At 69.6% G+C, this 56195-nt stretch carries 54 protein-coding genes (2 of these 54 running past the window's edge); 23 read left to right on the top strand and 31 right to left on the bottom strand.

What is annotated here, in order from left to right:
- On the top strand, positions 1-287 hold the 3' portion of the coding sequence (locus ACFZBP_RS05770) for a TetR family transcriptional regulator (protein WP_391410244.1). It extends 283 nt beyond the left edge of the window; 287 of the gene's 570 nt are visible here — the last part of the coding sequence; its start codon lies beyond the left edge, outside the window; the stop codon is at positions 285-287.
- Positions 288-312: 25 nt separating this feature from the next.
- On the opposite strand, the gene ACFZBP_RS05765 is transcribed toward ACFZBP_RS05770, so the two are convergent.
- A complete protein-coding gene (locus ACFZBP_RS05765) occupies positions 313-837 on the bottom strand; it encodes a TetR family transcriptional regulator (RefSeq protein ID WP_391410242.1) in 525 nt (174 codons plus the stop codon).
- A 93-nt stretch (positions 838-930) separates the two neighbouring features.
- Between ACFZBP_RS05765 and ACFZBP_RS05760 the strand changes: the two genes are divergently transcribed.
- Positions 931-1746 (top strand): oxidoreductase, encoded by an 816-nt coding sequence (locus tag ACFZBP_RS05760; protein ID WP_391410386.1) that lies wholly within the window; start codon positions 931-933, stop codon positions 1744-1746.
- An 83-nt stretch (positions 1747-1829) separates the two neighbouring features.
- Positions 1830-2018, top strand: a complete 189-nt coding sequence (locus ACFZBP_RS05755; protein ID WP_391410240.1) for a hypothetical protein — start codon at positions 1830-1832, stop codon at positions 2016-2018.
- Positions 2019-2073: 55 nt separating this feature from the next.
- Here the strand turns inward: ACFZBP_RS05755 and ACFZBP_RS05750 are convergent, their stop codons facing one another.
- Positions 2074-2907 (bottom strand): PIG-L family deacetylase, encoded by an 834-nt coding sequence (locus tag ACFZBP_RS05750; RefSeq protein WP_383456791.1) that lies wholly within the window; start codon positions 2905-2907, stop codon positions 2074-2076.
- A 529-nt stretch (positions 2908-3436) separates the two neighbouring features.
- Complete coding sequence (locus ACFZBP_RS05745; RefSeq protein ID WP_391410238.1) at positions 3437-4111, bottom strand: TetR family transcriptional regulator C-terminal domain-containing protein; 675 nt, start codon at positions 4109-4111, stop codon at positions 3437-3439.
- Between the two features lie 74 nt (positions 4112-4185).
- Between ACFZBP_RS05745 and ACFZBP_RS05740 the strand changes: the two genes are divergently transcribed.
- The 6 genes from ACFZBP_RS05740 (at position 4186) to ACFZBP_RS05715 (ending at position 11436) form a co-directional block, all read left to right on the top strand.
- On the top strand, positions 4186-4749 hold the full coding sequence (locus ACFZBP_RS05740) for a DM13 domain-containing protein (RefSeq protein WP_391410236.1): 564 nt from the start codon (positions 4186-4188) through the stop codon (positions 4747-4749).
- A gap of 326 nt (positions 4750-5075) precedes the next feature.
- Positions 5076-5315 (top strand): hypothetical protein, encoded by a 240-nt coding sequence (locus tag ACFZBP_RS05735; RefSeq protein ID WP_391410234.1) that lies wholly within the window; start codon positions 5076-5078, stop codon positions 5313-5315.
- Between the two features lie 91 nt (positions 5316-5406).
- Positions 5407-7113 (top strand): stealth conserved region 3 domain-containing protein, encoded by a 1707-nt coding sequence (locus ACFZBP_RS05730; RefSeq protein ID WP_391410232.1) that lies wholly within the window; start codon positions 5407-5409, stop codon positions 7111-7113.
- A gap of 15 nt (positions 7114-7128) precedes the next feature.
- Complete coding sequence (locus ACFZBP_RS05725) at positions 7129-8946, top strand: stealth conserved region 3 domain-containing protein (RefSeq protein ID WP_391410230.1); 1818 nt, start codon at positions 7129-7131, stop codon at positions 8944-8946.
- A gap of 151 nt (positions 8947-9097) precedes the next feature.
- Positions 9098-9892 (top strand): serine/threonine protein kinase, encoded by a 795-nt coding sequence (locus ACFZBP_RS05720; RefSeq protein WP_391410228.1) that lies wholly within the window; start codon positions 9098-9100, stop codon positions 9890-9892.
- Complete coding sequence (locus ACFZBP_RS05715; protein WP_391410226.1) at positions 9889-11436, top strand: protein kinase; 1548 nt, start codon at positions 9889-9891, stop codon at positions 11434-11436. Before ACFZBP_RS05720 ends, ACFZBP_RS05715 begins: the two co-directional genes overlap by 4 nt.
- A gap of 33 nt (positions 11437-11469) precedes the next feature.
- On the opposite strand, the gene ACFZBP_RS05710 is transcribed toward ACFZBP_RS05715, so the two are convergent.
- Genes ACFZBP_RS05710 through ACFZBP_RS05700 form a run of 3 tightly spaced genes read right to left on the bottom strand, consistent with a single transcriptional unit; the run spans position 11470 to position 13554 of the window.
- Complete coding sequence (locus tag ACFZBP_RS05710; RefSeq protein ID WP_391410224.1) at positions 11470-12639, bottom strand: hypothetical protein; 1170 nt, start codon at positions 12637-12639, stop codon at positions 11470-11472.
- Complete coding sequence (locus ACFZBP_RS05705; RefSeq protein ID WP_391410222.1) at positions 12636-13013, bottom strand: hypothetical protein; 378 nt, start codon at positions 13011-13013, stop codon at positions 12636-12638. Before ACFZBP_RS05705 ends, ACFZBP_RS05710 begins: the two co-directional genes overlap by 4 nt.
- Before the next feature lie 55 nt (positions 13014-13068).
- Positions 13069-13554 (bottom strand): hypothetical protein, encoded by a 486-nt coding sequence (locus tag ACFZBP_RS05700; protein WP_383456770.1) that lies wholly within the window; start codon positions 13552-13554, stop codon positions 13069-13071.
- 299 nt (positions 13555-13853) lie between these two features.
- Between ACFZBP_RS05700 and ACFZBP_RS05695 the strand changes: the two genes are divergently transcribed.
- From ACFZBP_RS05695 to ACFZBP_RS05680, 4 genes are all read left to right on the top strand, one after another.
- Entirely contained in the window at positions 13854-14225 is a 372-nt protein-coding gene (locus tag ACFZBP_RS05695) for a DUF4333 domain-containing protein (RefSeq protein ID WP_383456767.1), read from the top strand.
- 18 nt (positions 14226-14243) lie between these two features.
- Positions 14244-14966 (top strand): ATP-binding cassette domain-containing protein, encoded by a 723-nt coding sequence (locus ACFZBP_RS05690; protein ID WP_391410219.1) that lies wholly within the window; start codon positions 14244-14246, stop codon positions 14964-14966.
- Between the two features lie 25 nt (positions 14967-14991).
- Positions 14992-17004: an ABC transporter permease gene (locus tag ACFZBP_RS05685; protein WP_391410217.1), complete on the top strand. Its 2013-nt coding sequence runs from the start codon at positions 14992-14994 to the stop codon at positions 17002-17004.
- Between the two features lie 91 nt (positions 17005-17095).
- On the top strand, positions 17096-18472 hold the full coding sequence (locus tag ACFZBP_RS05680; RefSeq protein ID WP_383456759.1) for a phosphatase PAP2 family protein: 1377 nt from the start codon (positions 17096-17098) through the stop codon (positions 18470-18472).
- Between the two features lie 36 nt (positions 18473-18508).
- Here the strand turns inward: ACFZBP_RS05680 and ACFZBP_RS05675 are convergent, their stop codons facing one another.
- Positions 18509-19003 (bottom strand): DUF6174 domain-containing protein, encoded by a 495-nt coding sequence (locus ACFZBP_RS05675; protein ID WP_383456756.1) that lies wholly within the window; start codon positions 19001-19003, stop codon positions 18509-18511.
- A gap of 203 nt (positions 19004-19206) precedes the next feature.
- Between ACFZBP_RS05675 and ACFZBP_RS05670 the strand changes: the two genes are divergently transcribed.
- Positions 19207-19983, top strand: coding sequence for a carbonic anhydrase (locus ACFZBP_RS05670; RefSeq protein WP_383456753.1), 777 nt, complete (start codon positions 19207-19209; stop codon positions 19981-19983).
- Positions 19984-20084: 101 nt separating this feature from the next.
- Here ACFZBP_RS05670 and ACFZBP_RS05665 read toward each other — a convergent pair whose 3' ends face one another.
- Complete coding sequence (locus tag ACFZBP_RS05665) at positions 20085-20567, bottom strand: MarR family winged helix-turn-helix transcriptional regulator (protein WP_391410213.1); 483 nt, start codon at positions 20565-20567, stop codon at positions 20085-20087.
- A 110-nt stretch (positions 20568-20677) separates the two neighbouring features.
- On the opposite strand from ACFZBP_RS05665, the gene ACFZBP_RS05660 reads away from it, so the two are divergent.
- A complete protein-coding gene (locus ACFZBP_RS05660; protein WP_391410211.1) occupies positions 20678-21196 on the top strand; it encodes a YceI family protein in 519 nt (172 codons plus the stop codon).
- Here the strand turns inward: ACFZBP_RS05660 and ACFZBP_RS05655 are convergent.
- Both ACFZBP_RS05655 and ACFZBP_RS05650 read right to left on the bottom strand, forming a co-directional pair.
- Entirely contained in the window at positions 21174-22871 is a 1698-nt protein-coding gene (locus ACFZBP_RS05655) for a hypothetical protein (protein WP_391410384.1), read from the bottom strand. The genes ACFZBP_RS05660 and ACFZBP_RS05655 overlap by 23 nt on opposite strands.
- A gap of 129 nt (positions 22872-23000) precedes the next feature.
- Positions 23001-26942, bottom strand: a complete 3942-nt coding sequence (locus ACFZBP_RS05650; RefSeq protein WP_391410382.1) for a molybdopterin-dependent oxidoreductase — start codon at positions 26940-26942, stop codon at positions 23001-23003.
- A gap of 337 nt (positions 26943-27279) precedes the next feature.
- Between ACFZBP_RS05650 and ACFZBP_RS05645 the strand changes: the two genes are divergently transcribed.
- From ACFZBP_RS05645 to ACFZBP_RS05630, 4 genes are all read left to right on the top strand, one after another.
- Positions 27280-27699, top strand: coding sequence for a cell division protein SepF (locus ACFZBP_RS05645; RefSeq protein WP_062719538.1), 420 nt, complete (start codon positions 27280-27282; stop codon positions 27697-27699).
- Positions 27700-27781: 82 nt separating this feature from the next.
- Positions 27782-29050: an AAA family ATPase gene (locus tag ACFZBP_RS05640; protein ID WP_391410208.1), complete on the top strand. Its 1269-nt coding sequence runs from the start codon at positions 27782-27784 to the stop codon at positions 29048-29050.
- The gene (locus ACFZBP_RS05635) at positions 29034-29360 is read left to right on the top strand and encodes a nucleotide pyrophosphohydrolase (RefSeq protein WP_383456741.1); all 327 of its coding nucleotides are present in this window, start codon (positions 29034-29036) and stop codon (positions 29358-29360) included. The genes ACFZBP_RS05640 and ACFZBP_RS05635 overlap by 17 nt, the downstream gene beginning before the upstream one ends.
- Positions 29361-29573: 213 nt before the next feature.
- Entirely contained in the window at positions 29574-30038 is a 465-nt protein-coding gene (locus tag ACFZBP_RS05630) for a DUF6099 family protein (protein WP_391410205.1), read from the top strand.
- A 326-nt stretch (positions 30039-30364) separates the two neighbouring features.
- On the opposite strand, the gene ACFZBP_RS05625 is transcribed toward ACFZBP_RS05630, so the two are convergent.
- Together ACFZBP_RS05625 and ACFZBP_RS05620 are read right to left on the bottom strand one after the other, a co-directional pair.
- A complete protein-coding gene (locus tag ACFZBP_RS05625) occupies positions 30365-31600 on the bottom strand; it encodes an alpha/beta fold hydrolase (protein ID WP_391410203.1) in 1236 nt (411 codons plus the stop codon).
- A 372-nt stretch (positions 31601-31972) separates the two neighbouring features.
- The gene (locus tag ACFZBP_RS05620; protein WP_383456730.1) at positions 31973-32137 is read right to left on the bottom strand and encodes a hypothetical protein; all 165 of its coding nucleotides are present in this window, start codon (positions 32135-32137) and stop codon (positions 31973-31975) included.
- Positions 32138-32386: 249 nt separating this feature from the next.
- On the opposite strand from ACFZBP_RS05620, the gene ACFZBP_RS05615 reads away from it, so the two are divergent.
- A complete protein-coding gene (locus ACFZBP_RS05615) occupies positions 32387-33310 on the top strand; it encodes a TIGR03560 family F420-dependent LLM class oxidoreductase (protein ID WP_391410201.1) in 924 nt (307 codons plus the stop codon).
- Positions 33311-33386: 76 nt separating this feature from the next.
- Here the strand turns inward: ACFZBP_RS05615 and ACFZBP_RS05610 are convergent, their stop codons facing one another.
- The 18 genes from ACFZBP_RS05610 to ACFZBP_RS05525 form a co-directional block, all read right to left on the bottom strand.
- Entirely contained in the window at positions 33387-34178 is a 792-nt protein-coding gene (locus ACFZBP_RS05610) for an SAM-dependent methyltransferase (protein ID WP_383456725.1), read from the bottom strand.
- Positions 34179-34330: 152 nt separating this feature from the next.
- The gene (locus ACFZBP_RS05605; RefSeq protein WP_391410199.1) at positions 34331-35509 is read right to left on the bottom strand and encodes a DNA glycosylase AlkZ-like family protein; all 1179 of its coding nucleotides are present in this window, start codon (positions 35507-35509) and stop codon (positions 34331-34333) included.
- Positions 35510-35582: 73 nt separating this feature from the next.
- The gene (locus tag ACFZBP_RS05600; RefSeq protein WP_383456719.1) at positions 35583-36359 is read right to left on the bottom strand and encodes an NAD(P)H-dependent oxidoreductase; all 777 of its coding nucleotides are present in this window, start codon (positions 36357-36359) and stop codon (positions 35583-35585) included.
- Positions 36360-36437: 78 nt separating this feature from the next.
- The gene (locus tag ACFZBP_RS05595; RefSeq protein ID WP_383456716.1) at positions 36438-36833 is read right to left on the bottom strand and encodes an ectoine synthase; all 396 of its coding nucleotides are present in this window, start codon (positions 36831-36833) and stop codon (positions 36438-36440) included.
- A 49-nt stretch (positions 36834-36882) separates the two neighbouring features.
- Positions 36883-38100, bottom strand: a complete 1218-nt coding sequence (locus tag ACFZBP_RS05590; protein WP_391410196.1) for an FAD-dependent oxidoreductase — start codon at positions 38098-38100, stop codon at positions 36883-36885.
- A complete protein-coding gene (locus ACFZBP_RS05585) occupies positions 38097-38294 on the bottom strand; it encodes a ferredoxin (protein ID WP_234764268.1) in 198 nt (65 codons plus the stop codon). Before ACFZBP_RS05585 ends, ACFZBP_RS05590 begins: the two co-directional genes overlap by 4 nt.
- Before the next feature lie 24 nt (positions 38295-38318).
- Positions 38319-39524 carry a cytochrome P450 gene (locus tag ACFZBP_RS05580; RefSeq protein ID WP_391410193.1) on the bottom strand — a complete coding sequence of 402 codons (1206 nt, stop codon included), beginning with the start codon at positions 39522-39524 and terminating at the stop codon, positions 38319-38321.
- A gap of 59 nt (positions 39525-39583) precedes the next feature.
- A complete protein-coding gene (gene ectA, locus ACFZBP_RS05575; RefSeq protein WP_391410192.1) occupies positions 39584-40123 on the bottom strand; it encodes a diaminobutyrate acetyltransferase in 540 nt (179 codons plus the stop codon).
- An 85-nt stretch (positions 40124-40208) separates the two neighbouring features.
- The gene (gene ectB / locus ACFZBP_RS05570) at positions 40209-41471 is read right to left on the bottom strand and encodes a diaminobutyrate--2-oxoglutarate transaminase (protein ID WP_391410190.1); all 1263 of its coding nucleotides are present in this window, start codon (positions 41469-41471) and stop codon (positions 40209-40211) included.
- Positions 41468-41731: an acyl carrier protein gene (locus ACFZBP_RS05565; protein WP_383456703.1), complete on the bottom strand. Its 264-nt coding sequence runs from the start codon at positions 41729-41731 to the stop codon at positions 41468-41470. The genes ectB and ACFZBP_RS05565 overlap by 4 nt, the downstream gene beginning before the upstream one ends.
- Before the next feature lie 53 nt (positions 41732-41784).
- Complete coding sequence (locus ACFZBP_RS05560; protein ID WP_391410187.1) at positions 41785-43335, bottom strand: AMP-binding protein; 1551 nt, start codon at positions 43333-43335, stop codon at positions 41785-41787.
- Positions 43335-44297 carry a 4'-phosphopantetheinyl transferase superfamily protein gene (locus ACFZBP_RS05555; RefSeq protein ID WP_391410185.1) on the bottom strand — a complete coding sequence of 321 codons (963 nt, stop codon included), beginning with the start codon at positions 44295-44297 and terminating at the stop codon, positions 43335-43337. The genes ACFZBP_RS05560 and ACFZBP_RS05555 overlap by 1 nt, the downstream gene beginning before the upstream one ends.
- Positions 44294-45580, bottom strand: a complete 1287-nt coding sequence (locus tag ACFZBP_RS05550) for a diaminopimelate decarboxylase (RefSeq protein WP_383456694.1) — start codon at positions 45578-45580, stop codon at positions 44294-44296. Before ACFZBP_RS05550 ends, ACFZBP_RS05555 begins: the two co-directional genes overlap by 4 nt.
- Before the next feature lie 530 nt (positions 45581-46110).
- On the bottom strand, positions 46111-47094 hold the full coding sequence (locus ACFZBP_RS05545; RefSeq protein ID WP_391410183.1) for a helix-turn-helix transcriptional regulator: 984 nt from the start codon (positions 47092-47094) through the stop codon (positions 46111-46113).
- A gap of 39 nt (positions 47095-47133) precedes the next feature.
- Entirely contained in the window at positions 47134-47304 is a 171-nt protein-coding gene (locus ACFZBP_RS05540; protein ID WP_391410181.1) for a hypothetical protein, read from the bottom strand.
- Positions 47305-47427: 123 nt separating this feature from the next.
- Positions 47428-50451 carry a BTAD domain-containing putative transcriptional regulator gene (locus ACFZBP_RS05535; RefSeq protein ID WP_391410179.1) on the bottom strand — a complete coding sequence of 1008 codons (3024 nt, stop codon included), beginning with the start codon at positions 50449-50451 and terminating at the stop codon, positions 47428-47430.
- Between the two features lie 166 nt (positions 50452-50617).
- Positions 50618-51622 carry a phosphoribosylglycinamide synthetase gene (locus ACFZBP_RS05530; protein ID WP_391410177.1) on the bottom strand — a complete coding sequence of 335 codons (1005 nt, stop codon included), beginning with the start codon at positions 51620-51622 and terminating at the stop codon, positions 50618-50620.
- Positions 51623-51768: 146 nt separating this feature from the next.
- Positions 51769-52344, bottom strand: a complete 576-nt coding sequence (locus ACFZBP_RS05525; RefSeq protein ID WP_391410175.1) for an ABATE domain-containing protein — start codon at positions 52342-52344, stop codon at positions 51769-51771.
- Between the two features lie 197 nt (positions 52345-52541).
- Between ACFZBP_RS05525 and thpD the strand changes: the two genes are divergently transcribed.
- Both thpD and ACFZBP_RS05515 read left to right on the top strand, forming a co-directional pair.
- Positions 52542-53435 carry an ectoine hydroxylase gene (gene thpD / locus ACFZBP_RS05520; protein WP_383456679.1) on the top strand — a complete coding sequence of 298 codons (894 nt, stop codon included), beginning with the start codon at positions 52542-52544 and terminating at the stop codon, positions 53433-53435.
- A gap of 166 nt (positions 53436-53601) precedes the next feature.
- On the top strand, positions 53602-54912 hold the full coding sequence (locus tag ACFZBP_RS05515) for an MFS transporter (RefSeq protein WP_383456676.1): 1311 nt from the start codon (positions 53602-53604) through the stop codon (positions 54910-54912).
- A 581-nt stretch (positions 54913-55493) separates the two neighbouring features.
- Here the strand turns inward: ACFZBP_RS05515 and ACFZBP_RS05510 are convergent.
- On the bottom strand, positions 55494-55634 hold the full coding sequence (locus tag ACFZBP_RS05510) for a hypothetical protein (protein WP_391410171.1): 141 nt from the start codon (positions 55632-55634) through the stop codon (positions 55494-55496).
- A 207-nt stretch (positions 55635-55841) separates the two neighbouring features.
- On the opposite strand from ACFZBP_RS05510, the gene ACFZBP_RS05505 reads away from it, so the two are divergent.
- A protein-coding gene (locus ACFZBP_RS05505) for a 3' terminal RNA ribose 2'-O-methyltransferase Hen1 (RefSeq protein WP_391410169.1) crosses the window boundary here: on the top strand, positions 55842-56195 show its beginning. It continues 1119 nt past the right edge of the window; only the first 354 of its 1473 coding nucleotides appear in the window; the start codon lies at positions 55842-55844; the stop codon falls past the right edge of the window.

Genomic DNA, 56195 nt, shown 5'->3' with positions numbered 1-56195 from the left:
CAGGGGCGCCCGAGTTCCGGGGCTGCCGCTACTTGGCCGTGCAGATCGAACTCAAGGACCAGGGTCACCCCGCGAGCCGAGTCGCCCATCAGATCAAGGCGAACCTGGCCGCCTTCTTCCGCGCCGAGGCAGAGCAGGGCGGGGCGGGTGATCCTGATCTCCTGGCCCGGCAGCTCAGTGTGGTCTTCGACGGCGCCAGTGCCCGCGCGGGAATCGGCGCCGACGGCCTGACCGGGCTCATCGCGCCCACGGTGACCACCCTGCTCGATGCGGCGGGCGTGCGCTGACGCACCGCCCACCCGGAAAGCTCCCTCACTTCCCCGCACTCGCGGGAAGTCCCATGGCCGTACGCGTGTTGCCGAGCATGCCGCACGCGAAGAAGCTCGTGGTCCGGTCGACATCGGCGCCCAGTGACAGGTGGACGGTTTCCCAGATCCTCGTCCAGCCGGCCCGGACGACCTCGCCGATCAGGTCGTCACCCCGTGCCTCGGCGGCCGCCACGGCGGCGTAGCCCTGCATCTGCATCAGCAGCGTTTCGGGGCGCGTCGAGATCAGCTGCGCGTAAGCGGTCGTCATGGCCTGGAAGGCCCGCTCGCCGCCCTCCATCCCGTCCGCGGCCCTCTCGAAAGCCAGGCGGGTTTCTTCCGCGCTCCGCAGCAGTGCGGCGACGAAGATCGTCTTCTTGTCGGGGAAGAGCCGGAAGAGGTACGGCTGTGTGACGCCGACCCGGTCGGCGATCGACGCGGTGGTGGTGCCGTGGTAGCCCGCGCGCGCGAACTCGACGATCGCCGCGCGGATGACGCCGTCGCGCCTCTCCTGCGCACTGAACCTGCCCATGAGGCCGTTCTCCCCGCTTGAACTTGCAGATGGAAACCGATCGGTTTACTATAGCGGAAACCGATCGGTTTCTAGCGAGTTCGGGAGTCCATGATGACGACAGATCGGCCGGTGGCACTCGTGACGGGTGCGTCCTCCGGAATCGGCAGGGAGACCGCGCTCGCGCTGGTCGCGGCTGGATTCAACGTGGTCGGCACAAGCCGTGACACCTCACGCGTCACCCCGCTCGACGGCGTGACGTTCCTCGGCCTCGACGTGGCCGACGACGCCTCGGTCGCCGCGGTGGTCCAGGAGGTGAACGAGCGGTTCGGGCGGATCGACGTCCTGGTCAACAACGCCGGCGTCGGCTCGATGGGTGCGGCGGAGGAGACCTCCGTCGAGCAGGCCCGCTCCGTCTTCGACACCAACGTCTTCGGGGTCATGCGCTTGGTGAACGAGGTCCTGCCGCACATGCGCGCTCAGCGACGCGGGCGCGTCATCAACGTCTCGTCCGTCCTCGGGTTCCTGCCTCAGCCCTACATGGCCGCCTACGCCGCCTCCAAGCACGCGATCGAGGGTTACACCGAATCCCTGGACCACGAGGTCCGGGACCACGGCGTCCGGGCGCTCATCGTCGAACCCGCCTACACCAGGACCGGATTCGAGGCCAACAGCGCGAAGCCCGACACTCCCCTGCACGCGTACGCGAAGCAGCGGCGGACCGTCGACCGCGTCATGGCGGAGGCCGTCAGGAGCGGCGACGCACCCGCCGTCGTCGCCCGGGCGATCGTCACGGCAGCGACCGCGTCGAAGCCGAAGCCGCGCTACACCGCCGGTCCGCTGGCCGGACGCGCACGCGTACTGCGCCGCCTCGCCCCCGCCGGGGTCTTCGACAAGCAGATCCGCAAGATGAACCAGCTGGCCGGCTGACGCACAGGCGCCGCCTGGACTTTCCGAACAGCCGCCCAGCCGCCCAGCCGCCCCGCGAGATCGAAACCTGGAACGAGATTTACGTGGACACCGCCCTGGCCTCGGTCCCGCACACCGCGGAGCACCTGAAGACCCTGACCAGGCTGATGGGCGGGGGCGGTTACCGTGGCACCACCGACCAGCTGGAGACACTCCTCGGCCGGCCGCCGAAGACCGTCCGCTGGGCCCTGGGGAACCACCCGCGCATCCAGAAGCTGGCGAGTGGTTCATGACACTGATCGCCTCCCGGTTGAGCTCGACGAGCGGTGGTCCCCCCGGGCGGGCGGATCAGCGCAGTCCGGCGAAGAGATCGTTCTCGGGTACGGCCGCGCCGGTGGCGTCCTGGACCCGTACGAAGGTCTCCATGCCCATCAACTCGCCGAACCTCTCCTTGCCCATCCTGAGGAAGAAGATGTTCTCGCCCTGACTGGCGTGCGCGACCAGCGCGTCGAACTTCTGGCCGCTGAACGCGGTGGTGTCCACCCACGTGGTGATCTCGTCGTCGGGGAGGCCGATCTCGGCCAGCGCGGCGGCCTCGGCGGGATCCGGCTCCGGCATGTCCTCACCGAACTCGCGCATGACCTCGCCGAACCGCTGCATCATCGAGCGGGGCATCGTCGTCCAGTACACCTTCGGTGTCAGCGTGGTCATCTCCAGCGCCGCCATCGTGATGCGGTGGGCCTGGATGTGGTCGGGGTGGCCGTAGAAGCCGTTCTCGTCGTAGGTGACGACCACATCGGGTCGGTAGTGCCGCATGAGCTCCGCGAGCCGGGCTGCGCCTTCCTGCACGGGGGTCTGCCAGAAGGATCCGGGGGCGTCGTTGCTCGGCCAGCCCATCATCCCGGAGTCGGCGTAATCCAACATCTCCAGATCGCTGACCTTCAGCACGCCACAGCTCGCCTCAAGTTCCTGACGGCGCATCAGGGCGACCGCCGCGGGATCGTGACCGGGATCGCCCGGCTTGACGCCCCCCGGTCCGTCACCGCAACCGCCGTCGGTACACGTCACCAGAACCGTGCGGATGCCTTCCGCCGCGTACCGCGCGAGGACCCCTCCGGTTCCCGTGGCCTCGTCGTCGGGGTGAGCGTGTACTGCCATGAGCGTCAAGGGGCGGTCAGTCATGAAACAGTCCTCCTGCAGAGATACGTCTTGCTCGCTGCAACCGTGCCGACCGGACCCGCTGTTCCCGGCGCGGCCGTTTGGCCTTCCAGGCGCCCGCGTTTCAACTCGAACGACGTACAGGCGCGACGCGCCTGTCGGCGCCACGCCGATCCGGCTTCTCCGGCACCCGTCGTGAGATTCCGGCACGCTTCCTGGACCCTGCACTCTTCTCGGCCTGTTCTCTCGCCCCTGCCGGGACGTCGCGGAAGCGGTCCTCGGTGACGGATGGCCGCGACGACGGCAAACCGCGCGCAGACCTCCCGCGGACACGGCGGACATCTGACCGACCCTCGCTGCGCCCCCTGGTGAGCGCTCTCAGCTTGGGAAGCGCCGGTGCTTGCGGACCGGACAGCTACTGACCTGAGCTTGTGTGCTCCGGTGCGGCGGGCTCGGAGGGCGTGAACGCACCGCTGTTGACCGTGGTCGACAGGCCTTACGGGCACGCTGTGGGCACGCGGAAAGGAGCGCTGACATGCCAGCCCGCCGCTGGCTACGGGGCACTCGGGAGGGAGGACCGCGAATGGGTTCCGCGTCCACCGGCCGCATCGACCGGGCGGAAGACGCGGTCGAGATGGTCGTCCAGCACCGTGGCGGCGGACTCGGGACTGCGCTGACCGACGAGGATGCTGGTGCCGAGCCCCGCGGACATCGCGAGCAGGCCGACCGCCGTCGACTGCGCGTCCACACCCGGCTGCAGCAGATCCGCGACCTGCGCCCGCCGGAGGAGGTCGGTCAGGGCGGCTTCGGCCGCGTCGGGGTCCTTGATGAAGGGCTGGGCCGCGAGCGTCCGGTCGGTCACGGCCAGAACGGCGTACGAGGTGTAGAGGTGGTGGAAGACACGGCTCTCCTCGTCGGTCGGCAGCGCCGTCATCAGCAGCGCCTCGACCATCGCGCGCGGCCCCGGCGCGTCCCCGGCGGCTCGGACGCGGGCGGCGAGCCGCTCCCCGAACTTCCCGGTCAGGTGCTCCAGGCCGAAGAGCAGCAACTTCTCCTTCGAGCCGACGGTGACTCCGGCCAGCCGGGCCGGGCGGCCTGGAGGCCGTCCCGAACCGAACCCGCTCGGGCCGGCGATGGCGCTTGTACGGCCGGATGCGCGCTGGCGAGCATGGGCGCCCTCTGCGTACGGCAACCAGCGCTCGCACGGCGGACGTAAGGGTTTCGTCATCCGTCGGGCGCCCCGGACGCCGGTGTTCGTCCGTTGAATGGGAGTGAGGACGAGCGACTCCCAGGAGGGGCGGTATGGGGCGGGTGCGGAGTGGGTGGGCGAGGCCGTGGGGCGTCGGTGTGCTGGTGGTGGCGGTCGTGGGGGTCGGCTTGGGGCTGTACTGGTTCCAGCCGTGGAAGCTGTGGCAGGACGAGACGGTTCAGGAGGCGTTGCCCGGGACCGTGGCCGCCTCGACGGCACCCGTGGGGCCGCCGTCTTCCGGGGCGCCCTCCGCACCGGCGGGCCCGGTGACGGTGGCGGGCGGCGAGCTGATCAGCCACGAGCACGCGACGTCCGGCATGGTGAAGCTGCTGCGGCTGGCCGACGGATCCCATGTCGTGAGGCTGGCGAACCTCGACACCAGCAACGGCCCTGACCTGCGCGTCTGGCTGACTGACGCGCCCGTGGAGAAGGGCCGGGCCGGCTGGCACGTCTTCGACGACGGCCGATATGTCAGCCTCGGCAAGCTCAAGGGCAACAAAGGCAGCCAGAACTACACTGTGCCCGAAGACATCGACCCGGCCCGATACCGCAGCGTCACCATCTGGTGCGACCGCTTCGACGTCTCCTTCGGCGCCGCCGAACTCACCCGGGCCTAGGTCGTGTCGACGCCACGAGAGAGTTCCTGCTGCCGGGCGGTCCCGGGCGTCGCTGCGCCGTCTCGTCGTCGGCTCAGCCGGTGATCTCGACCTTCCCGTTTGCCGTTGTCGATGCGGGGCGTGGGCCCTTTGATCGCGCGGCTCGCGTGACCTCGCCGAGCGCCGTGCACGGACGGTAGGGCTGGCGCGCACTGTCGGGCCGTGTCTTGACACCGGACTCTGCGGACGGACACCCCGACACGTCCCCTTGCCGCCTTACGCGAGTGCGGGCCGGCGAGGGTGCGGCGTCTTCCTCAGTCGGTCCCCGGGCGCGGGAGGTCGACCACTTGGAGAACAATCCGCGCACCACGTACTCCTATGGGAATCCCCGGCAGGACGCCGTCTTCGTCGACAGCGTCTCCCAGTGGGTCGAGGACCCGGAGACGAAGCGGTACGCCTGGGATCCGTACGTCAAGGGCAGCCAGGTGGGCGGCCTCCCTGACCACCCGGCCGCCGTACTGCTGAGCCTCGCCCCTATACCACGCCCGACTGAAGGAGGTGTGCGGGAACAGGCCACCGTTCGTTAAATCTCGGAGAACTCTTCTACAACCTTCCGTCGCACACGTCTGTCTGGCTATCGCAGAGTTGTGTTGGGGTGCGTGAAGAGGAGCTCAGAACGTGACCGTGCGTTCCTTTGCCCGGCGGATGCGTCCGCGTGTGGAGCAGAAGGCATCCGAGAAGGTGTGGCAGCTGCGTACCCTGCGACGCCGTCGCAGAGCCGCGGGCACCGACCCGGTGCTTCGCCCGGTGGCGGTGCGCGGCCAGCAGCTCTACGGCCGGGTCGTGACCCGGTTCAGCGCCGCCGAGGCGGCCGCCGCCAACCTCGGCCTGGTCGTCGCCGCGCTGGAGGCCGAAGGCATCCCGTACTTCCTGGTGCCGGCCTCACGCACCCGCCACACCGTCGGCGTGAACGCCGTCGACCGGGACCGCCTCCTCACCGCCCTGGAGACGCGGTACGCGGGACAGGCGGTGTTCATCGGCAGACCGCTGCCCGGCGGAAAGCTCAAGCACCCGGCGCTGTTCCTCGACGGCGTCCTGCCCGCCCGGCTGCGTACCGCCCCCGTCCTGCGTGTCGGCGAGAACCACCTCGGCCCCGCGGGCCAGCTGCTCGCCGGCCCGGAACTCGCCTGCGACGTGGAGTTCTGGGAGGACGGGGCGCAGCTCCTCGCGTCCGCGGACGGACCCCGGCGCCTGGCCAGGGTGCAGCCGCAGGCCTCCGAGGACATCTTCGCCGAGTCCCTCGTCGCACCCCGCAACAACGGCGTCACCGATGTCCTGCCGGCGCCCGAGCAGACCCCGGCCACGGTGCGCGTCGGCGAACGCGAACTGCCGACGTTCACCCCGCTCACCCTGCCCACCGTGAACGACGTGACCTTCCCCGTCGACGTCGTCTACACCTGGGTGGACGGCGAGGAGCCGGCGATGCGCGCCAAGCGGGCCCGCTACCAGGACCGCGGTATCGCCGAGATCCTCGACAAGGAGACCAACGCCTCCCGCTACACCAGCCACGACGAGCTGAAGTACTCCCTGCGCTCGCTCGCGATGTACGCCGACTTCGTCCGGCACATCTACATCGTCACCGACGGCCAGAAGCCGCACTGGCTCGACGACCGCGCCGAGGGGATCACCGTCGTCGACCATCGCGACATCTTCCCGCCGGACGTCCTGCCGGTGTTCAACTCCCACGCGATCGAGACCCGGCTGCACCACATCCCGGGCCTTTCCGAGCACTACCTGTACTTCAACGACGACGTGTTCGTCGGCCGCCGCGTCACCGCCGAGCACTTCTTCCACGGCAGCGGCCTGATGAAGATCCCGGTCTCCCCGCTCAAGATAGGCGTCGGCAAACCGCACGCCGAGGAGACCGCCACCAACTCCGCGAGCAAGAACGTCCGCCGACTGCTGCTGGAGAGGTTCGGCCGGATGACCACGAACAACTTCATGCACACCCCGCTGCCCCAGCGCGCCGAGACCCTGCGCGACCTCGAGGAACTCTTCCCCGAGGACATCGCCCGCACCACCGCGTCCCGCTTCCGCTCCCCGCGGGACATCGCCATGACGGCCCCGCTGCTCTACCAGTACGCGCTGATGACCGGCCGCGGAGTGCCCGGCAAGTACAGCTTCCGGTACGTGAACATCAGCCGCCCCGACGCCGAGGCCCGCCTGACCGACCTGCGCCGGACCCGCCGTTTCGACTTCTTCTGCCTCAACGATGTCGATGTGCAGCCCGAGGAACGGGAACGGGTCGGCGTCCGGATGAACGAGTTCCTGGAGGACTACTTCCCCTTCGCGAGCCCCTTCGAGAAGTCCGAGAAGCAGGACTGACGGGGGCCGGGGGGCATGGACATCCGTCACCGCTTCGCGGGGCTCAGGGGCACGAGAGCGGCCCGCGACCTCCTGGTGCGCCTCGGAGCCTGGCTGGCCGCCAGGCTCTGGGCGCTGCGCGCGACCCGGTCCCGGCGACGCCTTCGGGCAGCCGTCCCCGGACTGCGCCGGATCACCTTCGGACCGACCCGGCTGTACGGCCGTACGGTCGCCTGTTACACCGCGGACGACGCCGTGGAGGCCGACCTGGAGCGCATGTGCACCCTGCTGGAGGGGCTCGGCGTGCCGTACTTCCTGGTCCCCGGCGACCACGGCCCCGGCGCGCCGCGGCGCGTCGTCGGCGTCGAGGAGACACACCGCGACACCGTGCTGTCCCGGGCCGGCCGGCGCTTCGCCGGCACCGTCGGGTACGTCGCCGCCGTCGACCGCGACGGAGCCGTGACGAACGCGGTCCTGTGGGCCGACGGGAGACTGCCGCGGGCGCTGAAGCGGGCCGCGGTCCTGCGCACCGGAGTGGTGCGCCTCGGCCCCGCGGGGCAGGTGCTCACCGGCCTCGACACCGGCTGCGACATCGAGTTCTGGCGCTACGGCCGGGACCTGGGCACCGCGCCCGGCGCCGACCCGTCCTGGCTCACCGTGCCCGGCAGCCGACTGCCCGACGTCTTCGCCCAGGCGCTCGTCGCCCCGCGCCGCAACCCCGTCTCCGAGGTGCTCCCGGCCGCGGCCCGGCAGCCGGTCACCGTGGCGGGCCGCCACCGCGGCGTGCCCACCTTCGCCCCGTTCGCCGAGCCGGGCATCGACGACGTCCGCTTCCCCGTCGACGCCGTCTACACCTGGGTCGACGGCGACGACCCGGCGATGGCCGTCAAACGCCGGGCGTACCAGGAGCTCTCCGGCAACGTCATCGCCGCCCGCGAGACCGGTGCCTCCCGCTACACCAGCCACGACGAACTGCGGTACGCGCTGCGCTCGCTGGACATGTACGCCGGTTTCGTCCGGCACGTCTACCTGGTGACCGACTCCCAGCTCCCCGACTGGCTGGACCCCGACGCCGAGGGCCTGACGGTGATCGACCACCGGGACATCCTCCCGGCCGACGCGCTCCCCGTCTTCAACTCGCACGCCATAGAGAGCCGCCTGCACCACATCCCTGGCCTGTCCGAGCACTACCTGTACTTCAACGACGACGTCTTCATCAACCGCCCGGTGCACGCCGAGCACTTCTTCCACGGCAACGGCATAGCCCGCATCCCGCTGTCCCCGCTGAAGCTCGGAGTCGGCGCCCCGCACCCGCTCGAACCGGCCCCGAACTCCGCCGGCAAGAACGCCCGCGAGGTGATCATGCGCTTCCACGGCAGACACGCCACGCACAAGTCCCTGCACACCCCGCACCCCCAACTCCTGTCCGTCATGCGGGAGATGGAGAGCCTCGGCGTGGCGGAGCTGGAGCGGACCGCGTACTCCCGCTTCCGCGCCACCTCCGACGTCGCCCCGACCTCCACGCTCCACCACCACTGGGCCATCGCCACCGGGCGGGCCGTGCCAGCCGACTACCGCTTCCGCTACGTCCAGCTGGGCACCCCGGACATGCGCCGGCGCCTGGCCCGACTCGCGGCCGGCGAGGACGTCGACTTCTTCTGCCTCAACGACGTGGACACCGCCCCCGAGGCCAGAGGGGCCGCCCACGCCGCGATCCGCGCCTTCCTGGACCGCAAGTACCCCTTCCCCAGCCGCTTCGAAGGCACCTCCCGCAGCACCCCGCACCCCGTCGTACCGCTCACGGCGAGGGTTCCCGCACAGCCGACCCGCAAGGAGGCGCAGAGCCTCGACTGACACGGGATCGTGCCAGGCGCAACGGAACGGCCACAGATGGTTGCGGCGACCGCTGTGACCGGTGATGCTCTCGTTGTCGCAGCGGCCGAGGCGGACCGACCATCCGCCCCGCTCGTACAATCCTGGCGATCACATCGGGGGAACAGCCGGCATGGAAACGATCATCGTTCAGCCTCCGGGTCCGTCGGCACCGGCCGCCGACGGACCCGGCAGGCCCGCACTGCTGCACATGGGACCGGGCGACGTGGCCGAGTTCGGGCGCGGGACCCCCGGCGGCCGGGAGGTCGCCATCCTGCTGCCCGACCCCGGGATCTCCCGGCGGGCGGGGCGGCTGGAGGCGGCCGAGGACTACTGGCGGCTGTCCAACTTCAGCCGGGACGCCGCCTACGTCGTCGAGAACCTGGAAGGGGCCGGCGAGTACATCACCGTCGCGCCCCGGCGGCTCGGCGCGCCGGTGCCCTTCGAGTTCTCCCGGGTCGTGCTGCCCGCCCTGAACGGCACCGTCGAGTTCAAGGTGTTCGCCCCGCAGCACGCCTACCTCGACGAACGCTCCGCGCCCGGCGCCGGTGAGCAGACCGTCCACCCCTACGCCCTCGACGTGACCGCCAAGTACTTCCTGGTCCTGGTCGCGTTGTGCGAGCCGCGGCTGCGCGAGCTGTCGGACAGCGCGCTGCCGGGCGCCGGGGACATCGCGGAACGGCTGCGCCCGCTGGACAGCTGCCGCGGGCTGACCCGGTCCGCCGTGAACTACCACATCGACTACCTGGCGTCGGCGAAACTCCGCCTGGACCTCGGCGACGAGCCCGGTGCCGACGGCACCGCCCGCACCGGCGCCAAACGCGCCCGACTGGCCTCCCTCGCCCTGCGCTTCGGCCTGGTCCGGGAGGAACACCTCGCCCTGCTGCCGTCCCGCCGCCGTCCCGCCCCGCAGGAGACCCACGCGTGAACGCCTCCGGCGCCGAGGAGAGCGCCCTCGAAACGCCGCGCCTGCCCGTCGGGTTCCGCATCGACGGCTGGGAAGTGGGCACGGTCATCGGCTCGGGCGGCTGGGGCACCGTCTACGAGGCCCGCGCGGTCGCCGACGGCACGACGGCCGCGGTGAAGGTGCTGCCGACCGGCGCCCTGGGCCCGGGCCAGCGCGCCGCGCTCGGCGAACTCGTCGCCCGGGAGGTGCGGTTCAGCTCCGAGGCCGACCACCCGAACCTCGTCCGGACCCGGGCCGTGTGCACCGTCGACGCACCCGAACTGCCCGCCCTGGACGGCGCGATCGCACTCGTCATGGACCGTGCCGAGGCCAGCCTGCGCCAGCTGCTGGACTCCTCCGGGACCGGTCGGCCCGTCCCGGACGCCGTGCGCGTCCTGCGCGGCGTCGCCACCGGGCTCGCCCACATGCACGACGCCGGCTGGGTGCACGGCGACCTCAAACCCGCCAACGTACTGCTGGGCGCCGCCGGCGAGGTCTGGCTCGCCGACTTCGGCCTCGCCACCGAACTCGACGGCACCCACGCCCACCTGCCGCCGCTCGGCACACTCGACCATCTGCCGCCCGAGTGGTGGTCCCAGCGCACCGGAGCGGACGGAGCCGTGGTACGGCCGACCGCCGACGTCTGGGCCTTCGGCATCCTCGCCCACCAGGTCCTCACCGGCGGCCTCCACCCGTTCCCCGGCGCCACCGCCCGCGCCCGCTCGCTCGCCGCGCAGGCCTACGCCCGCGGCACCGCACCCCTGCGCCTCGACGCCGGACTCGACGACGACTGGCGCCGGCTCGTCGCGGACTGTCTGGCCCCGGACCACGCGTCCCGCCTGCGCCACACCGCAGCCGGGCTCGCCGCCCGGGTCGAGCAACTCGCCGGTCCGTCCCGCCGACGCCGGCTGTGGCCGCTCGCCGCGGTCGCGCTCGCCGGGGTCACGGCCGCCGCCGTCGCCGGTGTCGCGCTGCTCGGCGGCGGTGACGCCGGTGACGGCACGGCGGACGAGGGCCGGGACGCGCCCGCCGTGGTCACCGGCGCCCACAGCCCGGCCGCCTCCGGGGAACTCCCGGAGAACTCCGACGTACCGAAGGCCCTGCGCCCGGTCTTCGTGACCGCCGCCCGCCGCTGCACCGACGCCGAGGTCACGCCCGCCCTGCTCGCCGCCATGATCAAGGCGGAGAGCGGCTTCGACGCGAACGCCTCCCGCCCGGGGGCGGGGGAGTACGGCATCGCCATGTGGACGCCGTCGGTCTTCCGGGCCTGGGCGGTGGACGGCGACGGGGACGGCGACAAGGACCACCTGTCGCCGCCGGACGCGATCCACACGATGAGCCTGTACGTGTGCTGGCTCGACCAGCGTTTCAAGGAGGCCGGGCTGCCCGCCGCGGAGCTTCCCGCGCTGATCGCGGCCGGCTGGCGCACGAGCGACCGCACCGTCATCGAGGAACGCGGCGTCCCCGAACGCGTACGGCCGCACGTCGACGAGGTGCTCCGCAACCTCGCCGCGTACGAGCGGTGAGGCAGCGGTCCCCCGTACCGCTGCCCCACCTGTTCAGCAGTCCTTGACGTCCGGCAGCCGGTTGTCGGGCGAACTGATGTAGATGTTGGAGATCCAGCCGCCGTACTGGGGCAGATAGGCCCACCAGTCGTTGGTGTACGGCGGCACGGAGACCTCCTGCCCCCGCTTCTGGCAGCCCACCAACACCTCGACGCCCGCGGGGAGTCGGGTGATCCGGGAGTTCGAGGTGGACGGGTCCGGGCGGACGTTCACATGCTCGCTCCAGGTGCCGTACCACCACCCGGCCGGCCGTGCCGCCCCCGGCACGTTCAGCGAGCGGGTCAGCCGCCCGATGTCCGTGTACGCCTTTCCGTACGACGTGCCCAGCGGGTGCAGGGTGAACACGGCCACGATGAACCGGTCCCCGGCGCCCACGGTGCCCGTGCTGTGCAGCGCGGGCCGGGTCAGGTCGACGTCAGCGGCGGTCACCGTGGCCTGGGCCGGACCCTGGGCCCCGGACGCCGTACGCGACGAGGTCGTCGTGCTGGCGCCCGTGCCGCAGGTGCCCTCCTCGTACGACCCCGACCAGCCCTGCTTCACCGCCCACGGCTTCTCGAACGCCCCGGCGACACCGAAGTGCTGGTCGAAGTGGTCGGAGGCGCAGCGCGTGGACCGGCGCAGGTTGCCCATCACGAAGTCGCGCACCGGGCCGGGCGCGGAGTCCAGGAGGTAGCGGTAGATCGTCACGGTGTCCCGGGCCGAGAGCGAGGTGTAGCCCCAGTAGCCCTCGTAGCCGGTGGGCGGCGGTGCCGTGTCCTGCAGACCGAGCCGCCCGGCCATGCGGGTGATGATCGCCGCCTGGCCGTTCTCCACCCAGTAGTGGTCGGCCGCGTCGTCGTAGCTGCTGCGCAGCATCGGCTCCAGCAGGGCGCGGTCGGCGGCGGGCACCGTGTAGTCGGGGCCCCGGTTCCACAGGAAGTCCAGCGCCAGCAGCAGTTTGACGACCGAGGCGGACCGGAAGCGGGCGCTCGTGTTGAGCTGCTCGGTGAACGTGCCGGTCTGCCGGTCGAACACGGCGGCCCCGGCGGTGACACCGTTCGGCACCTGAACGGCAGCGGGCGCGGCCTGCGGAGGCCGGGCCGTCGGGGCGTCGGCGGCGGCGGACCCCGCCACGCCGCCGACGAGGAGCAGCGTGGCGGCGGTCGCGAGAAGCCGGCGCCTCACAGGTAGTGCTCCCTGAGGTGGAGCGAGTTGATCGGCGTGAGGTCTACGTACCAGCCCTCCTGCGGCGGGATGGACTCGTGGCAGTCCGTGTTGCTCGACTTGCACAGCTCGACCAGGGCGCCGTCGTACTGGTTGTTGAGGATCCAGTGGTTGCCGTACTGGTTGTAGATGGGGTGGAAGCCGTACGAGTAGAAGATGTGGCTCGGGTACGGGCTGTTGGCGGGGGTCACGTTCTGGGGGTAGATGCAGACGGCGCCGTACGGGCAGCCGTCCCAGGCGCCGCCCTCGGCCTGGGCCTGGGTGGTGCCGGTCAGGACGGCAACGGTGGCCAGGGCGAGCGCGGCCGCGCCGCGGAAGAGTCTGCGCATGGTCATGCCTTTCGCGTGGAGAGCGGTGGGGAGTGCCGGACGTGCGGAAGGGGAGCGGGGCCTACCACCAGTCGGAGCAGCGGATGACGCCGTCCACGGCCCGTGACCCGCAGACCCGGAAGTTGTACTGCGGGTCGGTGCTGGTGCGCCGGAACGGCGTGGTCAGGCTCTGCCCGTTGGACCGGACGGTGAAGGGGCCGCACTGGAGCCAGGGCGACACGGCGTTGTTGTTGTCCCAGCCGTTCGCCCGCCAGTCCATCCAGACGTTGTCACCGGGCCGGGTCTGCCCGCTGATCTTGCCGAAGGCGATCTGCTGGCCCACGTACACGCCCTTCTCGAGCGTGAAGCGGACGTCGCCGAGGTTGAAGCTCCGCGGCTTGTCCGTGTCGCCCTCCGCGTTGTCGGGATGATCACGGAAGCCCCGTGCTCCGCCCTCGCAGTCGGCGGCCGAGGCGACCGCGGGCTGCGCGGGCTGGACGAGTACGACACCGGCGGCGACCGCGCACAGAGCGGCGGCCGTGGCGAGTGTGGAGCGAAGCAGGCGCATGAAGCCGTCTCTTCCTGACTGTGGAGGGCGCCCCGCGGTGCGCGGGGCTGGAAGGCGACTCGAACACTAGGCAGGAGGCGGCGCCTGCGGTCCCTGACGAATGTCAGGGTGCCGGGTCACGGAGTGTGCGCTTTCAACGCCGGGCCGATGAGGCGGGAGTGCCGGATCGGCCGAACGGCCGAGGGGCCGGTCGCCGGCGCCGGCCGACCCCGACCTTATGGCCGAGGCGCGCGCCCGGGCGGACGGGCGAGGGTGGAGCCGCATCCTCACCACGGACATCGGGACATCAGGAGTACGCGATGCAGCGCAGCAAGTTCCTCGTCGGCGTCGTCGGCGGTGCGACCGCCGTGGTCGCGCTGGCCGGACTCGGCACCCATGTCCTCGCCGGCACCGAGTCGACCACTCGCCTCGACGAGGACAGCACCACCTCGGTGGACGGCCACCGGGCGCTCGCGGCGAACATCGTCGCGGGCCGGACCGAGAGCAGGTACCACCCGCTGCCCTGGGTCGGCGACAAGGTCTCCGGCGTGACCTGCCCGACCGGTCTGAAGGCCGTGACCGGCGCGAGCATCACCTGCACCGGCAGGAAGGGCGACGGCGAGACCGTCCGCATCCCCGTCCGGGTGACCAAGGCCGACGCCAGGAGCGTCACCTGGAAGTTCGAGCGCTGAGAAGGGTCACGGCACACCATGAGCACCGTTCTGGCCGGGTACGGCCTCGTCAAGAAGTACGGCTCCACCACCGCCCTGGCCGGCGTCGACGTGGAGGTCCGCGAGCGCGACTCGCTGGCGATCATGGGCCCGTCCGGGTCCGGCAAGTCCACGTTGCTGCACACTCTCGCCGGGATCATCCGGCCCGACGGCGGCCAGGTGCTGCTGCGGGGCGAGCGAGGCGAGATGGGGGTCCCCCCGGCCGAAGGCTGGGGGCGCATCGACAAGCTGGGCGAGAACCGGCTCAGTGCGCTGCGCCGCAAGCGGTTCGGGTTCGTCTTCCAGTTCGGCCAGCTGCTGCCGGAGCTGCCCGCCGAGGAGAACGTCGCACTGCCGCTGATGCTGGAGGGAGTTCTGCGCAAGGCGGCCGTCGAGCGGGCCCGCCGCTGGTTCGCCCCGCTCGGCCTGGACGGGCTGGAGGGCCGTCGCCCCGGGCAGCTCTCCGGAGGTCAGGCCCAGCGCGTCGCCATCGCCCGCGCGTTGGCCGTCGAGCCGGACGTGGTCTTCGCCGACGAGCCCACCGGTGCCCTGGACCAGCGCACCAGCGACGAGGTCGTCCGGCTGCTGACGTCGGTCACCCGCGCCTCCGGCGCCGCCCTGGTGATGGTCACCCACGACGCCGACGTCGCCGCCCACTGCGACCGCGTCCTCCAGGTCAGGGACGGCCGGATCAGCAACTACAGCCAGTCCACCGTGGCCTGAGCCGCCCGACCGCCCCGGAGCCCCCATGCGTTCCCCCGTCCTGCCCCTGACCTGGCATCTCGCCAGGTCCTCCGGCCGCCGTGGCCTGCAGTCCCAGCTGCTCGCGGCCGGGGCCGCCGCCGTCGGCTCGTTCCTGCTGCTGGTGATGGTCGCCGCCGCCCTCGGCGCGGGCACCCGCGCCGACCACACCACCTGGCGCACTCCCGACGCCGTACCGGCGAAGCGGGCGACGGCCGTCCAGGCCACGACCACGACATACGTCCGCGACGAACCCGTCACCGTCGTGAACCTGGCCCAGCTGCCCGGCCGCAAGCAGACCCCGGCCCCGCCCGGCCTGGGCGGCTTCCCGAAGCGCGGCGAGGTGTACGTCTCGCCCGCCCTGGCCGAGCTCCTGCACGACCTGCCCGCCAAGCAACTCGCCGACCGCTTCCCGACGGTGCGGTCCTACGACGCGATCGGCGCCGCCGGCCTCGCCTCGCCCGACGAGCTGGTCGCCGTCGTGGGACGGGCACCCGGCGATCCCGCGGTCTCCGAGGCCGCCGGGGAGCAGAACTACTACGACGACGGGCTGACGGACCGCGCACCGGTCGCCGGGTTCGCCGGCACCGAGGCGAGTCTGTTCACCGGCGCCGACCAGGGGACCGTGCTGCTGGGCGTGGTGCTGCTCGTCATGCCGGTCGTCGTGCTGGCCGCGGCCGCCGGCCGGCTCGGCGCGGCCCGGCGCGAACAGCGGCTCGCCGCCCTGCGGCTGGCCGGCGGGACCCCACGGCAGATCCTCGCCATGACCGCCGTGGAGGCGGCCGGAGTCGGCGCGACCGGTGCGCTGACGGGCGCGCTCGCCTACGTGGCCCTGCTGCCCGCGCTCGCCGCACTCCCGTACGGCGTCGGCGCCTGGTACACCGGACAGCTCTGGGTCGGGCTGCCGTGGCTCGCGGCGGTGGTGCTGGCCGTCACCGCGCTCATCACGGTCAGCGCGGTGACGATGCTGCGCCAGGTCGCCACCTCGCCCCTGGGTGTCGCCCAGCAGGCCGACCCGCGCCGCACCCGCGCCATCCGCCTGGTGCTGTTCGTCGCGGTCCTGGCCTACATCTGGATGAGCACGGACGACGGCGGTCAGCTGAAGGCCCGTCAGCTGCTCGCCCTGCTGGCGCTCTTCTACGGCGCGTTCTGGCTGTTCGGCCCATGGGTCGTGGACCGGCTGGGCCGGATCGTCGGCCGCCGTGCCAAGCGCCCCGCCACGCTGCTGGCCGCGCGCCGGCTCAGCGACGACCCGCGCGGCGCCTGGCGCACCGTCAGCGGCCTGGTGCTCGCCGGATTCGTGGCCGGGTTCTTCTCCGTCACGCTGGGTGCCGACGGCGCGCCCCACCAGGGCCAGGTCGCGGTGATCACCGCGAACGCCGCCGACGCCCGGCACACCGCGGCCAAGGCCCGTACGGCCCTGCACGAGGCGGGCGTCACCGCGACCGTCGCCGTCACGAGCGAGGACGAGTACGACAGCCTGCTGGGCGGGGTCGACGGCGTGACCGCCCGGGTCTTTGGCGGACGGGAGAGCGTCGACGCCGCCGTCACCGCGCTGACGCCGCTCGGGTCGGGCAGGTACCCGGTCACGCAGGAGTACGCGTCCGCGTCGGACGACACGGTCACCTCACGTGTCGCCACCGTCAGCGCCGCCACGCTGGTGCTGAGCTTCCTCGTCGCGGCCGCCTCCGCGGGCCTCACGGCCGCCGCGAACGTCCTCGACCGGCGCCGTGTGTACGGCCTGCTGCGGCTGTCCGGCACCCCGCTCGACGTGCTGGACCGGGCCCGGATCCGCGAGACCGTGATCCCACTGGGCGTCCTCGCCGGCGGCACCACCGCGATGGGTGTCTTCGGCGCCGTCCAGCTCAACAAGGCGGCCGGCACCACCGTCAACACCACCGGCGCCCTGCAGCTGGTGCTCTGCGTCGTCGTCGGCGCGCTGGCCGTGTTCGCCGCCATCGCCGGCAGCAGGCCGCTGCTGCGGAAGGTGACGGCGGGCCCGGTGCAGACGTCGGACTGAGGCCGTCTTGACTGCTCCGATAACATGATCGAACTAATGATCGCCTGGAAAAGTCCGTATTCGGCCCATACTTAGCAAATCGACTAAATAATTGATAACCATAAAAACGCGGCTATTTTCGCGAACAGACAGCAACAGTACGGTCGGAGCCTGGCGCCGGCCGCGGGTCGTCCTCTGGACCGCCGCGGCCGTCGTGGCCCTCGGGTTCCTCGTCGCGCTGGAGATCGCGGCGCGCCACTACGGCCTGCCGGGGCCGGTCACCGCTCAGGCGCGAGAGGTGATATTCCCGCCCAAATCGGGATTCCTGCTGTACGCCAGTATGGCGTTGATGATGGTGGTGCTCACCTGGCGGCAGCGGATGGTCGCGCTGGGCACCGCGATCGGGATCGACCTCGTCATCCTGCTGGCGCGGTGGATTCTCGACATCAAGGTCACCGAGGGCCACCCCTTCGGGAACGGCGCGCTGTTGGTGATGCTCGGCTGTGCGGTCGTCGCCGTCACACGCCGCACCGGCCGCGAACGGACTCTGCTGCTGAAGGGTGTGGGCCTCGGCCTGCTGCTGGTGGCCGGCCGCAAGACGGGCGACACCTGGCTGCTGATCACCTCCAAGACCCGCCCGGCGGTGCTGGACCAGTACCTGGCGGTCGCCGACCACGCGTTGGGCAATCCGTCGTGGCTGGTGGGTCGCATCGTCCGGGCCACCGCACCGGTCGGCCCTCATGTTCTCGACTTCGTCTACGTCCAGCTCGCGGTGGCCGCGGTCGTCATCGCCCTGTACCAGCTGCGGCACGTGGCGGCCGAGCGCCGTTTTCCGGCCCACCACCTGGTGCGCACCTTCCTGGTGATCGGCCTTCTCGGGCCGGCCATCTACATGATCTTCCCGGTGGTCGGACCCGTCTTCGCCTATGGCACCGGCGCATTCGGCACCGGCGGTGAGCACTGGGCGGTGGCCACCCTCTGGCCGGAGACGGCGCCGCCGATCGGCGTCCCGCACCCGATGCCGTTCGACGAGATCACCCCGCGCAACTGCATGCCCAGTCTGCACACGGCCTGGGCCACCACGCTCTTCGTCCACTCCCGCAAGGGCCCCGGACTCCTGCGGTTCGCGGGCACCTTCTGGCTGGTCGCCACCCTCGGCGCGACGCTGGGATTCGGCTACCACTACGGCGTGGACCTCGTGGCCGGCGTGGTGTTCGCGCTCACCATCGAGGCGGCTCTGCGCTCGCAGGCACATGGCTGGGACCGCTCGGGAGTCCGACTGGTGGCCTACGGGGCCACGGTCTTCGTGACACTCCTCGTCGCGTACCGCTACCTGCCGCTGGAGATGGCCGAACGGCCCTGGCTGTTCGGGCCGTTGCTCGTCCTGGCGATGGTCTCGGTGATCCTCGGTTTCGTCCGGACCGTCCGGCTCTGGGAGCCGGAGACCGCCCTCGCACCGCGCCCGGAGCCGCAACCCGAACTCGTGTGACCGGCGTTGCCCGGCGTCCCCTGGAGGCGACGCCGGTCAGCCGCCGGCCGGTTCGTAGGCGCTGATCGCGTAACGGGCCTCGTCGTCGACCGCGTTCTCGTCCCAGTCCAGGGAGATGTCCACGGGGTGCCCGTCGGCCGCGTACCGCGCCTCGGCCGTGTCCGCGTCGTCCCGTCGGGCCTGCTCCAGTTCCGCGAGGAGTTCCCCGAGCGTCGGCACCGCGTCGGGGAGTTCCTCGACGACCCTCCGGCCGCTGTCGTCGAGGCCCACCGCCTCGGCCACGGCGCCGTCGCGGACCGTGATCCGGAAGGCGCCGACGAGGGCTCGCTCGCCTTCGCTCGACCGGAGCGTGTAGGCGTACGAGGCGGGCTCCTGCCAAGTCACCCGCTCCGGCACGCGCTCCGGCGCCTGCTGGGCTGTGGGCGTCTGCGTGCCGCACGCGGTGACCGCGCACAGCGCTCCCCCTATCAGCGCTCCCCTGATCGGCGCGGCGAGGAACCCGGCACGGGTGGGGCGCGGCAAGACGGTCACGGCGGATGTCCCTTCGACGACGGCACAGCTATGACGCCGGCCGGGCGGGGAACGTTCGGCGGCCTGTCAACTCCCGGCGACTCTGCGTGATTTGGACGTGTGTTTCTCATGCGCTGCATCAGCGCTGTACGGCTGCTAACCGCCGTTTCGAAAGAGTGGCACCACCCGCCCCACCAGGGGAAACACCAGAAGGGAAGCGTGCCATGGGCAGTGTCTCGCAACCGCAGCGGAGAGCCGTTCTCACCGGAGGGATACTCGCCACCGCGGCCGTGATCACCGGCTGTTCGTCGAAGTCGGACACCGGCACGGCGGCGGACAAGCAGGCGGCCGTCGGAGCGGCATCGACCCCCTCGCCCTCCGCGAACGCACCGGCCCCGGACTCCCCATGGGCGGCGTTCGCACGGCTCATGGAGGGCAACAAGCGCTGGGTGGACGGAACGCTCCAGCACCCCAACCGTGATCTCGACCGGCGCGCTTTCGTCGCCCCGGAACAGGACCCGTACGGCGTCGTCCTCTCCTGCATCGACTCCCGGGTGCCGCCGGAGCTCCTCTTCGACACCGGGCTCGGCGACCTGTTCGTGATGCGCACCGGCGGGCAGGTCGTGGCTCCGGTGGTCACCGGTTCCGTCGAGTACGGGCCCATGACCTCGGGAACCCCGCTGATCGTCGTCCTCGGGCACCAGCGCTGCGGCGCGGTCAAGGCGTCGTACAAGGCGCTGAAGGACAACAAGCCGCTGCCGGGCACCCTGCAGTCCATCGCCGAAGCCCTCCGCCCGGCGTACGAGGCGGTCGCCCAGCAGAAGCACGCCGACCCGGTGGACGCCATGACGCGCGTCCACGTCAAGCAGACCGCCGCCGATCTGCGCGGCAACGCCGATCTCGCCCCGCTCGTGAAGAAGGGCGACCTGGCCGTCGTCAGCGCCTACTACTCGCTCGACACCGGCCGGGTGGAGGTCCTCACCGGAGCGCCCTCCGCCTGACGCGGGATGACCGGCCGGCAGGGAGCGGCCGGTCATCGCCTCCGCCTTCCCCCGGCCGCCCGAGCCATCCAGGCGTCCGGGCGTCCCCACCGCACCGGCGACTACTCCGGCGTCGCCTCCGCGGCGAAGTCCGGCATCAGCGCGCACATCGCCTCGCGCTGGGCCGGGCCCATGAACCGCGCCAGCGCCGACTTGACCGTCTCGGCGAGGACCCCGGACGCGTCCTCGAGCAGTCCCCGCGCCTTCTCCGTGAGGGCGACCTCGACGCCCCGCTTGTCGCCGCAGACCGACGTCCGGGTGACCAGGCCGGCGTGCTGGAGGCAGGCGATCTGGTACGTGAGCCGGGTCTTGGGGCGGCCGAGGAGCTCCGCGATCCGGGTCATGCGCAGCGCCTCGCCGGGGTCCGCGGCGAGCAGACACAGCACCAGGAACTCGTCGTGCGAGACGTCCAGCCGTTCCTTGACGACCGTACGCAGCTCCTGCTCCACGGCCCCCGTCGCGGCCAGCATCAGCATCCAGGCGTGCAGTTCTGCGGGCAGGAGTCCGCCGCCGGAGGCGGAGGGGCATTCGGGGAGGTCGGCCATGAATTCGAGTGTAGCTGTTGTTCAAATTTGGAGTATCGGCTAGCGTGAGGTCATCCAAATTTGGACTACCAGCGTGGTCCTCCCCGCCCATCGCTCAGGAGTGACAGATCATGACCGTCGCCGTCGAAACCGGAACCTGGCAGCTCGACCCCGCCGCCTCCACCGTCGCCGTCCGGCACAAGACGCTCTGGGGCCTGATGACCATCAAGGGCAGCTTCGCCGCCGTCACCGGCGACGGCGAGGTCCGCCCCGACGGCTCCGCCGTGGGCACCATCACCCTGGACGTCGCCTCCCTGGACACCGGCAACGCCAAGCGCGACGAACACCTGCGCGCCGCCGACTTCTTCGACGCCGCCAACCACCCCGAGATCACCTTCTCGGCCCGCGGCGCCGAGCTGCGCGACGGCGACACCGTGCACGTCGTCGGTCAGCTCACCGTCCGCGGCATCAGCCGCCCCAAGACCTTCACCGCCCGCCTCGTCGGCGCCGACGCCGAGTCCCTCACCCTGGACGCCGAGTTCACCGTGGACCGCGAGCAGTTCGGCATGGGCTGGAACCAGCTCGGCATGATCCGCGGCCTCACCACGGTCGCCGGCACGCTCCGCTTCACCCGGAGCGCCGCAGCCTGACGTCGGCGCTCGACAGCGTCTGCGGTACGGCCGTGAAGGCCCGCAGCCGGATCCGGATGCCCGGCCGGGGCAGGACGAACCGCCCCGAGGGCGGCTGGAGTTCATAGCGGACCGTCGCGTGAGCGGGCACCGCGGCCGGACCCCGTACGACCGTCCAGTACTGGTTCATGCCCTGGCCCGTGGTCAACGTGAAGTGGGGCGCCAGGGCGACCGCGTCCGTGTTGCCGACCTCGACGCCGAGGCGGGACACGGCGGTCGGCGTCGCCCAGCGCACCGACGTCACCCGCAGATCCAGCGGAGGCGTCCCCGTCGCCGCCCACACCGCGCTCGCCGGCGCCGGGGTCACCAGCAGCGCGGCCACCGCCACCCGCGCCGGGCGCCCGGACAGGAACCGCGGACGTGGCTGCCACGCGGTGGCGAACTCCGACGTCGGCGCCGTGACCGCCGCCGCCAGCCAGAGCGGAGTCATCATCAGGTAGTAGCCGTCCTGGGACCGCGTCGCCACAAAGAACGCGCACCACGGCAGCACGGTCGCCGCCGGCCCCAGCCGCCGCACGAACAGCACGAACACCGCGAGCAGCCCAGCCGCCAGCAGCACGCTCGCGTGGGAGTACCAGTCGAGCCGGTCGCTGCCGTCGGTGAAGTACAGCGAGACGCCGACCACGCCCTGCCCGTGGATCACCGCACCCTGCGTCAACGGCAGCGCGATCCCCCGGATCCAGGTAACCGGCTCGCTCACCACGAAGTACGTGTTGAGCAGCAGCCACACCACCCCGGCCGCCCCGACGATCCTCGCCACCACCAGCGCCGCACCCCGCGCACCCAGCTCCCCGCGCCGCACGGCGTAGACCCCGGCCAGCAGGAACGGCGCCACGAACCACGGCAGTTGCTGCGCCGCACAGGCCGCCCCCAGACACGCCGCCCGCGCCAGCCCACCCGCGCCGAGCCGCCCGCCCCGCCCGAGCCGCGGCCACCGCACCACCACCGGCACCAGCAGGGCCAGCGCCACGATCGCCGGATAACCGAGCCGGGCGTACGACGGCAGGAACCCGAAGCCGAGACACGCCGTGGTCGCCGCCGACCGCCACGGCGAGGGCAGCGAGCGCCACAGGGCGACGGTCCCGGCGATCAGCGCCGCCGTGCTCACGACGGTCATCGGCAGCGCCCCGTGCCCCAGCCACAGCAGCGGCGCGGTCAGCAGCGGGGCCAGCGGCGGATAGCCGTACGTGAAGTCGTAGCCGCCCGCGACGGTCGGGGTGAGGGCGACGCCGTGGCCGAAGAGCCAGGGCCACGGCTGCCCGTACACCGGGTGCCCGGCGACCAGTTCACGGGCGGCCTGGGTGGTGAGGGCCGCCTCGTCGCTGCCGCCGTGGTTCATCGCCCACCCACAGAGCGTCAGCGTCACCGCGGTCACCAGCACGCACAGGTCCACGCGGGCCAGCGACCGCGCTCGCCGCACGACCAGGGCGAGCACGCCGCACGCCAGGATCGAGGCGTAGCACACCGAGATCGCGGCGGCCACGACCAGACGGTGACCGGCCGCCTGCGTCCAGATCGCCCGGGTGCCGACGAACAGGCTCACGTCGGAGAGAAGGGTCAGGACGCGATGCCACTGGGCGGGGGACTCCGGAACCGGTGCGGGCACCGACCGGTACGTCCGTCCGCCCGGCGTCACCCACTGCTGTTCTGCTGCCGACTGCACGGCACCGGACGGTAATCAGGCCTGGTGAGCGGGGTGCCGAGGGAGGTGAAGAGTCCGGTGTGAGGCGGGTGAGAAGGTTGCCGGGGGCCGTCCTCCCGGCGGTCAGTACACGTCCCGTACGTACCGTTTCGCCGCCGCCAGCTGCTTCACGTACGCCGCCGCCTCCGCCTCGTCCAGCCCGCCGTGCGTGACCGCGATGTCGCGCAGCGCCCGGTCCACGTCCTTGGCCATGCGCGAGGCGTCGCCGCAGACGTAGAAGTGGGCGCCGTCCTGGAGCCAGCGCCACAGCTCGGGGCCGTGCTCGCGCATCCGGTCCTGGACGTACACCTTGTTGCGCTGGTCCCGGGAGAACGCGGTGTCGAGGCGGGCCAGGGTGCCCTCGTCGAGCAGCGCGGTCAGCTCGTCCTCGTAGTAGAAGTCACTGGCCCGGTGCTGCTCGCCGAAGAACAGCCAGTTGGGCGCCCGGTGCCCGAGCACCCGCCGCTCCTCGAGGAAGCCGACGAAGGGCGCGACCCCCGTACCCGGACCGACCATCACCATCGGCGTCGAGGCGTCCGACGGCGGACGGAAGTGCGGGGAGCGCTGCACGAAGACCGGCACCTCCGTGTCCGGTTCGGAGTCGGCGAGGAAGGGCGAGCAGACCCCGCCGCGCGCCCGGCCGTGCAGGTTCTCGTACCGCACGACGGAGACCGTCAGCGAGACACTGTGCGGGTCGACGAGCGGGCTGGACGATATGGAGTACAGCCGCGGCTGGAGTTTCCTGAGCACCCCGGCCCACTCCTCGGCGCCCGCCCGCACGGAGTGCTCGGCGATGACGTCCACCGCCTGCCGACCCCAACTCCACTGCGCCAGACCGTCCTTGTTGTCCGGCCGCAGCAGCCTGCGCAACTCTCGGTCGTCGCGGACGCGTTCGGCGACGAAGCGCAGCAGATCGGGGGTGATCCGCGTGATGTCGAGGTGCCGGTGCAGAGCCTCGGCGAACGACGTCCCGCCCACGCCGTCCAGCTCCACCGGCGTCGCCCCGTCGACGCCGGTCACCGCCAGCCATTCCGCCACCAGCGAGGGCGAGTTGACCGGCCGCACGCCGAGCGCGTCGCCCGCCTCGTACGTCAGCGAGGTCCCGCTCGTGTCGAACGTGAAGCGCCGCACCTCCTTGCCCGCGCCGGACCGGCTGAGCAGCCGGTTGCCGACGAGCCGGGCGGTGGTGGCGGGGGGCTTGCGGCCGGCCTTCGGCTTCCCGTCCGGCTTCGGGGCAGCGGGTGTCGCTGTGCCGCCCAGTGCCGTCAGCACCTGGTCGAGCCAGAGCCCGGCCGAAGGCTCGAAGTCCGGTTCGCAGTCCGTACGGGGCGCCATGCGCACCGCGCCCAGTTCGCCCAGCCGCGCGTCGAGCCGCCGCCCGTGGCCGCAGAAGTCGTCGTAGGACGAGTCGCCGAAAGCGAGTACGGCGTACCGCACCCCGTCCAGCCGCGGAGCCTCCGCGTCGGACAGCGTGTCCCAGAAGCCCGACCCGTTGTCCGGGGCGTCACCGTCACCGAACGTGCTGGTGATGAAGAGGAGGTCGGCCGTACGGGCGAGCGCGGGGACATCGGCCTCGTCCATGCCGACCAGGGTGGCCCTGTGCCCCGCCGCGTCCAGTCGCTCGGCGGTGGCGGTGGCGAACTCCTCGGCGTTGCCGGTCTGCGAGGCCCACAGCACGACGACCTCACGACCGTCACGCGTGACGGGTTCCGCCGCCGTCCGGGAGTACATCCCGGCGAGCACGCCGTTGACCCACAGCGCGTGCTCGGGGCTGAACGGCGCGTCCGGAGGCAGGACGGGGATGCCGGGTGCGCCGGTCCCGATGCCGGCGAGGAAGCCGGTCAGATAGAGGCGTTCCTGGGCGGTCAGGACGGGGGGCGGGGAGGGTTCCAGACCGAAGGGACCCGCGGAGCCGGGTGTGACGGCCGTCGGCGTCAGCGCCTCCACCGGCCCCTCCTGCACAGGAGCCGCCACCCTGGTCAGGGAGACCGCGCACACCTTGAACTCCGGCTGGAAGGAGATCGGGTCCACCGCGTCGCTGGTCACCGCGTTGACGCTCAGGTACTCCCCGAACAGATCGTTCCAGTGGAACGGCGCGAACGCGTCCCCCGGCCGCACCCGCTCCGTCACCACGGCCGGCAGCACCGCCCGCCCCCGCCGCGAGGCGACCTCCACCCGGTCCCCGTCGGCGATCCCCAGCTCCCGCGCGTCCCTCGGGTGCACCTCCACGAACGGCCCCGGGTTCAGCTTGTTGAGCTTGGCGACCTTCCCGGTCTTGGTCAGCGTGTGCCACTGGTGCTGCACCCGCCCGGTGTTCAGTACGAACGGGTAGTCGTCGTCGGGCAGCTCGGCGGCCGGCATGTGCGGCCGGGCATGGAAGGCGGCACGCCCGGTCGCGGTCGGGAAGCGAAGCCCGCCGTCCGCGTCGACGTACCGGATCGGATTGCGCTGCGGACCGTCCACCTCGGCGGCCGGCCACTGCACGGGCGTCTCCCGCAGCCGCTCGTACGTCACTCCGCGCAGATCCCAGCCGGTCACCGGGTTCCAGGCCCGCCGTATCTCCTCGAAGACGTCCTCGGCGCTGTCGTACGAGAACCCCTTCTCGTACCCCATCGCGCACGCCACGGCCGCGATGATCCGCCAGTCCGCCATCGCCTCCCCGGGCGGGTCGGTCACGGCCCGGGTCAGCGTCAGATTGCGCTCACTGTTGACGAAGACACCCTCGCCCTCCGTCCACATCGCACCCGGCAGCACGACATCGGCGTACGCGTTGGTCTCGGTCTCCCCGAAGACGTCCTGCGTGACGACGAACTCGGCGGCCTCCAGCCCCTCGATGACGGTCCGGCGGTTGGCGACCGAGGCCACGGGGTTGGTGCAGATGATCCAGCAGGCCTTGATCTCGCGATCGGCCATCTTCTGGAACATCTCGACGGTGCCCTTGCCGACGCCGTCCGCGCGCAGCGTGCCCGGCGGCAGCTGCCACAGCTCCTCGACGAAGTCCCGCTCGGCCTCGACGAGCACGGACCGCTGCCCCGGCAGCCCCGGCCCCATGTACCCCATCTCACGCCCGCCCATGGCGTTCGGCTGCCCGGTGAGCGAGAACGGCCCGGAGCCCGGTCGGCAGATGGCACCCGTCGCCAGATGCAGGTTGACCAGGGCGTTCGTGTTCCAGGTGCCGTGCGTGGACTGGTTGAGCCCCATCGTCCAGCAGCTCATCCACTCACCCGCCGCGCCGATCAGCCGGGCCGCCTCCCGCAGGTCGTCCTCGGCGAGTCCGGTGATCTCCGCGACGGCGGCCGGCGCGTAGTCGGCGAGGAAGGCGGGCATCGCCTCCCAGCCCTCGGTGTGCGCGGCGATGAAGTCGGGGTCGGTGTGACCGTTCTCGACGAGCAGGTGCAGCAGACCGTTGAGGAGCGCGAGGTCGGTGCCCGGCTTGATCTGGAGGAAGAGGTCGGCCTTGGCGGCGGTGGCGGTGCGCCGCGGATCGACCACGATGAGCTTGGCGCCCGCCTTGACCCGCTCCATCATCCGCAGGAAGAGGATGGGGTGGCAGTCGGCCATGTTCGAACCGGCGACGAGGAACACATCGGCCTTGTCGAAGTCCTCGTAGGACCCCGGCGGCCCGTCGGCCCCCAGCGACAGCTTGTATCCCGCCCCGGCGCTGGCCATGCACAGCCGCGAGTTCGACTCGATCTGGTTGGTGCGGATGAACCCCTTGGCCAGCTTGTTCGCCAGGTACTGCGCCTCCAGGCTCATCTGCCCGGACACATAGAGGGCGACCGCGTCCGGCCCGTGCTCGTCGATGATCGCGCGGAGCCGGCGGGCGGTCTCGGCGATGGCGTCGGCGGCCGGGGCGGGCACCGGCTCCTCACCCCGGTCGTCCCTGACCAGGGCGGTGGTCAGCCGCCCGGGCGCCGCGAGCATCTCGGCCGTCGTCGCGCCCTTGGTGCACAGCCGTCCCGCGTTCGCCGGGTGCGCCTTGTCCCCGGAGGCCTTCAGGACCGTACGCCGCCCGTCGGGCCCCATCCCGACGTCCAGCAGGACCCCGCAGCCGACCCCGCAGTACGTGCAGACCGTCCGCACCTGAGTCGTGGAGGACGGAGCCGTGGAGGCCGGAGTCGGGGAGGTGGTCGAGATCACGCGCTGCCCTTCTCCGGCGGTCGGGGTGGTACGTGAAGCGTACGAATTGCCCGTTACGTCGATGTCACATCCCTTGATCATGAGGAGTTACGTCGGCCACACAGTCGCCGATGGGGCGATGTGAGGGGGAGTGGAGCCGTACGGGACGGGTTCGGTGCGGTCGCGGACCGTGTCGCTGTTGGGCCGAACGGGTGACTTGGCGTAAGAATTGGCTGGTGCAGGCATGGAAGGCAAATCAACTCGGGGGGAGCCGGTGAACAGCCACGACGTCACCGATGAACAGTGGGAGGGGCTCGCCCAGGTCGTGCCGTTGCGTGGACGTGACGCCTGGCCGTCCGCGGTGGACCACCGAGTGCCTCCCGAGGCGGCGACGGAACCGCGCCGCCGGTTCGTCGTCCTGCGGGTCAACGTGTTCGCCGACGCCCGCGACGTCGCCGAGACGCTCATGGCGGGGATTCCGGTGCTGCTGGATCTGACGGGGGCGGAGACCGAGGTCGCCAAGCGGGTGCTCGACTTCAGCACGGGCGTTGTCTTCGGGCTGGCGAGCGGGATGCACCGGGTGGACCGGAACGTGTTCCTGCTGACGCCGCCCGGGACCGAGGTGAGCGGGCTGATGGAAGGCGCGGGGGTGCCGGGCACCTGAGGGTGCCGGGCGGTCCCCCGATCGTAGGAAGGGTGCCGCGGGGGAACGGTTCGCCTGAGCGGCCGGGGCCTACGGTCCGGACATGGCCGTGCCGTCCTCTGTCTCCCGTGCCCTGTCCGTGCCGCCTCAGGGGTGCCGTGGGGGTGCGGCGCCCGGGCTTCGGCCGCCCTCCGCGGAAAACTCCTTGGGCGAGTCCGCGGGTGACTCCGTGAGCGGCGAGACGTACCCCGACCGGCCCCGTGTCACCGAGTTACGGCTGTCGGCCTTCGCCGGGCTTCGGCGGGCAGCGCTGCCGCTCGGGGCGCTCACGTTCCTCGCCGGGCCGAGCGGGTCCGGCAAGACGACCGCGTTACGGGCGTACGAGGCCCTGGCCCGGCTGGGCGGCGGTGCCGAGGTGGGGGAGGTGTTCCCCGACCCCGTCGCGTACGTTCCGGAAAGGGCCCGGCCCGACGCCCAGCGGCGGCGCGGCTTCCGTATCGGGTGCACGGTGGACGGCCCCGAGGGGCCGGTGCGGCTCGATGTCGCCGTGCAGGCCGAGCCCGAACTGCGGATCGTGGGGGAGCGGCTGAGCGCGGGCGGCGTGGTGCTGCTGGAGACGGCCCTGCGCGATCCGAGCCGGCCCTGTGTGCAGGCCGCCTGGCACACGGCCGGTCAGTCCCCGGTCACGCGGGCGCCCCTGCCGGACGACCGGCTCGCCACGGCCCTGCTACCGCTGCGGGTGGCCGGGAAGACGGACGGGCAGCGGCGGGTGCTCGCGGCGGCCGAGCAGATGGTCGTGGCGCTGCGGTCGGTCTACGCCTGTGATCCCCGGCCGGATCGGATGCGGGCGCCGGTGCCGATCGGGTCGGGGCGGTTGCTCGGGGCCTGCGACAACCTCGCCGAGGTGCTGTGGCGGACGCGCGCCGAGTGCGGGCGGCGGCATGCGCAGTTCGTGGCGGCGGTGCGGGCGGGATGTGCGGGGGCGGTGGCCGACGTGGTCGGTGAGGTGGTGGGGGACGGGACGGTGCGGGGAGTGCTGGACCGGGGGGACGGGGTGCGAACGGAGCTCGGGCGGCTGGGAGACGGGGAGTTGCGGTATCTCGCGCTGGCGTTGGTGCTGCTGACGGGGCCCGGGGTGCTGGAGGTCGATCCGGTGGGCGAGGTGCCTGCGGCCCTGCAGACGTTGGGTGTGCTGGTGGACGGGTTCGACCGGGGGCTGGATCCGGTGCAGCGGCGGGAGTTGACGGGGCTCGCGGCGCGGATGTGCGAGCGGGGGCATATCCGGGTGGTGGGGGCCGTGAGTGATGTGGCGGGGTTGGCGGAGGGGGATTCCGTGACGGTGGTACACCTGGGGCGTGACCGAACCTCTTGATGTGGCCGGGCTTCAGCGCAGGCTGGCCGAGTTCGCTGCCGTGCGGGGCTGGCAGCCGTATCACACGCCGAAGAACCTCGTCGCGGCGCTCAGCGTCGAGGCGTCCGAGCTGGTGGAGATCTTCCAGTGGATGACGCCGGAGGAGTCCTCGCGGGTCATGGACGACGCGGAGAGCGCGGGGCGGGTGACCGACGAGGTCGCGGACGTACTGGCGTATCTGTTGCAGCTGTGCGAGGTGCTCGGGATCGATCCGTTGGCGGCGTTGGACGCGAAGATCGATCGGAACGAGCGGAGGTTTCCGGCGCCGTAGGGGGCTGGTGGAGGTCTGGCGGTACCGGAGGGTGGGGGAGGAGCGCGCTCCGTTTTCACTCTCTGTGGTTGCTGGATGCGTTGTAGCTGAAAAGTTGTCCGCAGATTTCCGTCTTCCTCTGGCTTTTCGTCTCAAGGGCCTTCACTCTGGGTAGTGAACCAGGGAGTTCGGGCGGACGCGTGGGCAGCGCGTCGGGACAGACGGGGACTGCGGATGGACGCGGTGCGGCTGATCGTGACGAGCAGGCGGGCGCTGGCGGGGAGCAAGGGCGTCCCGGAGATGATGACCGAGGTGTGGCAGGCGCAGGCCCTCGCTCAGGCGATCGGCAGCCGGCTCGCGGTCTTCGGCCCACCTGAACTGCGGGGCGAGGCGCTGGGGTTGACGGAGTTGGCGGGGCGGGGGTGCGGTGTCCTGGACACGCCGGATCTGGCGGAGGGGGACTTACGGGCCGCCCAGCTCACGGAGTTGGGGGATGCGCGGCAGGCGCTGATGCATCTGGGGAGCCTGTTGGGTGAGGTGGGGATCGCGCTGGTCGGGATGGCCAGTGGGGCGGACGACGAGACGACGTACTGGCAGTGCGTGGAAGCGATCGACGCGGCGGACGAGTCCCGGGATCGGGTGCTGGAGATGCTGCGGAGACTTGCGGATCGGGATGAGGTGGTGCCGGAGGCGGGGTGACCTCCGGCGGTTGGGGCGGGGTGCCTGCGGCGGCCTGTTGCGGTGGATGGGGGCTGGTCGCGCCCACGCGGCGGAGCCGCATATCGATACGGCCCCGCGCCCCTGGAATGCCTGCGGTGGCCTGTTGCTGTCCGGTGGGGGATGCGTGTAGCGCGGTTCGGTGGGGTGGTGGGTCGGGGCCGTGCCGGAGGGTGTCCGTCCTCGGTCCGGTGCTCGGACTTGCGCGGGAGGTGCCGTGTGTTGACACCGGACTCTGCGGGCGGACACCCCCCGACACGTCCCCTTGCCGCCGCGGGCGACCGCGGCGCCGTGTGGGGAGGGCGTACTCAGGGCCTGCGGGCGTGGAAGGTGCGGCGCAGGTCGCTCACCCAGGCGTCGGGGTTCTCCCAGGGGATGAAGTGGCCGCCGTGGTCGTGGGCGTTGACGTTGACGTGGTTGAACCAGGCGGCCTGGGCGCCGGACTTGAAGACCTGGACGCGCTCGTCGGCGGTGTGGATGCCGGGTGGGTTCTCGTACGTGACGAGGGTGAGGCCGACCGGGGCCTGTACGACGGGGGTGCGGTCGTGGGCGGGGGTCCAGGGGTAGCGGTTGGCGTTGGCGTAGTAACGCATCGACGTGGCGACGGAGTTGTTCGCCCAGTAGATCGTGGCGTGAGTGAGCAGGTCGTCCCTGGTGAAGACGGATTCGACGTCGCCGCCGTTGTCGCTCCAGGCGTTCCAGCGCTCCAGGAGCCAGGCGAGCAGTCCGGCCGGAGAGTCGCTCAGTCCGTGGGCCAGGGTGGCGCCGTCGAGCATGTGGACCGCGAGGTGGGAAGCCCACCGGTGGTCCTGGTCGATGATGCGGGCGCGGACGTCGGCGGGCTGGTCGTCGGTCAGGGGGCGGTTGCGGGCGAAGTCCCAGGCGCGGGGGCCGGTGAAGAAGTCGAGCGGCAGCCCGGAGCCGATGTGGATGCCGTAGAGCTCGTCGGGGTACTTGTGGCCGAGCTGGCTGGAGACGATCCCGCCGATGTCGCAGCCCCCGGCGGCGTACTTCTCGTATCCCAGCGTCTCGGTCATCAGGGTGTGCCAGAGGTCAGAGACCTTCCAGAAGTTGACGTCCGGAAAGCCGGTGAGCGGACCCGGGAAGCCGAAGCCGGGCAGGGACGGCACGATGACGTCGAAGGCGTCGGCGGGATCACCGCCGAACGCCGCCGGGTCGGCGAGCGGGTCGATCACCTTCGACCAGTGCCAGAACGTCCACGGCCAGCCGTGGGTGAGGATCAACGGGATCGGGCGGGGCCCGCGGCCCGGTTTGCGCATGAAGTGCACCGGAACCCCTGCGACGCTCACCTCGTAGTGCTCGTAGGCGTTGATGTCGGCCTCGACCTTGCGCCAGTCGTAGCCGTCCCGCCAGTAGGCGACCAACTCACGCAGATAGCTGTCCGGGACACCGTAGGACCAGTCCTCGTTGCCCTCGTCCAACGGCGGCCGGGTCCGCGCGAGCCGGCCGCGCAGGTCGTCGAGGACCCGGTCGGGCACATGGATCGGGGTGGGCTCCAGGGGAAAGGCATGCGGGGTGGTCATGGCGTGGTTCCAACCCTCCGTCAGCGACTCCGACGACGCGACCATGCCACATGGGGCCACGGTACCGGCCCACTTCCAGCCTGTCCGGCGTCTGGGAACGAGGCCGTCCCAAGCCTTCACCCACCCGCAGGGCGCCACGCCGTCCCAGGCACTTCCAGCCCGTCCGGCGTTCGAGGACGAGGTCCGTCCCGAGCCCCCACCCACCCGCAGGGCGCCACGCCGTCCCAGGCACCTCCAGCCCGTCCGGCGTTTGGGGACGAGGCCGAAGGCCGATGGGGGCCCAGGGGGCGCAGCCCCATGGCGGGGTCGAAGGGGCGGAGCCCCTGGAGATGGGACGGGTAGGGGCGGCGGGGGCGAAAGCCGCCCCGGTGGTCAGCCCGCGTCGCCGTCCGGTCGAGATGCCCCCGTCGACTGAAGGTCCGCGTCCAGGGCAGACAGGTCCGCGTTCAGGGCAGCCATCAGCTCCTCCATCTGCTGCAGCAGCCCCTTGGGCTGACCGGCACCGGCGGTCTGCTGTGGTGCGAGTTCCTCGGACATGACGGCCTCCTCGGGCCTCCGGCCCCCCCCAATGGCAGCGGGCCGACACGGTGACGCCCCGACGGTCGACAAGGACGGTGGCGGGCGCCGGGCGGTCCGGCTCCGTTCGAGCCAACGATCACCGTCGGGGCCGGTCACTGGCCCGGGCAGCGGCCGACACGGGGCGTTGACGGAATTCACCCGACCGGGGACGCGAGGGGCAGGGAGCCTCATGCGGTTGACGGACGCCGCGGCGTGCAGGATGGAGGCATGGATCTTCGCATCTTCACCGAGCCCCAGCAGGGGGCCACCTACGACACCCTTCTCACCGTGGCGAAGGCCACGGAAGATCTCGGGTTCGATGCCTTCTTCCGGTCGGACCACTACTTGAAGATGGGCTCGGGTGACGGGCTTCCCGGCCCCACCGACGCCTGGATCACGCTTGCCGGTCTCGCACGCGAGACCAAGCGGATCCGGCTCGGCACCCTGATGACCGCCGGCACCTTCCGCCTGCCCGGCGTGCTCGCCATCCAGGTCGCCCAGATCGACCAGATGTCCGGCGGCCGCGTCGAACTCGGCCTGGGCGCTGGATGGTTCGAGGAGGAGCACAAGGCGTACGGCATCCCGTTCCCGAAGGAGAAGTTCGGGCGGCTGGAGGAGCAGCTCGCCATCGTCACGGGACTGTGGGCGACACAGGTCGGGCAGACCTTCGACTTCAAGGGCGAGCACTACACGCTCAGCGACTCGCCCGCCCTGCCCAAGCCCGCGCAGAACAAGATCCCCGTGCTCATCGGCGGCCACGGCGCCACCCGCACGCCGCGCCTGGCCGGCCGGTACGCCGACGAGTTCAACATGCCGTTCGCCTCGGTCGAGGACAGCGAGCGGCAGTTCGGCCGGGTCCGTGCCGCGGCGGAGGCGGCCGGGCGCAAGGGCGACGACCTCGTCTACTCAAACGCCCTCGTGGTGTGCGTGGGCAAGGACGAGCAGGAGATCGCCCGGCGCGCCGCCGCCATCGGGCGTGAGGTCGACGAGCTCAGGCTCAACGGGCTGGCCGGTTCCCCGGACGAGGTCGTCGAGAAGATCGGCCGGTACCAGGAGGCCGGGTCGCAGCGGATCTACCTCCAGGTCCTCGACCTCGATGACCTGGACCACCTGGAGCTGATCTCCTCCCAGGTGCAGTCGCAGCTGTCGTAGGGCCGACACGGCGGAGTTCGTGGTGCCGTCCGGCGGATCGGGTCGTTCCCGGTGTGATCCGCCGGACGCGGTCCTGTCATGGCTTGCGGGCGACCCCCACGTACAGCGGTATGTCGTCGGACCCGGCCTGCTCGCCCGGTTCGGGGTGCCAGTTCGCGGCGAGCACCACGCCGGGGGCCAGCAGGTCGAGGCCTGTGAAGAAGGCGGCGAAGGCTTCGTGCGAGCGCACCTGGGCCGGGGTGCCGCCCCTGCGGTAGACCTCGACGACGCGCTCCCAGGTCTCCGGGTCGAAGTCCCCGGTCGCGTGCGACAGCGTCACATGGCTCCCGGGCGCGAGCGGCTCGATCAACTCGCCGACGATCCGCGCCGGTTCGTCCTCGTCCGGCACCAGGTGCAGAAGCGCCACCAGGGACAGCGCGATCGGCCGGCTGAAGTCGAGGGTCTTGCGCGCCTCCGCGAGGATCTTTCCCGGCTCCCGTACGTCGCCGTGGACGTAGGCGGTCCTTCCCTCGCGTGTGCTGTGCAGCAGGGCCTCGGCGTGCCGCAGGACGATCGGGTCGTTGTCGGCGTACACGACGCGGGCGTCCGGGGTGATCCCCTGCACGATCTGGTGGAGGTTGGGCTCGGTCGGGATGCCGGTCCCTATGTCGAGGAACTGCCGTACGCCTCGCTCGGCCAGCAGCCGGGAGGCGCGGTGCATGAAGCGGCGGTTGGTCCGTGCCATGTCCCGTACGTCGGGGAAGAGGGAGACCACCTGCTCGGCCGCCTCCGCGTCGACCGGGTAGTTGTCCTTGCCGCCTAGGAAGTAGTCGTACATACGAGCCGAGTGGGGCTTGCTGGTGTCCAGCCGTAACCCGGTGTCTGTCATGGGAGGCCTCCGCTTCTACGTGGGCGCTCAGGCGTACGTTGTTCGAACGCCTGGACGCTCGGGAGGCTAGCGAAGATTCCCGGGTCGTGGGTCGCCCGCTCAGTACGGTGAGTCGGTCGGCGGGCGACCCGACGCCGGTGCGAATCGGCTGATCAGGACGAGGCGAGCGCGGTGGCAAGCGGTGCGGCGAGCTTTTCGGGCAGCACCCGCTCGGCGCGTACGTGTGTGCAGCCGACCCACTCGGCGGCCTCCCGCAGCGCTTTCGCCGCAGCCGCTACGTGTGTGGCGCCCGCCAGCGAGATCTGACGCGCCACCAGGGTCCGCCCCTCGCGTGCCGGATCCACCCTGCCCACCAGACGCCCTCCCGCGAGCAGCGGCATCGCGAAATAGCCGTGCACCCGCTTCTCCTTGGGGACATACGCTTCGAGGCGGTGGGTGAAGCCGAAGACCCGTTCGGTGCGCGCCCGGTCCCACACCAGTGAGTCGAAGGGCGAGAGCAGCGTGGTGCGGTGGCGGCCGCGCGGCTGTTCGGCCAGGGCGACGGGGTCGGCCCAGGCGGCGGCCGCACTGCCGTCCTTGCCCCAGCCGGCCACCGTCACCTCGACCAGCCCGCTGCCGGGCAGCGCCGAGCGGATCTGTTCCACCGTCAGCCGTTGGTAGTCCGCCAGATCCTTCACCGTCGCCACCCCCAGCGCCGCCCCGGCCCGCGTGGTGAGCTCGCGCAGGCAGGCCGCGTCGTCCAGGTCCTGCGCCAGCAGCTCGGCGGGCACCGCCCGTTCGGCCAGGTCGTACACCCGCTTCCAGCCCCGGCGTTCGGTGCAGACGACCACACCGGTGTCCAGCAGCCACTCGATGGCGATCTTCGACTCCGACCAGTCCCACCAGGGGCCGCCGTTCTTCGCGCCGCCCAGCTCGGTGGCCGTCATCGGGCCCTCGCCGCGCAGCCGGGCCAGCACCTCGGCGCAGGAGCGTTCGCTGTCGGCCATCTTGTGCCAACGGTGGCCCCGTTCGACGAACGCCCGGCGCCGGAAGGCGTACAACGGCCAGGTGTCGATGGGGAGTACACAGGCGGCGTGCGACCAGTACTCGAACGCGCGGGTCTGCTGCCAGTACGCCGCCTCCACCGCGCCGCGGCCCACCGCGCCGAGTCGGGCGTAGGGCACCAGCTCGTGCGAGCGGGCCAGCACGGAGATGGTGTCGAGCTGTACGGCGCCCAGGTGCCGCAGCACGGCCCGGGGATCGGCGCGCCTGCCGTACGGAGATCCGAGCAGGCCCTGCGCGCGCAGGAAGATCCGGCGCGCCTCGTCGGCGGTGAGGGTCAGTTCTGGCATAGCCGCAGCCTAGGAGTCAGCATGACGATCAAGTGAAGGCACCTCGTGGTCTTGGAGCGTTTGCCGGTCGTGCTCAGCTCTCGATGCGGTAGTGGGCGGCCAATCCGGTGATGTGTGGGCTGAGTTCGGGGCGCAGGATCAGGTCTTCGTCGTAGTCGCCGCCGTTCTGGTGGCGGAAGGGCAGCGGTTCGGTGTGCGGGAGGTGCCTCAGACGTGCGCGCAAGGCGTTGGCGTGGAGGGTGTAGGCGGCTACGTCCATGCGGTCGGCCCCGTGCACCAGCAGCGGTGGGAGGACGTCGATGCCCGCGTACCACAGAGTGCCGTGCTGAAGGGGGAAGAGCAGGTCGTCCAGCTCACCGTTGATACCGCGCGGTCCCAGGCTCGCCTCGCGGGCGCCGGAGCTGACGATGACCATAGCCCGCTTGCCGGCGAGCGCGCCTTCGCCGTAGCGCAGCTGGCGTCCCTGGGCGTCGTGGATGCCGAAGGCGAAACCGCCCACGAAGACGCGGTCGAACCAACCTTTGAGAATGGCGGGCATTCCGTACCACCACAGAGGGAACTGCACGATCAGAGTGTCCGCCCAGGACAGCTTCTCGTGCTCGGCGGTGATATCGGGAGCCAGAGCGCCTCGGCGGACGGCTTCCTGTGCCGCCTGACCGACGATCAGCCGATCGCCTTCCGCGTGGGAGAAATCGCTGGCCGTCACGACCGGGTTGAACTTCATCGCGTACAGGTCGCTGGTGCGGACCTCGTGCCCCTGCTCTTCGAGAAACCGGACGCCGTCGCGATGCAGGGAGCCGTTGAGGGAACGGGGTTCGGGATGAGCGGTGAGCCACAGGACTTTCACCATCGGTTCCTTTCTTGCATACGAACACAGAGTCCCCGCCGAGAAACTGACGGGGACTCATGCGATCTGGGCTCGATGCCTCTATGCCTCCGTCAGCAGTGGATAGACCCCGTTCTCGTCATGATCCTCACGTCCGGTGAGCGCCGGCGTGAAGATGCACAGAAAGGTACTGTCCACAATCGGCTTGATCGTGTGGTTGTCGGCATCATCCAGAATGTGCAGGGTGCCGGGTTCGATGATGTGCTCTTCGTTCTCGTCCCGGTCAATCAGAATCATCTTGCCGGAGATGCAGAACACCGCTTCTACGTGGTTCGCATAGCAGATGTCGGTTTCCGTTCCGGCGTAGACCACCGTCTCGGACACGGAGTAGCCGAATCCGTCCGATGCGAGCAGAATACGCTTGCTCCGCCACGCGCCGCTTGCAGCCGTGACATCCCGTTCCGTGCCTTCGATGTCCGAAAGCCTACGAACCTGCATGACAGTCCTCCTGATCATTCTTCATGTACGACATGAACCGAGCCTGTTTCTAGTGCGCTTTCAGTGATTTCAGCAGCTCTATATAGACGCTGTTGAACCGGGCGCCTTTGTCCAGGTAAGCGACTCCGACCATTACCTCCGCTCGCAGGAATTTGACGAGTACGCCGCAGTCCAACTGGTCCAGATCTCCACAGACGAGCTCCATGGAGTCGGATATCTTCGGGTTGCCGGCGATCTGGACGCGCAGTCCGAAGACCTCGGTGGCTATGCTGGGGAAGTATCCGATGCGGGAGGTTTTTGAATCGTGGCCCAGAGACGACGCGACAGACCTACCCGCAAGGTCGCCGGTGTCGATCGCGTTCTTCCAGAATTCCATACGTGTGAGGCTTTCCGTCGTCCACGGGTCGGGGTAACGAGCTATATCCCCGGCCGCGAACACGTCCTCGCACTCCGGCACGCGCATGTATTCATCGACGCGTACCCCGTCAGACAGGTCCAGTCCGTTTCCCTGCAGCCATTCCACGTTGGGAACGCTGCCGATCGCCTCAATGAAGAGGGAACGGTTCGACGAGAATTCCAGGTTCGACGCGTCCGAGCGGCGGCAAAGCAGTTCCTTCGCGGAATCGCCCGTGAGGAACGTGACGCCATTCTGTGTGATCCAACGTCGCAGTGCAATTGCGATGCGCTTACCGAGGATGTTCTCGAACGGCCCGTTTCGCATCGCTTCCAGCATGACGACTTCGCAACCGTACTCCTTGGCCAGTGAGGCCAGCTCGCAAGCGACGAATCCGGCGCCTGCGATCGTGATTTTTTTGCTGGTTTGAAGCTCGTTATGGATGTGCTGCGCATCGTCCAGACTCCGCAGGGTTCTGTGCGTATGGAACGTGCACTCGTTGGTGCCCTCGACCGAGGTGCGCGGGCGCACACCCGCGGCAATGACGAGAGCGTGGTATGCGAAGGATTCGCCTGTGCTCAGACCCAGCACCTTGTTACGCAGGTCCGCACTCTCGACTCTGGTGTCGAGACGCCAGGTCAGAGCCTTGTGTTCGACTCCATTGACCTTCAGGTCCTCGGCGATGGCCATTTCGGGGGTGTCCGACAACGGGTACCGCCTCTTCGTCAGACCCGGCCGGTTGTAGGTACGGTGGACCTCATCTCCGAAGATGACGATCCTGGCGTCGACCTTGCACCTGAGCAGAGCCTTGGCCGCTCGCAGGCCGGCTATGCCGGAGCCGACAATGCCGATGAGCGGCTCTCCACCAGTCATGCGGCATCACGGTTCAAAAGGATTGCCTGCAGCGGGCAGGAGTCGATGGCGTCCTCGATGTCGTCGATGTGCTCTTCATCGAACGACTCGTGATACTGAAGCTCCCCATCGGTGTCGAGCTCGAAGTTGGCCGGAGCCGAAATTGCGCACAGCCCGTGGTTCTGGCACTTGATTCGATCGACGAAGATCTTCACAATTTCCTCCAACGTGAACGTGATTCAGGAACGCGGGGTGAAGGTGATCGGCAGCTTGTTCGCGCCAGTGTTTCCGGAATCAGGCAGCCACTCGGCATCCTCTCCCACCCGCAGATCGGTCATTCGCGTAGCCAACGCCGAGAGAGCCACACCTATGTCTGCTCTGGCGACGAAGTGCCCAAGGCAGTGATGCAGGCCGCCACCGAACGCAAAGTGGGGTGAACGGTCGGCGTCGAGGTCGATGCGGTCCGGGTTGTCGAATTCGGCCGGATCAGTGGCCGATGTCAGGGTGAACAGATGGAGTGTCGTACCCTTCTCGATCGTCCGCTCCTTGTGCTGGAACGTCTCGGCCGCCTCGCGTGAGATCCATCGGCCGATCGGATTTACGCGAAGCGCTTCCTCGACTGCCTTGGCGGAGTAGCGATCAGGATGTGCGGCCAACTTCTCCCACTGGTCCTGTTGCTTCGAAAAAGCTTCAACAGACAGGGCCAGTTGATTTCGGGTCGTGTCTATCCCTGCGAAAATGAGCAGGATGATGAGATTGATCAGTTCCTGATCCGAGAGTTTGCCGGCGTCCTTGTCCCTCGTCTGCACCAGGGTGCTCAGGATGTCGTTCTGAGGCGAGTCCCTCCGACTTTGCACCAGGAACTCGGCGTACTGAGTGAGTTCGCTGATGGCGTCGTCGATCCGTGCGATGTTTTCCTGGATGGTGACACCGAGTCCGAGCCCGATCGTGGACGCGAGCTCATGGATCTTCTTCCAGTCGTGCTCGTCGATACCCAGCAGTATGCACAGAATCCTGGTCGCATACGGTGCCGCGAAGCGACTGGCGAATTCAGTCCGACCGTCATCGATCCATTCGTCTATGAGGCTGTCCGCCAGTGATTCGAACCGCGAATGCAGCGGTTCGATCCGGCGCGGCGAGAACGCCGGATTGACCAGGCGTCGGATCCTGTTGTGCTCGGCGCCCTCCAGCACAAGCAGGGTCTTCTGCCACCAACGGTCGAAGTGCCCGTCGACCACTCCGTGTTGAGCCGGCCACTTGGCGGACCCCTGTGTCAGACGAGGACTCTTCAGGAGGAAGCTGCTGTCCTCGTAGGAGAGGACGGCGATGCCCCAGTCGGTTCGTGCGTACCAATGTGTCGCTCGCGCCTTCCGTACTTCCGCCGAGTCCATGCGAAAGTGTTCGTGGCTGATGTCGAGGTACAGAGTTGTGGGCTGCTGTGCCATGGCAGACGACTCCCAATCGTCGAATTCCGTGCTGATCGAATCGTTCGTCGCTGATCGGATCAATCGGCACTCAAGGGGCCGATACGGTAGAGCACCTCGTCGTGGTGACTGTCGGCGAAGAGGCTGCTGGGGAACAGCACGCGAGTCTCAATGGGCGCCGAGTACTTCTTGGCGAACTGCTTCAGCACCATGATGATCGACTTGTTCTCGGCCGAGACCGTGGCTTCGACGTACCGGACGCCCTTGGCCACCTGCTGGTCGGCCGCGGCCTGGAAGAGCTTCACGCCGAGGAAGGGAATGCCGTGGCGCGAATTGACTGCGGTTTGCCAGACGAAGTACGTGTCGGGCTCGTCAGGGCGGCGATAGCCCGTGAGGAAGCCGACGAGTTCGTCGTTCACGGTCGTAACCAGTGAACCGTCGGCGAAATCCCGGAACCACAGCGTGTAGTAGTAGAGGCTGTTGGAGTCCAGGCCGGGGGTGTTCTCGACCAGCTTCCACACGGCCGGGCCGTCCTCGGGCACCGGTGCCCGGAAGATCGCCTGCTTGTCGGCGACGGTGGCCTGGACCGTGTCGGCCGCGGAGGCAGTGGTGATCGTCATGGTCAGACCGCCTCGGTTTCTGTCGGGAGGGAGTGGACGATCATGGTGGGGTGGGTCCTTTCGCTGTCGGCGGTACCGGGCGCGGTCATGCCGTTTCGAAGACCGCGCGTTGAGTGATGCGCAGTCCTTCGTCGAGGTCGTCGGCGGTGATGGTCAGCGGCGGCAGCAGCTTGACGACCTGGCCATGTACTCCGGAGGTCTCGATGAGGAGTCCGAGTTCGAAGGCCCGGCGTGCGGCGCGGCCGGCGTGCCGGGGATCGGAGAGCTCCAGGCCCCAGACCATCCCGCGGCCGCGGTAGCCGGATCCGCTGTGGTGCGCGGCGCTGTCGCGGAGCGCGGCTTCGATGGTCTGGGCATGTGCCAGCGTCTGCTGCTCCAGCTTGTCGTCGTGCCAGTAGGCGTTGAGCGTGGCGGCCGCGGTGACGAAGGCGGGGTTGTTGCCGCGGAACGTGCCGTTGTGTTCGCCCGGCTCCCAGACGTCCAGTTCCGGTCGGAACAGGCACAGGGACATGGGCAGTCCGTACCCGCTGATCGACTTGGAGACAGTGACGATGTCCGGCGTGATGCCGGCCTCCTCGAAGGAGAAGAACGCTCCGGTGCGGCCGCAGCCCATCTGGATGTCGTCGACGATCAGCAGCATGTCATGCTCCTGACAGAGAAGAGCGAGGGCGCGCAACCACTCCGGGCGAGCCACGTTGATGCCACCCTCGCCCTGGATCGTCTCCACGATCACGGCGGCCGGCCGGTCCAGCCCGGAGCCGTGGTCCCCGAGCAACCGCTCGAACCACAGGAAGTCGGGTGTCTTCCCGTCCATGTAGTGGTCGAAGGGCATGGGAGTGGTGTGCACCAGCGGCACGCCGGCACCGGCCCGTTTGAAGGCGTTGCCGGTCACTGCCAGGGAGCCCAGCGACATGCCGTGGAAGGCGTTGGTGAAGGAGACGACCGTCTCGCGCCCCTTGACCTTGCGGGCCAGCTTGAGAGCGGCTTCGACGGCGTTGGTGCCCGTCGGGCCCGGGAACATGACCTTGTACGGCAGGTCCCGCGGCCGAAGGATCATGTTCTGGAAGGACTCGAGGAACGTGCGCTTGGCCGTGGTCGACATGTCCAGGCCGTGGGTGACGCCGTCGCGCTCCAGGTGGTCGAGCAGGGCGCGCTTCAACACCGGGTTGTTGTGGCCGTAGTTGAGCGATCCGGCGCCGGCGAAGAAGTCGAGGTACTCGTGTCCGTCCTCGTCGTACATACGGCTGCCCCGAGCACGGTCGAACACGGTGGGCCAGTTGCGGCAGTAGCTGCGTACCTCCGACTCCAGGGTCGTGAAGACGCTCAGGTCGGGCTGGGTGAGTGTCATGCCGCGACCTGCCCTTGCTGTGAGGCGAGTACGAAGTCGGTGAAGGTGTCCACCGAGACGAAGTCGTCCGCGTCCAGGTCCTCCGGGTCGACGACCAGGCCGATGGAGTCCTCCAGGGACATCAGCATCTCCAGCATGGTGGTGGAGTCGAGGTGCAGGTCGTCGAAGAGCTTCACATCGCCGGTCAGACCGGTGACGGGGCGCTCCAGGACGTCGGTGAGGGCCTTCTCCAGGGCGGTGAGAACGTTCTGGCGGTCCATGGTCATGTCCTTACGTCTGGTGAGGAGTTGCTGTGGTCGGGTGCGGGGGACGATCAGTGGGCGAGGCGGGCCTGCAGCGCCTCGGTGATGACCGAGGTGGCCTGGGTCTGCTCGACCAGGGCGGCCAGCTTCTTGCGGTCGACCTTGCCGTTGCCGTTGGTGGGCAGGGCGTCGAGGCGGACGCAGCGGCGAGGGATCTTGAAGGGCTCGATGTGGTCGCGCATGCCCTCGCGCACCTCGTCCGCCGTGATGTCGGCGACCACCGCGAGGATCGCGGTCCGCCCGCCCTCGGGCGGCAGTACGGCGGCGGAGGTCACCCCGTCGACACGAGTGGCGGCGGCCTCGACCTCGGTGGCGCTGAGACGGAAGCCCCGCTCCTTGTACAGGTCGTCCCGGCGGCCGGAGAAGTAGAGGTAGCCCTCCTTGTCCTGCCAGCCGTAGTCGCCGGTGCGCAGCTCGGGGAACAGTCCCCCCGTTCGGGGAAAACGCTCGGCGGTCAGCTCGGGGCGCCGCCAGTAGCCGGCCATGACGTTCGGTCCGCGGACCACGAACTGGCCGATCTCACCCGTCGGCAGGCGTTCGCCGTCGTCGCCGATGACGAAGACCTCGGTGCCGGGCAGCGGCATGCCGCAGGAGCCGGGGTGGGTCAGATCGCCGTCGGGCGGCATGATCGCGGTGCGCTTGCACTCGGTCAGGCCGTACATGACCTGGATCCGCAGCTGGGGCAGCGCGCCGCGCAGCGCGGACATGGTGCTGTCCGACAGGGCCGCGCCGGTGTTGGTGAGCAGTCGCAGCTTGCTGAGCTTTCCGGTGCTGCGACGCAGGAGCCAGGCGAGGCGGTCCGCGACGGAGGGCACACCCGGCAGGACCGTGGCGCCGGCGGCCTCCAGACTGCGCAGGAGCGGCGGGCCGGCCTCGGCGACCGTGCCCAGGTGGAGCCGGGCGCCGCTGAGCGCGGACAGATACACCTGGTAGAGGCCGTAGTCGAAGGACAGCGGCAGCGGGCAGTACACCACGTCGTCGGCGCGGTAGTTCAGACAGGCCTGGATGGCCGTCACCGAGAACAGAACCTGCTGGTGGGTGCTGACCACGGCCTTGGGCAGGGAGGTGGTGCCGGAGGTGTAGATCAGGCTGACCGGGTCCACGCTGAGAGTGCCGGGGTTCTCGGGCAGCCGGGCGGAGACGGTCCGCGGGTCGAGAGCCGCGCGCACAAGCTCCTCGATCCTCAGGAACGTCAGATGGTGCCGCACCGCGGTGTGGGCCACCTCCGGGTCGTCGGACACCAGGAGTTCGGGCTCGCAGTCCTGCACGACATGCTCGAGCGGGCCGCCGCGCACCTGCTCGTGCAGGACGCTGAAGACGATGCCGAGGCGGGACGCGGCGTACACGAGAAGCGCGATGCCAAGACCGTCCGACGCGGTGACGACCATACGGTCGCCGCGCTTGAGGCCCTCCACGTGGAGGCGGCCTGCCATGCGCACGCTGGCCTCGGCGAGTTCACCGTAGGTGAGGCTGCCGCCCTGTGTGCTGAGCGCCACGGAGTGCGGGCTGCGCTCGGCGGCCTGGTCGAGCAGTTCGTGCAGCAGCTGGGCTGGGCGGGTCATCAGGTCTCCTCGGCAGTGGGGTTGAGGGCGGTCGCCGGGTCCGTCCTGCGGTACGGGACGACGGTGGTGGCGGTGGCGGTGCACACGAGCTGGGGTGCGTCGAGGACCGCGGCGACGCTCTCGCCCGATTCCGGGCGGGCGCTGAGGACCTTGTGCGCCTGGAGCTCGACCACCCGGCGCAGCCTGGTCCGTCGTACCAGCCGCCCGCGTGCCTCGATGTAGTCGCCCGGTTTCACGGGGGCGGTGAAGCGGAGGTCGCTGTACTGGGACAGCAACCCCTCGTCGCCGTCCGTGCGGATGGTGATCTCGGTGACCAGATCGCCGAACAGGCGCAGGATGCGGGCGCCGTCCACCAGGCCGCCCCCGTAGTGGGCCTCCTCCTGGCCGATGCGTACGCGGAGGAAGGCGGTGGTCTCGGTCGTCTCGGATGTCCTGGGGGTCTCGGTGGCCTTGGTGGTCTCCGGGGCTTGTTCATCGCGGGCGCTGTGCTGGACGGTGGTCGTGTTGGTGTTCGGCGGCGACACGGCGTCAGGCTCCTTTGATTGTTCTCGACCGTCTTCGGCTGCCGCACCGGCGGCCCGGGGGAGGCCGATGGCGATGGCGGCTACGACGTTCTGTTTGTGGGTGATGGACACCGAGACGAAGGTCGGGGCCAATTGCGCGGCCCGCCCTCGCAGGTGGACGACGGGGGCACCGTGCGATGTGTGCTCCACACATATCTCTCGTGGTGCCACTCCCTGGAGGAAGCCGATTCCCAGGACCTTGAACACGGCCTCCTTGGCGGCGAACCGACCGGCCAGGAACTCCAGGAGCCGGTGGGCACCGAGGGTCTCGGCGTGGGCGAGTTCCTCCGGGGCGAAGGCGAAGCGCAGGAACCAGGGGCGCTCGACCAGGCGTCGGAGTTCTGAGCAGTCGAGGACATCCAGTCCGATCCGGGCGGCCTGGTTTGCCGCGGTGTTCATCCGGATGCGGTGCGGAAATCGACGAGGTGCTGCTTGGCCAGCAGATCCTCCGTGCTGTCGCGCTCTCGGACCACATGGGCCCGCCCGCCGTGCACGAGGACCTCGGCCGGGTAGCCGTGGCTGAGGAAGAGCCCGGGTGAGGCGGTGGGCCCGTAGGCCCCGGACCGCTCCACCGCCAGCAGGTCTCCCGGCCGGACTTCCGGCAGCCGCACCTTCTTGGCGACCACGTCGTTGGGCGTGCACAGCGGTCCGGTCACGGTGTAGGGCCGCAGGGCTCCGGCAGACCGGTTCCCCAGGTGGCGGATCGGGAAGTTGCGCTTGACGAAGCTCCCGACGCCGACGGCGGCCATGTGGTGGTTGGTGCCACCGTCGGCGACCACGAAGCTCTCCCCCATGGAGTCCTTCACATAGCGGGCCCGGACGATGTACGTGCCGGCCATGGCCGTCAGGAACCGTCCCAGCTCCATGATCATCCGGCAGTGCGGGTTGCGCGCGGAGAAGGAGGACAGGGCGTCCGCCAGTCCGGTCCCCAGCGCGTCGAGGTCCAGGTCCTCCTCGTTGTCGAAGTAGGCGACGCCGAGCCCGCCGCCGAAGTCCACGGTTTCCAGGGGGAAGCCGAGTCGGCCGGCCAGTTCCTCCGCGGTGGCCAGGATCTGTCGGGTGTTGTGGACGATGTCCTCGTGGTTCAGGAACCGTGTCCCCATGTAGGCGTGCACCCCCTTCACGCGGATGTTGCGCAGGGCCGCGAGCCGGTGCTTGGAGTCACGCAGTTCGGCTTCATCGATGCCGAACTGCCGGGGCTTGCCTCCCATGGCCAACCCTGACCCCTTGCTGCCGAAGGCAGGGTTCACACGCAAGAGCACCGGGAACTCGTCACGGCCGGCCCTTGCCAGCAGCGAGTCCAGCAGGTCGAGTTCCTCCAGCGACTCGCAGACGACCGCGTGGATTCCGGCTTCGATACACGCGACGAGCTCCCGTTCGTCCTTGCCGGGGCCGAGGAAGATGATGTCCTGCGGCGAGACTCCGGCTCGTAGAGCGGTGATCAGTTCGGCATAGGAGGAAACCTCGGCGCCGGTGCCCAACGAATTCAGCAGTGCGCAGACGCTGATGTTGGGGTTGGCCTTGAGGGAGTAGAAGACGTCGGCACCGGCGGGCAGTATGCCGCGCAGCTTTCGGTGCGTGCTTTCCAGGATGTCCGCGTCGTAGACGAACAGCGGGGTGCCGAACTCCTCGGCCAACGCTGACATCGTGATTCCCTGGATGTGGAACTTCGAGGTGGTCATATCAATCACTGCCATCCGCCGTCATCGAGCCAGAGGAACACGAATCGCTTCTCCGCGAGTGAGCTTTCCGGGGTGGATATCTGGTCTTTCATCGCTCGCCTCTCCAGCTGCTGAGTTTTCCAACTGCCTTGATTCTGCGAGCTTTTGTGCGGCGACGGAAGAAGTGACGGGTGGACTGAATCGGTCCTGACCTAATCAGTCCCGAATCCGGAAACGAGAGGTACTTCAGCGCGTCGCAGGCACCATTCAGCAAGTTGAGGGGACGCGGCGGCAGCGCGTTCCCAGATCCGCTCCGCGGTCGTCTCGGCCTCGTTCAGCGAGGCGACGCGGAGGAAGAGACCGATGACAGGGTGAGGCCATGCCCGGCGGTGCACGCTGACGTGTTCGAGAACGTCCGGTGCGGTGGCTTCGAGTACCTGCCTGATGTCAGCCGGCAGGGGGGCATCGCCTGGGGGGACAAGTGCGAGATGGACGAGATACATGAGGCAACTGTCGCTCGGCTGCCCGTCGACCAGCGACTGTCCGGACCATCAAGGCCGGAAGAGTCCTCTCGCGGCCGCCTGCACGCCGGCCTGGAAGCGGCTTCGCGCGCCGAGGTGGCCCATGAGTTTCGTGGCGATACGACGTGCCGTGCGGGCCGACACGCCCAGCCGCGCCGCGACGGACTCGTCGGTGTGCCCGAGGGACAACAGCCGCAGGGCTTCCATCTGCTGAGGGTTCAGCCCCTGCTCATCGGCGGGCAAGGTGGTCGCACCCATCGGCTGGGCGGACTGCCAGACGCTCTCGAACAGGGCACAGAGCGATGAGACCACTCCTGGCGTCTGCAGGACCACTGCGCCGGCGCCGGTGTCATCGGGGTCGGCGGCGACGATCGCGATTCTCCGGTCACAGATGATCATGCGGTTCGGTAACGCGGGGGCGGTACGAATGCGCCCGCCGAGCGCGGCCAGCCGGTCCGCGTGCGCCACCGTGACAGGATCGTTGCGGGCGCTGTCGAGATACACGGTGCGCATCCGGACGCCGTGTTCCAGCAGATCCTCGGCGAGCGGCCGCGAGTTGCGCACATTGGCCGCCGTCTGGGCTCCCCCCGGAGCGAATGTCAACAACTCGTCCTCGACCCTGTCGTACAAATTCGCCAGGTAGTCGCGGACGCGGTCGACCCCCTTCAGACGCTGCGACTCGTCCCCGCCACCTTCGTGAGTGAACTCCGATTTGATCTGTACGACGGCCGCCTGAGCCTCTTGCACACGCTGCTGTTGCGCGGCCAGCTCGGCGCGTTGCCTCGACAGCAGGATCTCCGCGGCGAGATGCGCGTCAACCGCGTGAAAACGCTGGAGATCTTCGGAGGAATGCCGTACCAGAGCCAGTTCACTGAGAGTGTCAAGTGCTGTCAGTACCGCCTGCTCGGTCAGCTGGAGGCGGTACATCAGATCGGCCACACCGTCCTGCGGGTGCGCCAGCATCTCGCGGTAGACCACCTCGGCCGTGGCGTCCATTCCCAGGACGTCGAACATGCAACTCCCCTCTCCAACCGTCGTGTTGCCGCTCGACGCTCATCCGTTCCCGTGGTTGTCCTCCGACTGGACGGTTCCGGCCGTCAAGGGCGTGGAGGCGACAGCGCTCACGTGAACGGTCTCCGGTGCGGTGGCGTCGGAAGAGCCCGTGATTCCGCCGACGAACGCTCCGAGAGCAAGGACAGCGGCGGCGATCGGGGTGGCGCGCATGAGTGAACTCCTTTGAAGGACGAATCCGTTCGACTCCGCTGATGCTGCCGATCCGTCTTCCCGGCTCGTTCCCCTCCGGACACCCGCCCGGTCCCCACGCCGTGAGCCGCCCGGCGCCCCCGCTCACCGTGCGGTTTCCGGCACCTTCATGAGGGAGAAGAGGTTGTCCGCCGCAGCGCGGTGCTCCCGGGCGAGCCGCGCGTCCCCTTGGGCCTCCGCGGTACGGGCGAGGCCCCACAGCGCGCACGCCTCGTCATAGCGCAGCTCCATTCGGCAGGCGATCTCATGGGCCAGCAGCTGCTGGTCCTTCGCCGTGTCCAGGTCACTCTGTGCGTACCGCACGCGGCCGACCGCGAGGTGCACGGCGGCGCGGTGGATGTCGCCGGTACTGCCGGCGGCCTTGGCGAGTGCGTGGTCGGAGCTGTCCGCCGCCTCCTCCAGCTCGCCCATGCGCACCAGTACGTCCGCTCTGCGGGCGAGTACGAGCGGCAGTTCCGCGAGCATGTTCATCCGCCGGCACCGCTCCAGTGCCGCGTCGGTCCGAGCGAGCGCCTCCTCGAAGCGGCCCAGGCCCTCGACCGCCTGGGAGAGATAGCTCAGCGCGGACACGGAGAGCTGTACCTCCTTGATCGAGTCGAAGATGGCCACCGCCCGCTCCGCCGATTCCACCGCCTCCTCGAACCGCCCGAGCCGCACCTGGATCAGGCTCAGCATGCTGAGCGACGAACCGTCGAGCCGGGTGAAGCCGAGCTCCCGCGCACGCTCGCTGGCCTCCTGACTCAGCTGCAGGGCGCGTTCCAGCTCCCCCATGCTGTTGTAGGCCTGTCCGAGGCGGGCCCGGCACTCCGCCTCGCTGTGCTCGTCCTCCATCTGCCGGGACAGGTCGACGGCTTCCTCGAGGCGGGCGACCGCGCCACTCAACTGCCCCAGCCGCCACTTGCCCATGGCCAGGTTCATCAGGTTCAGCCGGGCCAACGACGGATCCCCGAGCCGAGTGGACGCCTTGACACCCTTCTCCAGCGCTACGTTGGCGCTGGCGTCGTAGCCGCGAATGCTGGAGTGGAAGCCCAACTCGCGCGGCAGCCGCGCGGCATGCCACAGCAGCCCTTCGTCGTATGCGGCGTCCACCGCGGCCAGCAGACTCTCACGGTGTTGGTCGAGCCACTGCAGCGCCCTGTCCTTGTGGCCGAACCCGCTGCCGGCCACGCCCTCTTCGTCGGTGTCCCCGACGCGGCGGCGTCCGGGAAACAGCGTGTCGCAGGCGAGTTCCGCCGTGCGCAGATAGTGGTCGAGCAGGCGCTCCGTCGCCTGCCCGTCCTGGGGTGCCCGCTCACCCTGCGCGACCCGCTGGACGAAGCTGCGCACCAGGTCGTGCAGGGCGTACACCCCCGGCTCCCTGGCTTCGAGGAGCCGGATGTCGACCAGTTCTTCCAGTACGTCCTCGGCCGTCAGGGCATCGGTGTCCAGGAGCGCGGCGGCTTCGTCGGCGTCCAGATAGCGCCCCGGGTGGTGACCCAGAAGCCGGAAGGCGGTTCGCTGCTCCAGCGGCATGGACTGGTACGACAGCAGCAGCGCGCTCGCGACTCCCCTTCCCTCACTGGTGAGTTCGTCCAGCCGTCGGTTGTGGTCCCTCAGCCGCTCGACGAGTCGCTGGACGCTCCAGCGCGGACGGTTCGCCAGCCGGGCTGCCGCGATCCTGACGGCCAGCGGGAGCCCGCCGCACAGCCGCAGCAGCTCACGGGCCGAGTCCGGTTCTCGCTCGACGCGTTCGGCACCGAGGGTGTTACGCAGGATCTGGTGGCTGTCCAGCTCCGGAAGGGCGCCCACGGAGAGCCACTCGGCGCCGTCAAGTCCGGTCAGCCGCGGGCGGCTGGTGATCAGGACCAGGCTGTCGCAGAAGGCGGGGATCAACTCCCGCACCTGCTCGGACGAGGCGCTGTTGTCCAGGACAAGGAGCATCTGACGGCCCCGCATGTAGGACTGCCACCGCGCGGCACGTCCGGCCGGCACTGTGGAGATCTCCTCGCTGGGAATGCCGGCTGCCGCGAGCAGGTCGCCCTGCGCCTGGAACGGGCTGAGCGGCGTCTGGCCCGGCGTGAAGCCGTGCAGGTCGATGAAGAGACTGCCGTCCGGGTACCGCTCGGCCAGTTGGTGCGCGGCCCGCACGGCGAGGGTCGTCTTGCCGCCGCCGCCCATGCCGTCGAGAGCCAGGACCGTCGGCGAGCCGTCCTGGGCTCCGCGGGCCCTCTCACAGATCCACTGCAGCTCGTGGCTGCGGCCGGAGAAGTCGGGCACGTCGAACGGCAGTGCGTGCGGAGCCTCGGTCTCCTGGTGGGGGACGGCAGGAGCCGCCGCGCGTTCCGGGCGGGAGATCGACGGGTCCTGGCGCAGGATGCGCTCGTGGAGCCCGGTCAGCTCCGCGCCGGGGTCGATGCCCAACTCGTCGGCGAGTTGCTCCCGGGCGCGGCTGAACTCATCGAGTGCGGCGGCCTGTTGGCCGGAGTGGTAGAGGGCGAGCATGAGCCGGCTGCGCAGCGTCTCACGCAGCGGATGCTCGTCGACCAGGGCACGCAGCTCGCCCGTGATCCCGGCGGCCTCGCCCGCGTCGAGGAGCAGACCGTAGAGCTGCTCGGCGGCGGTGAGCCGCTGCTCCTCCAGCGCGGTCGAAGCGGCATCGACCACACGGCCACCGGATCCGGCAAGCACCGGCCCCCGCCACAGCGCCAGCGCCTCCCGTAACCGCGCGACCGCCCCCTCCTGCTCGTTCGCCTCCAGTGACTCCCTCGCCTGACTCAACCGCCGCTGGAAGCGCAGTAGATCGAGTTCCTCGGTGTCGACGACCGCGCGGTATCCCGACCCGTCGGTGACGATGATGCCGTGGCCGTGCGGAATACGGCCGCGCAGTTTGGCCACTGTCTTGCGCACCTGGTGCTCGGAGCTGTCCGGCGGCTCCTCCTGCCATGCGGCTGCGATCAGGCGGGAGAGGGGCACGACGCGCCCGGCTTCCAGGAGCAGTGTCACGAGGACGCGTTGCTGCAACGCACTGTTGAGGGGCAGGAGTTCGCCGCCGACGCGGACTTCCAGGGACCCCAGTACGGCGAACTCCGGTCGGGTACCCGAGTCGTCCTGAATGCCCTCTGCTGTCACGGTCCGTACCCCGCCCTCTCCCGTCAGCGGTGGGAATCAGACCGAGAAATTAGATCATTCCTACGGAGCATGCGCCAGGAATGATCAGGCCGAATCCCGTCCCTGAGTCCTCGCCTGCCCCGGAAGGGGGCATGGCATGGCTGTCGGGCGCGTTTCTCCGCATGACCTAACGGATTTGAGCCACCAGGTCATCTCGGGCCTTGGCGATCCGCTCACGGGTGAGCTCCGGTGTGTCCCCCTCGACGACCACATAGGCGCGCCGTGCGCGTGGGTCGCCGACGGGGGCGACCAAGTCGCCGACGGAGTAGGGGAATCGGGCGCCGCGTACCCATGGGGTCACGGCGATGTCCTCCGTGCCGGTGAGCGTCTCCAACCGTCCTTCGGGCAGCAGGAAGAAGCCGATCTCGGCGTACTGGTGCGCCTTCGGCACGACCGGGCGGCGGCCCAGGAGGCTCCTGAAGACCGCCGCCTCCAGGTCGAACCCGCGCGCGCTCTCGAAGAGCAGGGGGATACCGTCGGCACCGAGGTGTGCGCGACAGGACACGATCCGCGGCCCCTGGGGCAGCAAGGCCACCATCGTGTGGGCCGGGCCGGAGCGGTATCCGCTCGCCGTCAGCCGCTCCTGGACCACCGCCTCGATGGTGCGGCGCTCAAAGTCGGTCACCGGCGCCGGATGGAGGTAGCCCGTCACGTGGAAGTGCGGAGGTCCCGTGGTGCGTTGAGCCGTCAGTCCCAGGACATGGTGGTTCCCGTTCACGCTCAGGGTCTCGACGCTCACCCTGGGAGCCGACAGGGGTTCCTGTACGTCCCCTTCGAGGACCCGGAGGCGCTCGTACACCGCCGGCGGGTTCGTGGACAGGCCCAACTGCCATGCCTCCCGGATCACCGACGGGGCGGGATTGCCGTGTCCGCCGTGCAGCACGGCGTCGATGCCATGGCGCCGCGCGGTTCGCGCGATGACCTCGCGCAGTAGTGTCTCGTCGGAGAAATCGGTGAGCAGCAGCTCTTCGGATGCTTCTTCGACGCGGGGCGCGTAGTCGGACTCAAGCTGCGACGGATCCCATATCGACCAGAGGCGGAACCCCAGCTCGTTTCCTTTTCGTACGAGTTGGTGGCTCGGCATCACCAGGAGCAGCTTGAGCTGCGCGCTTCTCAGGAAGTGTGCACACATAAACGCCACCATGTGGTACGGCCTTCCCGTCCTCTTCCCCTTCTCTTCCCCTGTCCGAGTCGGCCGACGGACCTGGTGAGCGAGATGCGTAGGCAGCGGAGAGGGTCAGCGCGTGCGGACGGCATGGACGCGCGGAACCCCGTAGGTCAGCCGGCAGGGCTTGAGTTCTTGCGCTTGTTGGCGAGGAAGCGTTCCTTTTTCTCGCGATTCCCGCACGTGTTCATTTCGCACCATCTGCGTGTGCGGCCCCGGCTGGCGTCGAAGAAGGCGGCCCGGCACGTCGGCGATGAGCACAAGGAGATCTTTCCGGGGCGTTCTCCCGCGATGATGCTGATCGCATCCGCAGCGATCACGCTGAGAGCATCCTCTACAGAAGCGGAGCCCAGCCGCCACTCCCAGTTGCCCTCGGGCGTCAAGATCGGTGAGGCCTGGCCGTGAGTGCTGCAGTCATTGATGACTCGGACAGCTGGGGCGGGAAGTGGTTCCTGCTTCGCAACGGCGGTAGCGGCCGCGTGAATCGATTCCCGTAGCTCTCGTGCGTGGTCGAGCTGGGACTCCGTGCAGGAGTCGACCACGAGCCCGTTGACGGCCAACCAGTCCACGAGTCGGGACGGCACAGGGATGCGCTCCAGCGACTCGCCGCAGCGCTCCGTCAGAGTCGCCGTGAAGCTGGTCGCCAGCACCTTGCCGAGGCGGAACTCGGGAACATGCGCAACGGACATGGAACCATCTTAGCTGGTTCCGGCGGTCCATGCCACCAAGTTCGACTTCGGGACTGATTAGGTCAGGACCGATTCAGTCCACCCGTCACTTCTTCCTCCGCCGCGCGGAAGCTCGCAGAATCGAGATGGCCGGAGAACGAACCAGACCCATGTGTGGGTGAACCGAACTTTCACTGCCCTGCGAAGGAGACCAACCTATGAGCATCACTGTGCGCCCCGACCTGTATCCAACCCGAATCATCGGTGAGTCAGTCCCTCAGCCGCGGATCGATCCGACTGTGTGGGGAGAGGCTCCGGGCCCGCTCGACAGTGAGCAGTTGAATCAGTACGAGTCGAGTGGCTACCTGGTTCTCGACAACCTGCTGACCGCGCATGAGGTGGAGATATACCTCGCCGAACTGAAGCGGCTCAGCGAGGATGCGGCGCTGCGCGCGAGTGAGCGGGCGATTCTGGAGCCGGAGTCGGACCAGGTGCGGTCCGTTTTCGAGGTCGAGAAGGTCAGCGAGCTCTTTGCCGAACTGCTGCATTCCCCTCGGCTCACCGACATCGCTCGGCAGGTCCTCGACTCGGAGGTGTACATTCACCAGAGCCGGGTCAACTACAAGCCCGGCTTCGGCGGTGCCCCGTTCCACTGGCACTCTGATTTTGAGACCTGGCATTCCGAAGACGGTATGCCCAGGCCGCGTGCGTTCAGCGTTTCCATTTCGCTGACCGAGAACTACCCGTTCAACGGGCCGCTCATGGTGATGCCCGGCACCCACAATTCTTTCATTCCCACGATCGGAGAGACGCCGCAGGACTACCACAAGGAGTCGCTCCGGGTGGCCAGTCCGTCTGTCGGCTCCCCGGACCGGAAGCATCTGACGCGCATGGCCGAGAAGCATGGAATCGAGCAGATCACCGGTCCTGCCGGATCCGCGGTGATGTTCGACTCGAACCTGCTCCATGGCTCCAATGGCAACCTCTCGCCCTTCGCGCGCTCCAACATCTTCATTGTGTACAACAGCGTGGAGAACACGCTGGAGGCCCCGTTCTCCGCACCCAAGCCGCGTCCGCAGCACCTCAGCAACCGCGAGTTTCCGGCCACTTGAGCCAAGCAGCTGACCGCGGGTGGGCCAGGCCCTGGTGGCCTTGGCCCACCCGCGGTGTGTACCTGCCCTCGGCCAGCAGGGAACCATCCTGGCCGGTTGCTCCCCAAGTACAGGAGTGGTAGAACCGTCTTAGGTGGTTCTACCCGCCAACCAAGACGAGGTCCGCATGTCCGCAAGCACCCTTTCTCCGGTGCGGTCCACCGTGCCCAAAAAAATTCTCTTCCCTCTTCTCTTAGTTCCCATGTTCCTCGGCGGTGTGGACTCCACGCTGTTCAACTCCATCGCCTATGACCTGCCCGTGCTCACCGATTCATGGCGACTGTGGTTCATCGACGGGTACACGATCGCGCTCGCCTCGAGTGTTGTCCTCGGGTCCCGCCTGGGTGCACGGATGGGCCCTGGTGTGACGTTGGCAATCGGGCTTCTCGTGTTTGCCGTCGCGGGTGCTGGTCCCGCACTACTGGATTCATCGGCGGCATGGACAACGACCCGGTTCGTGCAAGGCTTTGGCTACGCACTCATCGTTTCCAGCGTTGCCTCGGTCATCGGCGGGCTGCCGAACACCGCGGAGCGCACACTGGGTTACTCCCTGTGGATCACCACGTACAGCATCGGGGCCGGTGTGGGACCACTGCTCGGCCGGGTGTTCGTTGATATCGACGCGTACACCCTGTTGTTCTGGCTGCCGGCTGCAATCGCCGTACTGTGCGGCGTTCTTGCGACCCTGCTCTTGCGCGGTATCGATTTGGGCCTGGCCTCGTCGACCAAGATCGACGTGGCTTCTTCAGTCCTGGCATTTCTTGGATTCGGCCTCTTCGTGGCAGGTCTGCAGAGTCATGGCGAGGCACTCGGGCGCGTGCTGGCGACTGTCGTCGGCTGTGGCATCTTGGCGGTGTTCTGCGTCCGTCAACTCCGCTCCCGGGACCCGCTCATCGATGTGCGCATGCTGCCCTTCTCCCGGCTTGGAGCCTGTTCGCTCGCACTCGTCTTCGGGTCGGCGTGCTACACGGGGTCGGTCTTTCTCTTCAGCGCAGAGGTCGATTCGCTGCTGTCCATCCTGCCGGTTTCGGTCCTGGCGCTGTGGGTGTCACTCGGAGGGTTCGCCTTCCATAAGCTGCAGTCTCGATTTTCTCCGGTGCACATGTTGCAGGTCAGCTTGGCCACCTGCGCTCTCGGTCTTGTGGTAGCCGCTTTGGGCGGCCTGTGGCCGGCCAGCTTCCTGATCGGTCTCGGCGTGGGGGTCTCCATGGCGTCGGGAGACGCGTACCTGCTCGGGAGCGTTCCACCCAGGGATGTCGCACGCGCAGCCGCTCTCCAGGAGACCAGCCTCGCCGTGGGTGCGGCTCTGGGAGTGGCCGGATTCGGCGGCATTTTCGCCACCACCAACTCGGTCGCAGGAACGGCCGTCATCACAGCGGTCCTGGTTGCCGTCGTCGTGTGGACGCTCCGCTACAACCGCGGTGTTCTCACGGCGTAGCTTTCGACTCGGCTCTCGCCCGCCAAAGGCCTTCCCGCAAGGATTCGGCAGCCGGTGTCGCCGACCGAGGCCGCGCGGCGACTGGCGGAGGCGGGTTGCTGTGAGGTGGCTCCGGGACTCAGCGAGGAGGAGTTCAGCGGGCGCGACGTGGGAGCAGCCCTGGCCCGACCGGCCCCACGCTGATCCAGGCGACCTCCGGCATCGGCTGGAGTGGCCCGTGCGCGAGGTACTGAGCGATGTCGGTCACGGCCGCCGGCATCCGGCCCCGGGCACGCCCGAGCGCTGATGAGGAAGCCCTGTAGGTCGCCCGGGAGGTACTGGCACGGGCGCTCGCGCGGCAGCGCTCCCACCAGCCGGACCTCTCCTCCCACGCGCGACGAAACCGCGGTTGCCGTGCACGCCCCCTTCCATGACCAGACAACCGGCGGCCAGGGTCAGCCTTCCGGTCGCGCCGCTGTGGGCTCCGCTCAGGAGCTTGCGGCCGGCCACCCGGGCATCACTCAGCGACAGGGCGGTGCTGATGTCGAGTTGGCCCTCGATACGGGCCGAGTCTGCCTCGACGCCCGGCATCCTGCAGCCCGTCATGACGACCGTCCGGGTCGACGCGTGAGCAGGTCCACCGACTTCTCGATCCAGCACTCCTCGATCCAGAGGACGTGCTCGATCTGCGCACCGGCCAGGTTGAAGCGCAAGGAGCGCACGATCACGGCGCCCAGGACCACGCGCCCGGCACCCCACTGCCCGCCTCCGGCGACCCAGAGTAGTGATCTACGCCGGTTCGCCGCCGTGGTGGCCCGTGCCGGGCGACTGCGAGCGAGCGGAAAACCCTGAGTGTCCTCGAGACATTCGCTGTACGTTGATCAGGCGCGCCGGCCAAGCGGGCCCGGCGAATACTCGCAGTTCAGAACCTATTCTGAGGTCTACCCACCGTGTTCCTGACCATCACCACCACCGGCACTCCGGAGCGTCCTGCCACCGATCTCGGCTTCCTGCTGCACAAGCATCCCGAGAAATCGCAGGCGTTCTCCACCTCCTACGGCAAGGCGCACGTCCTCTACCCGGAGGCGGAAGCCGAGCGCTGCACGGCGGCGCTGCTGCTGGAGGTCGACGCGGTGGCGCTGGTCAGGCGGGGCAAGGGCAAGGGGCGGGGCGGCGCGCCCGACGCGGCGCTCGCGCAGTACGTCAACGACCGGCCGTACGCCGCGTCCTCGCTGCTCGCGGTCGCGCTCAGCAGCGTGTTCTCGAGCGCCATGCGGGGTGTGTGCAACGCACGGCCGGGGCTC

Origin of the sequence: Streptomyces sp. NPDC008086 (assembly GCF_042957325.1) — a bacterium.
In the GTDB taxonomy this organism is placed as follows: Bacteria; Actinomycetota; Actinomycetes; order Streptomycetales; family Streptomycetaceae; genus Streptomyces.
The sequence above is the reverse complement of the archived record's forward strand: the minus strand, read 5'-3'. Positions and strand labels throughout refer to the sequence as shown.

Excerpts from the sequence above, each read along its gene's own strand:
- ACFZBP_RS05515 (WP_383456676.1), top strand. The coding sequence starts at position 53,602 with ATGTCCGCAAGCACCCTTTCTCCGGTGCGGTCCACCGTGCCCAAAAAA.
- ACFZBP_RS05530 (WP_391410177.1), bottom strand. The coding sequence starts at position 51,622 with ATGTGTGCACACTTCCTGAGAAGCGCGCAGCTCAAGCTGCTCCTGGTG.
- ACFZBP_RS05745 (WP_391410238.1), bottom strand. The coding sequence starts at position 4,111 with ATGACGAAACCCTTACGTCCGCCGTGCGAGCGCTGGTTGCCGTACGCA.
- ACFZBP_RS05625 (WP_391410203.1), bottom strand. The coding sequence starts at position 31,600 with ATGACCACCCCGCATGCCTTTCCCCTGGAGCCCACCCCGATCCATGTG.
- ACFZBP_RS05685 (WP_391410217.1), top strand. The coding sequence starts at position 14,992 with ATGCGTTCCCCCGTCCTGCCCCTGACCTGGCATCTCGCCAGGTCCTCC.
- ACFZBP_RS05660 (WP_391410211.1), top strand. The coding sequence starts at position 20,678 with ATGACCGTCGCCGTCGAAACCGGAACCTGGCAGCTCGACCCCGCCGCC.
- ACFZBP_RS05760 (WP_391410386.1), top strand. The coding sequence starts at position 931 with ATGACGACAGATCGGCCGGTGGCACTCGTGACGGGTGCGTCCTCCGGA.
- ACFZBP_RS05690 (WP_391410219.1), top strand. The coding sequence starts at position 14,244 with ATGAGCACCGTTCTGGCCGGGTACGGCCTCGTCAAGAAGTACGGCTCC.
- ACFZBP_RS05750 (WP_383456791.1), bottom strand. The coding sequence starts at position 2,907 with ATGACTGACCGCCCCTTGACGCTCATGGCAGTACACGCTCACCCCGAC.
- ACFZBP_RS05600 (WP_383456719.1), bottom strand. The coding sequence starts at position 36,359 with ATGGTGAAAGTCCTGTGGCTCACCGCTCATCCCGAACCCCGTTCCCTC.
- ACFZBP_RS05610 (WP_383456725.1), bottom strand. The coding sequence starts at position 34,178 with ATGACAGACACCGGGTTACGGCTGGACACCAGCAAGCCCCACTCGGCT.
- ACFZBP_RS05590 (WP_391410196.1), bottom strand. The coding sequence starts at position 38,100 with ATGACTGGTGGAGAGCCGCTCATCGGCATTGTCGGCTCCGGCATAGCC.
- ACFZBP_RS05550 (WP_383456694.1), bottom strand. The coding sequence starts at position 45,580 with ATGACCACCTCGAAGTTCCACATCCAGGGAATCACGATGTCAGCGTTG.
- ACFZBP_RS05665 (WP_391410213.1), bottom strand. The coding sequence starts at position 20,567 with ATGGCCGACCTCCCCGAATGCCCCTCCGCCTCCGGCGGCGGACTCCTG.
- ACFZBP_RS05595 (WP_383456716.1), bottom strand. The coding sequence starts at position 36,833 with ATGCAGGTTCGTAGGCTTTCGGACATCGAAGGCACGGAACGGGATGTC.
- ACFZBP_RS05700 (WP_383456770.1), bottom strand. The coding sequence starts at position 13,554 with ATGCGCCTGCTTCGCTCCACACTCGCCACGGCCGCCGCTCTGTGCGCG.
- ACFZBP_RS05580 (WP_391410193.1), bottom strand. The coding sequence starts at position 39,524 with ATGGCACAGCAGCCCACAACTCTGTACCTCGACATCAGCCACGAACAC.
- ACFZBP_RS05725 (WP_391410230.1), top strand. The coding sequence starts at position 7,129 with ATGGACATCCGTCACCGCTTCGCGGGGCTCAGGGGCACGAGAGCGGCC.
- ACFZBP_RS05645 (WP_062719538.1), top strand. The coding sequence starts at position 27,280 with ATGGAAGGCAAATCAACTCGGGGGGAGCCGGTGAACAGCCACGACGTC.
- ectA (WP_391410192.1), bottom strand. The coding sequence starts at position 40,123 with ATGACGATCACCACTGCCTCCGCGGCCGACACGGTCCAGGCCACCGTC.
- ectB (WP_391410190.1), bottom strand. The coding sequence starts at position 41,471 with ATGACACTCACCCAGCCCGACCTGAGCGTCTTCACGACCCTGGAGTCG.
- ACFZBP_RS05705 (WP_391410222.1), bottom strand. The coding sequence starts at position 13,013 with ATGACCATGCGCAGACTCTTCCGCGGCGCGGCCGCGCTCGCCCTGGCC.
- ACFZBP_RS05740 (WP_391410236.1), top strand. The coding sequence starts at position 4,186 with ATGGGGCGGGTGCGGAGTGGGTGGGCGAGGCCGTGGGGCGTCGGTGTG.
- ACFZBP_RS05540 (WP_391410181.1), bottom strand. The coding sequence starts at position 47,304 with ATGCGCGCCACCCCGATCGCCGCCGCTGTCCTTGCTCTCGGAGCGTTC.
- ACFZBP_RS05720 (WP_391410228.1), top strand. The coding sequence starts at position 9,098 with ATGGAAACGATCATCGTTCAGCCTCCGGGTCCGTCGGCACCGGCCGCC.
- ACFZBP_RS05630 (WP_391410205.1), top strand. The coding sequence starts at position 29,574 with ATGGACGCGGTGCGGCTGATCGTGACGAGCAGGCGGGCGCTGGCGGGG.
- ACFZBP_RS05765 (WP_391410242.1), bottom strand. The coding sequence starts at position 837 with ATGGGCAGGTTCAGTGCGCAGGAGAGGCGCGACGGCGTCATCCGCGCG.
- ACFZBP_RS05615 (WP_391410201.1), top strand. The coding sequence starts at position 32,387 with ATGGATCTTCGCATCTTCACCGAGCCCCAGCAGGGGGCCACCTACGAC.
- ACFZBP_RS05525 (WP_391410175.1), bottom strand. The coding sequence starts at position 52,344 with ATGTCCGTTGCGCATGTTCCCGAGTTCCGCCTCGGCAAGGTGCTGGCG.
- ACFZBP_RS05640 (WP_391410208.1), top strand. The coding sequence starts at position 27,782 with ATGGCCGTGCCGTCCTCTGTCTCCCGTGCCCTGTCCGTGCCGCCTCAG.
- ACFZBP_RS05560 (WP_391410187.1), bottom strand. The coding sequence starts at position 43,335 with ATGACCCGCCCAGCCCAGCTGCTGCACGAACTGCTCGACCAGGCCGCC.
- ACFZBP_RS05695 (WP_383456767.1), top strand. The coding sequence starts at position 13,854 with ATGCAGCGCAGCAAGTTCCTCGTCGGCGTCGTCGGCGGTGCGACCGCC.
- ACFZBP_RS05650 (WP_391410382.1), bottom strand. The coding sequence starts at position 26,942 with ATGGGGCCCGACGGGCGGCGTACGGTCCTGAAGGCCTCCGGGGACAAG.
- ACFZBP_RS05565 (WP_383456703.1), bottom strand. The coding sequence starts at position 41,731 with ATGGACCGCCAGAACGTTCTCACCGCCCTGGAGAAGGCCCTCACCGAC.
- ACFZBP_RS05620 (WP_383456730.1), bottom strand. The coding sequence starts at position 32,137 with ATGTCCGAGGAACTCGCACCACAGCAGACCGCCGGTGCCGGTCAGCCC.
- thpD (WP_383456679.1), top strand. The coding sequence starts at position 52,542 with ATGAGCATCACTGTGCGCCCCGACCTGTATCCAACCCGAATCATCGGT.
- ACFZBP_RS05605 (WP_391410199.1), bottom strand. The coding sequence starts at position 35,509 with ATGCCAGAACTGACCCTCACCGCCGACGAGGCGCGCCGGATCTTCCTG.
- ACFZBP_RS05555 (WP_391410185.1), bottom strand. The coding sequence starts at position 44,297 with ATGAACACCGCGGCAAACCAGGCCGCCCGGATCGGACTGGATGTCCTC.
- ACFZBP_RS05670 (WP_383456753.1), top strand. The coding sequence starts at position 19,207 with ATGGGCAGTGTCTCGCAACCGCAGCGGAGAGCCGTTCTCACCGGAGGG.
- ACFZBP_RS05545 (WP_391410183.1), bottom strand. The coding sequence starts at position 47,094 with ATGTTCGACGTCCTGGGAATGGACGCCACGGCCGAGGTGGTCTACCGC.